The sequence below is a fragment of the Streptococcus sp. HMSC062B01 genome (assembly GCF_001811085.1).
Lineage (GTDB): Bacteria > Bacillota > Bacilli > Lactobacillales > Streptococcaceae > Streptococcus > Streptococcus gordonii.
On sequence record NZ_KZ672807.1, the window covers coordinates 165,579 to 223,249 of the forward strand.

A 57,671-nucleotide genomic window follows, 5' to 3' on the forward strand; every position below is an offset into this window, starting at 1 on the left:
ATTTAGGGTAGGATGCTTTCCTTGCCCTTTTCGTATCATTGATTTGTTAAGCAAACACGATCCTAACTTCGAGCAAAAGCGTTTTGAGTATATCGCTGAAATGGGCCTTGATTCAGTCACAGGCAAAGAGGCTGATGAGGAACTCCTGAATTATGCCACAAACTATACCAAGTACGCACCGAGTATAAAAGCGGGTTATGACTTCCTAATGGTAGGGGTAGCAGCTTGGAGTACTCGGGCTTATAATAAGGATATACAAACACAAAGGGCCGATGCCCAGATTAATGAGTATTATCAGATTAAGGATGCGGTGAGAAATTCGAGTGTGGGGAGTCAGCCGGTGGTACCGGATGCTGAAGTGAATACTAGAGCTTTTACTGAAAAAACCGTTCCGGATTTTGTAACTCGAAACGATAACAATTTCTCTGATACTCGAAATTATAAAGGAAACCCTAAAGCTTATATCAATAAGGATGGTTATCTAGTGTCAGTAAATCCTGATGGAGATCTTCCTATCCATTCTCAAATACGAGGCGGTAATTCTGATCGTACACCTTATATTTCAACAACAGATCCAGAATTCAGTACAACTCCCAAAAATTATGGATCATATAGGATAAGGATTGATTCCAAGCAAATTCAGCATGATATTGAGACAGGAAAACTTAAAAACGTAGAAGTTATAACACACCAAGAAATAGTTGACCATTTGCAAAAACGAGTTGACCAAGCACAAGTGAGATATAATAAAAATCCAAATGATATAAATACGAGAAGGCTAAATGATGCTAAAAAAGATTTATTCAATACTAAACGTGATGGGGAAGTATTGATAAAAGGAAATATTCCACCCGAATATTTTACTTTTGAATAAGGAGAAAAAATGACTAGAGAAGAACTTGATAATCTATTTTACAAAGTCCCTAATGGTGTAGACTACGCAGACCTGCTTGAAGAAGTTGACTTAGAAGATGTGCCAGAAGAAACGATTAACAAACTTATCTCTTTATTATCTAGCGATGATGATTTTTTGCGCTATAAAGCTTCTAGGCTTTTAACTATTTGGGGGCTGAAAGAAGGTTTTGATGTGTTGACTCAGATGTTTGTTGAAGGGAAATTGGAAGGCTACATTCCTCATCGGCTATATAGTTATGATGATACAAATCGAATTATATTAGATGCTCTTACTAGCTATTGGGCTAATCAATCAGATATTGGCAATGGTGATAAAGCAAGGCAAGACATATTCCCTTATGTCTGCAAAATTATAGAGCAGGCGGAAAAAGGTTATTATGATCTTTCATATTTTTACTATCTAGTTGAAGATAATGGCTTTTCTGAATATATCCCTTACCTAAAGCACTTTCTATCTGTTATTATGGATAAGCCAGAAGATAATTATTGGCGAATTCATGATACTTTGAAACTGTTTTTAGAGATAGAACCTGATTATGTGGAAAAACTTCTGGAGGAGAAAAGTAAATCACTAGCTGATTTCGGATTGGAGGAAGAGAATGAAGGCAATTAAATTCTATAAGGTAAACGATGCTTACGGTTATATGTCCAATTTTGCTCCTTATCCTTTTTCGGATGGAAATAAAATCTGGCCTACATCGGAACATTATTTCCAGGCTCAGAAATTCTTGGTTCCAGAAATTCAGGAAAAAATTCGCCTGCTGGAGTCACCTATGGATGCTGCTTTGGAGGGACGCAATCGCCAGAATCCGTTACGAAAGGACTGGGAAGATGTAAAGGATGATATTATGCGTTATGCTGTTCGTGAGAAATTCCGTCAAAACACAGTAATTATGGAAGATTTATTAGAGACTGGAGATAGTATCATCATTGAACATACGAAAAATGATAGCTACTGGGCTGATGGTGGCGATGGTACAGGAAAAAATATGCTGGGGCAAATTCTGATGGAAGTACGGACAGAGCTTCGCTAAATACAAACTACTAACAAAGACAATCTATTCAGTTAGGTTTTAAATTCCCCTAGTTCAGTCTGTAAAGATAAAAAAATCCCGATAAACAGATATATATGTGTTTATTATCGTAAAAAGTGAAAGGGAGAGATAAATCTTTTGCCCTTTTCCTCTAAGTTTAGAGCTGATTAGCCGCTATTTCACAGATAGTCTGCAGGTTTTGGGCTTAGCTATCCAAGGAGCGACGCAGCTTAGTCAGGTATTGCTGGATAGCGATGGTAATTATTCAACTGAAGGCTTGAATATGAGTTGGGTAGAAGAAATCAAAAAGGCAAAGATTCAGACTATTTCAAAGAAAAATATCTGGAACCTAAAGAACGACTGATTCAAGAAGCTTCTCGCAATATGATGCTATCGGATGAAGGTGATGCTTATTATCGTAGCCAACTCAAGGAAAAATTAAAGGGTAAACCTCGTTCAGAATGGGATAAGATTGTTGATGATTATAACCATACTCTAAAAATTGACAATGAAGGCAATATAATTGATGTAATTGATTATAGTGATTATGATGGTTCTTTCTACGTTGTAAATAAGAATGGTCGTTACGATGAACAGTATACTAACCAGATCAATGAGGAATTACATAAACTAGAAGCGGAAAATACTGAAGCTAATTTAGGAGCAGTGGCTCAGGGGCTTGTAGAAATTTTAGCTGGTATTGGTGTTTACTTTGGAGGAACAGTTGCTGAGGCTGTAGGTTTATTCTTTGGACTAGAATCTGCTGGAACTTCTGCAATTGCTGGTATAGCAGTGGCTGATTTGAGCTATGCTTTTTGCGGAAGTTTAGTAATAGATGGTGCCAGAAATATAGGTACAGCTATTGTTAAAACGAATATAGCCAATGGTAAAATCAGCCTAAATACAGCTAGCAACTATGACAGCTGGCAGGCCAATAAACCGACGAGTAAGACCATTTCTGGCAGAGGTGGTAAACAAATTGAAGCCCGAGTAGGAAATCGAAAAGTGAAGCTTCGTGTAGATTGGGAGTCAACGAGTGGTTCGAATGGTGATGGAGTTTTCCAGGTTCAATCTGGAAGTGGGAAGTCGGGGTATAGAGTGAATGAGCATATTGACATTAAGAATATTTACAATAAAAACTCAATATGGGATTGGATTAACACTAATGATAACTTAAAAAACCTTAATAAAACTGTTAAAGAAGAAATCTTCAATAGAATTTGGAAAACTTATCAAAATAATTACTGAAATTAGGAGGGAATATGAAACTATATATAAAAAGTGATTTTACGAAAAAAATAGACTTCACAACTAGAGAGCTTGTTTGGAAGATGTGGTTTAAGGAACGGAATGGCAAGAAAATAAGTTTCTCCAATGTTGGTGATGATGCTATGTTACAGGATGATTTTTACTTTGGTGTTCGGTTACACAAGTGGTCTTCAGTTGACGAAAGATGGGATAAGGCTCCTTTTATAATTCCTAGTAATCCTTGGTTGTCTTTGGAATATGAGAGTATAACACTTGAATTTGAAAAAACTTTCATTACAGAGTGGAGAGAACGTGGAGATTATCTACGTATCGCAACATCTCATATAGATGTTTTAACAGTAGATAAACGTGCTTTATACATTATGGCGGTCGAGGTTGCGAGTGCAATAGGTGGGAATATCAGCGAGGATGACAAAGAGACATGGTTAGATGTAGAGACTTTTAAGGAGCTACATAAGGATGTTCTTTCACTGACTTATGATGAAGCGGTTGAAATTAGTTTGGAAGAATTAAAGACAATGGTGCCAGTAAGAGATCCTTTATGGGAAGAAGAAGAGCGCCTTCGTGAAGAGTACATCCAAATCCACGGCGAACGTGTTTATGACGAAGAGGAAGACGAGTGAGACTATACATCAAAGGTGATTACACAAAAGAAATTCCATTTAATTACTTAGAACTAGCGAAGAGAATGTGGTTTGAAACTTATCAAGGAGAAGGTATCCCTCTCTCCTATTCTGGTTTCCGTCAAATCAGAGATAGGAATGATATAGCAATTCATCTAAAACTAGATAAACAGGATTATGATGAACGTTGGTTGCATGTTCCGATACAAGAAGGGATAAAATATCGCTTTTTTTCACAAATTGATGAAGAACTAAATTTAGATTATGAAGATGCTTATGTAACAGATTTTCGAGAAAATGGAGAATGTCTGCGTCTCGCTTCTACCCATCTTGAACTGCTCACTCTTGATAAAAGAGCGTTCTATATCATGGCCATTGAGATTGCCACAATCTTTAATGGTCAAATGAGCGAAGATGACAAGAAAACATGGCTAACAGTCGAGGAATTCAAGAAAAAACACCAAGATATCTTATCTCTAACCTTTGAGGAGGCAAATGAGATGAGTTTGGAAGAAATTCAAACGATTGACGCCATTGACGAGCCACTCTGGGAAGAATTGGATAGAAAACGCGAAGAGTATATCCGAATTCATGGAGAGGTAGAGCTGGATGACGATGAGGAAGATGAGTGAGAATTTATATTAAAGGTGATTACACCAAAGAAATTCCGTTTGATTACTTAGAACTAGCGAAGAGAATGTGGTTTGAATCTAAAGATGGTAAGCGAGTAGATTTTTCTTATTTTGGAAATACTCGCCCATTTAAAACAGACCCAACTATTCACTTAAAATTAAATAAGTGGATGCATGATAGTAGATGGAATAATGTTCGGTTGAAAGAAGGGATTACCAACGAATTTGGAAGTCATGTATATGAAAATCTTGAATTAGATTTTGAAGATAATCCAGCAACAGACTATCGAGAAAAAGGAGACTGTCTACGTTTAGCTTCTACCCACCTTGATCTTCTAACTGTTGATAAACGTGCCTTCTATATTATGGCCATTGAAATTGCGACTGCGATTGATGGTCAGATTAGCGAAGATGATAAAGAGAGCTGGTTAAGTGTGAAGGAATTTAAAAATCGTCATGAGGATATCCTTTCGATGAGTTATGAACAGGCTAATGAGATGAGCCTTGAAGAAATTCCGTTTATGGATGATGTTCGAGATCCAGTTTGGGAAGAAGACGACCGCAGGAATGAAGAATACATTAAAATCCATGGAGAAGTGGAGTTAGACGAAGAGGAAGACGAGTGAGAATTTACATCAAAAGTGATTTTAAGAAAAAAATGACCTTTACAACAAGAGAGTTGCTCTGGAAAATGTGGTTTAAGGAGTGGCATGGTCATCCTATTACATACTCAAACGTCGGTGATGATGAGATGTTGCAAGATGATTTTTACTTTGTAGTAAGCTTTGATAAATGGCGTTTTTTTGACTCAAGATGGAATAATATTCCCTCTTATGATTTAAAAAATCCGTGGAATTCCTATAAATATGAAAATATATCCCTTGAATTTGAAAAAACTTTCATTACAGAGTGGAGAGAACGTGGAGATTATCTACGTATCGCAACATCTCATATAGATGTTTTAACAGTAGACAAACGTGCCTTATACATTATGGCAGTCGAGGTTGCGGGTGCAATTGATGGGCAGATTAGCGAGGATGACAAAGAGACCTGGGTGGATGTAGAGACTTTTAAGGAGTTGCACAAGGATGTTCTTTCACTAACTTATGATGAAGCGGTTGAAATTAGTTTGGAAGAATTAAAGACAATGGTACCGGTAAGAGACCCTCTATGGGAAGAGGAAGAACGCCTTCGTGAAGAATACATCGCTATCCATGGTGAACGAGTTTATGACGATGATGAAGATGATTTTTAAAAGTAAGCTATGGTACGAGAGTCTGATTAACACAGAAGACCATCATGTCCAGTATTTCAACTATATATTATGAACAAGACCTTGAGAATATTTTCTCAAGGTCTTTTGCTAGATTTTTAAAACATTTATTAAGCCAATCAAATTGATTACTTAATTAAGAGCAAGCAAATGGCGCAAAAGAGGAAATTTTCATTAGAAGCTTCAAGCCCGTATTCTACTTACAAAATAGATAATAAAGGTGTATACTAAAAGCAAGTAAGAATAGAAAGCAGGATTGTTCTATGAAGAAAACTGTCTATACAAAAGCTGGGGAAGTGGGTCTAGTAGAAGTGGAGCGTCCACAAATTGAAGCACCGGATGATGTCATTCTCCGTATCGTTCGGACCTGTGTCTGTGGTTCAGACCTGTGGCATTATCGCAATCCAGACATCGAAAAGGGCCATCAAAATAGTGGGCATGAAGCTATCGGGATTGTCGAAGAAATCGGTGAGGCTATTACAACGGTTAAGCCTGGCGATTTTGTTATTGCTCCCTTTACTCATGGATGTGGGGAATGTGATGCCTGTCGGGCAGGATATGATGGAACTTGTGATCGTCATGTTGGTAATAATTGGTCTGATGGTGTGCAAGCAGAATATATGCGCTTCGAATATGCCAACTGGTCCCTGGTCAAAATCCCAGGGCAACCCTCAGATTATACAGAAGGCATGCTAAAATCTCTCTTGACGCTAGCTGATGTCATGCCGACAGGTTACCATGCAGCGCGTGTTGCTGACGTCAAGCCAGGTGATAAGGTAGTTGTCATTGGTGACGGAGCGGTTGGACAATGTGCAGTGATTGCTGCTAAAATGCGTGGAGCTTACCAAATCGTCCTCATGAGCCGTCACCAAGATCGCCAAAAAATGGCCTTGGAATCAGGTGCGACAGCTGTTGTAGCTGAACGTGGTCAAGAAGGAATTGCCAAAGTCCGTGAAATCCTTGGAGGAGGAGCAGATGCAGCTCTGGAATGCGTCGGGACAGAAGCTGCCGTTGACCAGGCGCTGGGAGTCCTTCACAATGGTGGCCGGATGGGCTTTGTTGGAGTTCCTCACTATAACAACCGTGCTCTTGGATCGACCTTCGCTCAAAACATTACGGTGGCAGGCGGAGCAGCCTCCGTCACGACTTACGATAAGCAAATTTTGCTCAAGGCTGTCCTTGATGGCGATATCAATCCAGGACGTGTCTTCACTTCAAGTTATAAACTTGAAGATATTGATCAAGCCTATAAAGACATGGATGAACGCAAGACCATTAAGGCTATGATTGTGATTGATTAGAAAAGAGTCTAGTAGAATTGTTGTCTACTAGACTTTTTGTTAGAGTAATTCTTAAATTGCTGTTGAACCTTTCTGTCTGTTCCCCATGAAAATGAATTTACGGGCCAATAAGAGTTAAGCTTACATTCTAAAAGAGTTTCTATGAAGTCTATTATTATCTGCGTGCAAACGATAGAGTAAGTTTATCAGCTTGTCAGCATTTACTGAGTAAGATTTGTAGATAAGGAAGGTCTTGTGGCATAGATAGATTTTAGGAAAATAAAAAATATCAAAAAAATTATCACTAATTATTGACAATGTTTCGAAAAGCTGTATAATAGATAATGTAACGAGCGCTATTACAACGAAGAAAGGATGCTATGAATATCTTTAACGGATTCAAACAACTTTTTAAACAGAAAGAGGAAAAAATAATGACAAACTTCTCAGATTTACAAGCAAAACGTCGCTCCATCTATGCTTTGGGCAAAGATGTAGAACTTACAAACCAAGAATTGATTGATACTATTCAAGGAGCAATTCTCCAAACACCAACAGCTTTCAACTCACAAACATCACGAGTTGTGATTCTGTTGGATGAAGAGTCAGATGCTTTCTGGAATGAGATTGCCTACTCAGAACTTGAAAAAGTGACTCCAGCTGAAGCTTTTGAAGGAACAAAGGAACGCTTGGCAGGTTTTGCTCAAGCCAAAGGAACCATTCTTTTCTATGAAGATCAAGACGTTGTCAAAGGTCTTCAAGAGCAATTCCCGCTTTACGCTGAGAATTTCCCAATTTGGTCAGAGCAAGGCCACGGAATTGCCCTTTATGCGACATGGTTGGCTCTAGCTGAGCAAAATATTGGTCTCAATGTGCAACACTATAACCCCTTAGTAGATGCACAATTGGCTGAAAAATATGATATCCCAGCAAACTGGAAACTCCGTGCTCAAGCACCATTTGGAGAAATCAAGGCATCAGCTACTGACAAAGAAATCCAAACAGAAAACCGCTTCAAGGTATTTGGGAACTAATCAATATAAAAAATCCCATCTGGAACTAGATGGGATTTTTAGTTTTTTCACAATAATTTAAAAAGTGGACAGGAAAGACCATTTCGGAGTATCGAGAAGAGATTCAGAAACACTCCTAAAATCAGAGATATTTTTTATAAGCATCAGATAATATCATCTGGTGTTTTTATTTTTTTAAAGAATTTCAACTTTTTTCTTGACAAGTGAGTAAACACTAACTATAATAGCTCTTGTGATTTAAAAAGTGAGTACGTACTCACCTAGGAGGAGGCATATGAAAAAATTGCTACATTTACAAGATTTGGATAAGTCTTTTGGTCGTCAAATGGTTTTGAATCATGTCAGCTTTGAATTGCAGCCGGGAGAAATTATAGGCTTAATTGGTCCGTCTGGTGCTGGTAAATCAACCATGATTAAGACCATGTTGGGAATGGAAAAAGCTGATGGAGGCGAAGCTTTAGTTCTGGATCATACTATGCCCAATCGTCATATTTTAGGAGATATTGGTTATATGGCCCAGTCAGATGCCTTATATGAGGCTTTGTCAGGCCAAGAAAATTTGGAATTTTTCGGTCAGCTAAAAGGGCTATCCAAAAGAGATTTGACAGTTGAAATTGCCCACGTGGCTCAAGTTGTGGATTTGACAGAGCATTTGAATAAAACGGTATCCGGTTATTCTGGAGGAATGAAACGGCGTTTATCTCTGGCCATCGCACTTCTGGGGAATCCTCAGCTCTTGATTTTGGACGAACCGACAGTTGGAATCGACCCTTCTCTTCGAAAGAAAATCTGGAAAGAATTATTCGCGCTTAGAGATAATGGGGTTGGGATATTAGTTACTACCCATGTTATGGATGAAGCAGAGTTGACGGATAAGGTCGGTTTATTATTAGGCGGAAAAATCATTGCTTTTGATACACCGCAACACTTAAAAGAAAGTTATCAAGTTTCAAGTATTGAAGAAGTATTTTTAAAAGCAGAAGGTGAGTAAAATGAGAACAATAGCGATTGCAAAAAAAGTCATCAAAGAATTACTTCGTGACAAACGAACTCTAGCCCTGATGTTTATAGCACCTGTTTTTATCATGTGGTTGATGAACCTCATGTTTTCAGCTAGTACAACCGTGAATGTCAAGTTGGCAACACAAGATCTACCAACTGGTTTGGTAACGAAAATGGATGAGCTCGATCATGTGGACGTCGAGATTTATCAAGGCTTAGATCAAGCCAAAGAAGCGCTAGTAAATGAAAAAGTCGATGCTGTGATTTCTTATAAAGACGGTGAGTATCAGGTCGACTACGCAAACACAGATGCCTCCAAGACATCTATGATACGACAAGTGTTACGAACAAGTATCGTCAATGAAGGCACCGATCAGTTATTATCTCGTGTCAAACAAGCTCTTCCACAATTGAAATTAGATGCAAAGGCGCCTGAAATCAAAGAATCTTACCAATATGGAGATAAAAATACTGGATTCTTTGCACGTATGATTCCAATTTTAATTGGCTTTGTGGTCTTCTTCTTTGTCTTTTTGATTTCTGGTATGGCGCTTTTGAAAGAACGCACCAGTGGAACACTAGAACGTTTGTTAGCAACACCAGTGAAACGATCTGAAATCGTCTATGGCTATATGTTGTCTTACGGTATTATTGCGATTTTTCAAACGGCAGTTGTCGTCTTAGCAGCAATTTGGCTACTAGATGTAGAAGTTGTAGGAAGTATTTTAAATGTTATAATAGTTAATGTGGTACTGGCTCTTGTAGCACTGGCATTTGGAATTCTCTTGTCTACTCTAGCAAAATCAGAATTCCAAATGATGCAATTTATTCCTCTCGTGATTATGCCCCAACTTTTTTTCTCAGGAATTATTCCATTGTCATCCATGGGAGAATGGGCTCCAACTGTGGGGAAATTTTTGCCATTAACCTATTCTGGTGATGCAATAAGCCAGATTATTCTTTACGGGCACAATCTTGGTGATATTTTGTCAAATCTTAGTGTTTTAATGGTTTTCTTGATCATTTTAACAATTCTTAATATTGTTGGATTGCGTCGTTATCGTAAAGTTTAGAAATCAACATAAATAATGCTAAAAAGGTGTGAAGATTAGATGGATAAGACTGTTTTTGAATCGTTTGAAGATTACTTAGAAGAAGCGAATTACCCTCAAGGAAAGAAAAAAATCATGCAGGCAGCAGTGGATCTCATATCAACCAGGAGTTACCATGGGACATCAACTCTTCACATAGCTGAGCGTGCTGGACTAAGCCAGGCAACTTTGTTTAAGTATTTTAAGACGAAGGATGATTTACTGACGGCTATTTTACATCCTGTAGTCCCAGGCATTTTCGGTAGTTTTTTTGAGGAACTCTTAGCTTTTGAAACGACAGAAGAGAGGGTTCGTTATCTCGTCCACGATCGTATGAGCTATCTCAAAAAAAATCGTGCTTTGATGAAAATCATTCTGCAGGAGAGTTTTTCAAATAAAAAACTAAAAAATGAACAGATTTTTATCTGGAATGCTATTCAAGATAAACTTCGAGTACTTCATAAGGAATTGCTAGCAGATCCACGTGTAAATCCAGAGTTAACGATTCCTCAAATGGTTCGTATTTGTGTTGGTCCATTGTTGGCTTACTTCGCTCAGCTTTATATCGTTAGCGACAATGGAGAAATAAAAGAGGAAGACTTAGACTTATTAGAAAAACAAATCTTAGGTGGCTTGTGGAGATGATACTTGCATTATATTAATGAAGTTTAAGATTTATCTTTGAGAAATATTTTTATTAATCCATTCTTTCTCTTAAATCGTCGGACTTTTCTCATTTTCCTATTTTTCCTTGTATTAGTTTACGGGTTTATTTATAATGATTATAAATAAAAACAAGGGAGAATAATATAGATGGAAGAGCATAAAATTGATAAGAACTTTAGTGGTCGGCTGAACATCTTGCGAGCTGGGGTTTTAGGAGCAAATGATGGTATTATTTCCATCGCAGGAGTAGTAATTGGGGTGGCCAGTGCGACGGACAATGTTTGGATAATCTTTCTGTCTGGTTTGGCAGCTGTCTTTGCCGGGGCCTTTTCTATGGCAGGCGGAGAGTATGTGTCTGTTTCTACTCAAAAGGATACGGAGGAGGCTGCTGTTGCCAGAGAACGGGAGCTTTTAGAGAAGAATCCAGATATTGCAAGGCAGTCTCTCTATGCTGCCTATGTCCAAAATGGTGAGTGTGAAACATCTGCCCAGCTTATGACCAACCGGGCTTTTCTTCAAGATCCACTGGAGGCCTTGGTGGAGGAAAAGTATGGTATTGAGATCGAGGAGTTCACTAATCCTTGGCATGCGGCCATCTCTAGCTTTTTAGCTTTTGCGGTTGGTGCGCTTTTTCCTATGATTACCATTATCCTGCTTCCTGCCCATATCCGTATCTGGTCAACCGTTCTAATCGTGGCCTTGGCGCTTTTGGGAACGGGCTATACCAGTGCTAGATTGGGCAAAGCACCGATCAAAAATGCTATGCTTCGAAATCTTGTGATCGGTCTTCTAACCATGGCGGTCACTTATCTGGTCGGACAGATTTTTGCGATTTAATTTGAGAGAACAATTAAATCGAGCTTCCCTCTTCAACAAATTATAGAAGAAAGAGTGGCTTTTTAGGAAGTTATATGGAAGGTGTTGTTAGCGCCTTCTTTTTTTGTTATAGTGGAGCTAGCAAAGAGATTTACTAGAAAATAATGAGGCGGATAGATATATTTATGAAAAAAATGGACGAAATTGCAGATCTTGCTCCCTTACCTTCAGCAGCCCAGCTGGCTTATCATCGAGATGAGTTGGCGGCTTTTATTCATTTTGGTATCAATACTTTTTATGAGCAGGAATGGGGAAATGGTCAGGAAGATCCTCGTCTTTTTAATCCGACGAAACTGGATACAGATCAGTGGATTAGGATTTTGAAAGAGACTGGATTTAAAAGAGTAGTTGTCGTAGTCAAGCACCATGATGGTTTTGTCCTTTATCCGAGTCGCTACACAGACTATACGGTGGCAGCTAGCCCCTGGAGAGATGGCAAGGGTGATCTATTAGCAGAAATTTCTCGCTCAGCAAGCAGGTATGATATGGATTTAGGTCTTTACTTGTCTCCTTGGGATGCTCACAGTCCGCTCTATCACATTAAGACTCAAAAAGCCTATCATGAATATTATCAGAAGCAACTGGAAGAAATTCTGAGTAATCCTCTTTATGGCAATAAAGGGAAATTTGTAGAAATCTGGATGGACGGGGCGCGTGGTGAAGGTGCCCAAAAGCTTACCTATGATTTTGAATCTTGGTTTGAGACCATTCGCCATTACCAAAAAGATGCTCTGATCTTTTCGACAGAAGCGACTGAACTGCGTTGGATAGGAAATGAAAGAGGCCGGGCCGGAGATCCCTTGTGGCAGAAAATTCGACCAGAAAAACTAAGTGAGAATACTCCATCGGCCTATCTCTGCCATGGTGATCCGCAAGGGACACAGTATTCCTTGGGAGAAGCTGATGTATCCTTGCGCTCGGGCTGGTTTTATCATGCGAGTCAGCAGCCCAAATCTTTGGCTGATCTGCTGGATATCTATATGGATTCCGTTGGGCGTGGGACACCCCTCTTACTCAACGTCCCGCCAACTAAGGAAGGGCTATTAGCGGAAGAAGATGTCCAGCGCTTGCAGGAATTTCACCGGGTCATTTCAGATTTATATACGGATAATCTAGCCTACCAGGCCAAGGTGAGCTGTAGTAATGAAAAAGAAGGCTTTCCATCTAGTCATTTGACGGATGGACGGGAAGATACTTTCTGGGCGCCAGCTTCAGACGAGTCAGCCTATGTCTTAGAAATTGACTTGTGCCAGACTCGTAGCTTTAATCTCGTTGAAATTCGAGAACCCATTTCTAAAGGCCAAAGGATCGCAGGCTTTACCTTAGAAGTGAGGCAAGAGAATGGCTGGACGGACTTTGCTCGTGGTCAGACTATTGGCTACAAGCGCCTTCTCTTAGGGGAAATGGTTGAGGCTCGCTATTTAAGGTTGATGTTGACGGATTTTCAAGTTCTTCCTCTTTTGAACAAGTTTGCAGTCTATAAGGCACCGGCTGTGCTGGAAAAGAAAAACACGATTGCTGGTTTAGAATTTTCAAAAATAAGCTCTCCTCTTGTCGGAGGGCAAAACCTTTCAATCAGCCTCAGACGTTTGGACAAAGTGGAGGATAGAGAGAAAATTCAGATAGTCACGGAGCCCGGTACTGGAACGCATGGGACGGCTTATCTAGATCAGGTTTGGGAAATCACATTTGCTACTGGGGAGCAGACGAAAGAAATCAAGCTATCGACTTTAGCTTTTACAGGTCAGGAAGACTTGGATTTTTATCTTTGTGCTAACCGAGAGGACGGTCGGCAAAATCGGGTCAAAATCGTGGTCAAGCCAAGTTCAGAATAAAAAACGCGGAACTCTTGTTCTGCATTTTTTGTTTATTATTCTTTTGAAGAATTTGGTAGCCAAGACAAGTAGAAGTCTAGGCGCTTAGCAGCTAGTAGTTCTTCATGGGAAATGTGTTGCAGTGCCTGCCCATCTAACTCTGTCTTAGTCACAAATTGGAAGTGCGGATAGTTGTCATGAGCATAAATGTCTAGCCATGTTTGACTTTGTGGTAGATACAGGCGTAGATGATTGAAGAGGGGAATACCTAGGTCGTAAAATGGTTTTCCAGGACAGGTCGGATAGAGCCCGATGGCGCTCCAGATGTACCAAGCAGAGAGGCTACCATTGTCTTCGTCACCAGGAAAAGCTTGCCAGCCAGGTCGGAAGCCTTGCTCTCTCAGGCTTTTAATAAGTAGACTTGTATACTCCGGTTTGTCGCTGTAGCGGAAGAGATAGGGGATGTGAAAGCTGGGCTGATTTGAAATGGCTAGTTGACCAAAGTGAGCTGTCGCCATTTCACTCATTTCGTGGATTTCATAGCCATAACCTGTTACGTCATAGGAAGGCTGGTCCTGGCAGAGCTTGGTTAGATAATCAGTGAATGCTGTTTTCCCTCCCATTAGATTTTTCAGTCCTTCAATATCATGGAAGACGCTGAGTGTATTTTGAATAGCTGAGCATTCTGCATAATCTCGACCCCAAGTGTATGGAGAAAAGTCTGGCCGGAATTGTCCGTTTCGGTCTTTGGCTCTCATATAGCCCGTTTCTGGATCGAATAGATGCTGGTAATTAAGAGACTGCTGAGAGTATTGTTGAGCTACTGATTTTTGTTGGAGTTTATTAGCAAGGCTAGCAATACAAAAATCACTGTAGCTATAGTCTAGGGTATGGCTGACACTTTCATGGTGGTCAGAAGGCAGATAGCCTAGAGTTTGATAGTCCCAAGCTCCTTGCCTGCCGTAACGTTTAGAAGGGTCTTCCTGCTCTGCTGTTTCTAACATGGCTTGGAAAAGATCTTTTTCTAAGTCAGGTATGAGATTTTTAGCAGTAGCATCTGCAATGACGCCGTCTATCAAGGTACCTGGCATCATGCCCCGTTCATCAGGAGCAAGCCACTTTGGTAAAAATCCTGTTTCTTTGTAGAAATTCAGAAAGCCTTCTAGAAAGTCATGATAGGTATCTGGAGCCATAAGGGCTAATAGAGGAAAGCTAGTACGAAATACATCCCAAAAACCGATATTGGTAAAGAGTTTCCCTGGCTGAACAGTCTGGTGGGTAAGATCCCAATGGATTTCTTGACTTTCTGCATCAAGCTCATAAAAGGTTTGAGGAAAGAGAAAGAGCCGGTAGAGAGCTTGGTCAAACATCCGACGGTCTATTTTGCCTTGGTCTACAATATCAAAACGATGGAGAAAGGCTTCCCAGTCTTGTTTGGTTTCTTCTTTGATTTTGTCAAAGGAAGACTGGGGTAGATTGATCAGGGCTTGTTCTTCTGATATAAAAGATGTGGCTAAGGAAAATTGCAGTTGGCCTTGCTCGAAATCTAGGACAAGGTCTTGGTCTAAGAAACTCTGTTTTTTGATAGGCTGATCAAAGCGCAGGCAGACATGCATGACTAAGGACTGCTTGGCTGGCTTGGTTTCTTCCTTGAGGCTACCTAAGAGAGTGTTGGCATCTACTTGCCGAAAAGTCGTATTTGCTTCACTATGGAGGATGAGACTGATAGGTTTCTCTCTCTGGTTGGTCAGTCGGAAACGAGCTCCGTAGCGACTAGGAGTCAGCTCAGTGCTGATCTGGTAGCGGTTGGAGTTGATTTTTAGATAATGAGGCTGGAAGATACTCTCGTCTGGTCGATAAGAAGACTGGCGGTGGTAAATATCTGAATGCTGTATCTTTTCTGAGACAGGAGTAATGAGAAACCACGAGTAGTCACCAATCCAAGGGCTGGGTTGGTGGGTCAGACGGATGCCTTGGAAAATAGGTGAGTCTGGATTAAAAAACCAAGATCCGTCTGTATGGCTACTTTGAGGTACAAAGTAGTTCATACCAAATGGTGCCCCTGTATAGGGTAGGGTATTGCCATGTGAAATGCTATGGGAATTGTCCGTTCCATAACGGGTGTCAATTGTTTCTAGTATTGGTTTCATATAAAATCTCCTTGCAATGAGGCCTGTTTTTTCTAGATTATAACATGAAAAACAATCCAATGGATAAGGCAAAAATATAATATCGAAAGGCCTTTAGTTTGTGTATATATTTTGAAAACGGTTTAGCCTATACTAGAGGATGTAAAGGACTATGAAAAAGGAGAAAATAATGGTTTATTCAAAAGAAATCGTCGGGAAATGGCTGGAGTCTGTTGCCCAGTTAGCCCACGAACATCCATCTTGGGTATCTGTTTTTGAGCGGTGCTATACAGATACTTTAGATAATACAGTAGAAATATTAGAAGATGGCTCAACCTTTGTTTTGACGGGAGATATTCCAGCTATGTGGCTACGAGATTCGACAGCTCAGCTAAAACCCTATCTCTTTGTAGCTAAGGAAGATCCGAAAACACGCAAAACAATTGCTGGTCTGGTCAAACGTCAGATGACACTGATTTTAAAAGATCCCTATGCCAACGCTTTTAATATCGCGGATAACTGGAAGGGACATCATGAGACAGACCATACAGACTTGTCTGGTTGGATTTGGGAGCGCAAGTATGAAGTGGATTCACTCTGCTATCCTCTGCAACTGGCTTATCTCTTATGGAAAGAGACTGGTGAGACGAGTCATCTAGATGCTACTTTTGTGGCGGGTGTCAGAGAAATTCTTCGGGTTTGGACGGTAGAACAAGACCACAGTCGCTCTTCCTATCGTTTTGTTCGTGATACGGACCGCAAGGAAGATACACTAGTTAATAAAGGGCAAGGGCCTGAATTTGCTGTGACAGGGATGACTTGGTCAGCCTTTCGTCCAAGTGATGATGCTTGCATCTACAGCTATTTAGTGCCGTCGAATATGTTTGCAACGGTTGTCTTAGGCTATGTGACAGAAATCTTTGAAACATTGAATCTGGATGGAGCTGAGGAGATTGTTCTGCATGCACAGCGTCTGCAAAGAGAAATCAAAGACGGAATTGAAAATTACGCCTATACCAAAAATGCCAAAGGCGAAAAGATTTATGCTTTTGAGGTAGATGGTTTGGGGAATGCCAGCATTATGGATGATCCCAATGTACCGAGTCTATTGGCGGCGCCATACCTGGGCTTTTGCTCGATAGATGACGAAGTCTACCAAAATACACGCCGCACCATTCTTAGCCCTGAAAACCCTTACTATTATGAAGGAGAGCGAGCTGCAGGAATAGGAAGTTCACACACCTTTTATCGATATATCTGGCCGATTGCCTTGGCAATTCAGGGTTTGACCACGCACGATAAGGAAGAAAAACGTCGGATCTTAGACCTCTTGGTGGATTGTGACGGAGGCACAGGTGTCATGCATGAGAGCTTCCATGTGGATGATCCGACTAAGTATTCTCGTGAATGGTTCAGTTGGGCAAATATGATGTTCTGCGAATTAGTATTAGACTATTACGATTTAAGAATTGACGTATAAAATTTTAAAAATAGAGGTATAAAATGGAAAATATTACTGTACATATTATTTCTCACAGCCACTGGGATCGAGAATGGTATCTCCCTTTTGAGTCCCACCGGATGCAGCTGGTAGAGTTATTTGACAACCTTTTTGATCTTTTTGAAAACGATCCTGACTTTAAAAGTTTCCATTTAGACGGACAGACCATTGTCTTGGATGATTATTTGGAAATCCGTCCAGAAAATCGTGACAAGCTGCAGCGCTACATTGATGAAGGTAAATTAAAGATCGGTCCTTTCTATATCTTGCAGGATGACTATCTGATTTCCAGCGAAGCCAATGTCCGCAATACCTTGATTGGTCAGCAAGAGTGCAAGAAGTGGGGCAAGTCCACTCAGATTGGTTATTTCCCAGATACTTTTGGAAATATGGGGCAGGCACCTCAAATTTTACAGCAATCTGGCATTCATGTAGCAGCTTTCGGTCGAGGAGTGAAGCCAATTGGATTTGACAACCAAGTCTTAGAGGATGAGCAATTCACTTCTCAGTACTCTGAAATGTACTGGCAAGGTGCCGATGGGAGTAAGGTTCTAGGGATCCTTTTTGCAAACTGGTATAGCAATGGGAATGAAATCCCAGTCGACCCTGAGGAAGCGAAGATTTTTTGGGAACAAAAATTAGCAGATGTGAAGAGCTACGCCTCTACAAACCAATGGCTGATGATGAACGGCTGTGATCACCAGCCAGTTCAGCGCAACCTCAGCCAAGCTATCAGAGTAGCCAATGAGCTTTATCCAGATATCAACTTTGTACATAGTTCTTTTGATGACTATGTGCAAGCGGTGGAAGCAGCTCTTCCTGAGGAATTGTCTACAGTTCAGGGCGAATTGACCAGTCAAGAAACTGACGGCTGGTACACTCTGGCTAATACTTCCTCAGCTCGTATCTATCTAAAACAAGCTTTCCAAGAAAATAGTAACTTGCTAGAGCAGGTAGTTGAGTCTCTGACTGTTATCACAGGAGGTCACAATCACAAAGACCAGCTGACTTATGCTTGGAAAACCCTTTTGCAAAACGCACCCCACGACAGCATCTGTGGCTGTAGTGTAGACGAAGTTCACCGTGAAATGGAGACCCGCTTTGCCAAAGTCAATCAAGTGGGAGAATTTGTCAAAGGCGACCTGCTGGAAGTATGGAAACAAAAATTAGATAGCCGTCAAGCAGAGAGTGACCTGCTCTTCACTGTTGTCAATACGGGACTCCATGATAAGGTCGACACAGTTTCTGTGGATGTGACATTTGCGACTTGTGATTTCAAGGAGGCGCATCCGACCGAAGCCTACCGGAGAATGGCAGATCTGACGATTCCAGACCTGATTGTCAAGGATTTGGATGGTCGTCCTGTTGAAGCCAAAATCGAAGATTTGGGAGCTAATTTCCAATATGACCTTCCAAAGGATCGCTTCCGTCAAGCTTATATTGCTCGTCAGTTGCGCGTAACTTTGCCGCTTCATCTAGCACCTCTATCTTGGAAAACCTTCCAGTTACTCCCTGGTACAAAAGAAGAACATGAAGGACTCTACCGCAATGGCGTGATTGATACTCCGTTTGTGACTGTTAGCTTTGATGAAGACTTGACCGTTTACGATAAGTCAACTCATGAAGCCTATGAAGATTTCCTCCGCTTTGAAGATCGTGGCGATATTGGAAATGAGTATATCTACTTCCAGCCAAAAGATACAGAGCCAATCTATGCAAAACTAGCTGGCGTTAAGGTTTTGGAAAATAATGCCCGCTATACTAAAGTAGAGTTGAGCCATGAATTGACCTTGCCAGTAAGCGCTGATGATACGCTTGAGCAAGAGCAAAAAGGCATTGTTGAATTTATGAATCGCTCAGCAGGTCGTTCGTCAGAAGTGACAACTATGATCTTGTCAACAGAGTTGACGGTCTTTGCGGACAGCCCGCAACTGCGCTTTAAAACTCGCTTTACTAATACCGCTAAGGATCACCGCATCCGTGTTCTCTTCAGAACTCATAATAGTAGTAAGACAAACGATTCAGACAGCATTTATGAAGTGGTTTGTCGTAATAATCAACCAGCTTCTTCATGGGAAAATCCAGAAAATCCACAGCACCAACAAGCCTTCGTTACCCTCTATGATGACCAAAAAGCTGTCACAGTAGCTAATAAAGGTCTAAATGAATACGAGATTTTAGGTGATGATACGATTGCCGTAACTATTCTACGTGCAACAGGTGAGCTAGGCGACTGGGGCTACTTCCCAACACCAGAAGCCCAGTGCTTGCGTGACTTCCAAGTCGAATACACAGTAGAATGTCATCAACCACAAGAACGCTTTAGCGCTTATCGTCGAGCTAAAGCCTTCCAAACGCCGTTGACAGCTCTGCAAATTTCTAAACAAGAAGGAAGTGTTGTAGCAACTGGACAAGCCCTGGATCACCCAGCTCTCAACATGCCTGAAATCTGTCCAACGGCTTTGAAAGTGGCTGAAAACGAGTCAGGAATTGTACTTCGTTACTATAATATGACCCAAGAAGAGCAAGAAGTGACGACTGATTCCCAAACGCTAGTTAACCTTTTAGAAGAAGTAGTGCCTGAAAAGTCCGGAGTCCTAGGACCACAGGAAATTCGTACAGAACTATTGAAATAAGATTAAACTGAGACTGGGCCATCTTGTCCCAGCCTTAGAATTAATAAAAGAAGTAAAGGAGAAAAACATGGTCATTGCAACAGTCGATATAGGCGGCACAGGTATCAAGTTTGCGGCTATGTCCAAAGAAGGGGAAATACTGGAAAAGAAAGACCTTGCAACACCTGACAATCTAGGTGACTTGCTGGCTTGGCTGGATTCTTGTCTTTCTAAGCGAGCTTACCAAGGCATTGCCATGAGTGTGCCTGGGGCAGTTGATCGAGAAACAGGCATCATTGGTGGTATTAGTGCAGTTCCTTATATTCATGGCTTCTCATGGTATGATAAGCTAGCTTCATACGGTCTGCCAATTCATTTAGAAAATGATGCCAACTGTGTTGGTTTAAGCGAGCTTTTGGCTCACCCTGAGCTAGAAAATGCAGCCTGTGTGGTCGTTGGTACTGGTATTGGTGGCGCCATGATTCTCAATGGCAGATTGCACCGTGGCAAGCACCATCTGGGTGGAGAATTTGGCTATATGCTCTTGTCTGAACCAGCTGAGACGCTAGGGAATTGGTCACTTCTTGCTTCGACAGGTAGTCTTGTTCGCTCTGTTCAAGCTAGTACCGGCTCGCAAGACTGGAATGGTAAGAAGATCTATGAAGCTGCGGCTGCAGGAGATGAAACTTGCCAAGCAGCAATTGAGCAGATGAACCGAAACCTTGCCAAGGGGCTGCTCAATATCCAATATTTATTTGATCCGGATGTGATTAGTTTGGGTGGCTCTATCAGCCAAAATCCTGACTTTATTCAAGGTGTCCGCTCAGCGATTGCTTCTTATGTTGATCGCTATGAAGAATATTCGGTTGTACCAGAGATTCTGGCTTGTACCTACCAAGGAGAGGCTAATCTGTATGGTGCTTTAGTAAACTGGTTACAGGAGGAAGGCCAATGGCCACATTCTTAGGATTATCTAGTAAACAAGAAAAAGCTCTTTCCCGTTTAGAAAAGTATTTGAACTTGGGGGAGATTGAAGTCAGTCTTGTCACTGATTCAGCTAGATCGATCAAGGTTGAAGGACGTCAGGGGCGTTATCAAGTTAGTTTTAAGCAACCTCATCAGCTCTATCGAGCTTTGGTGCTTTTATCTTCTGCGCTTGGATCAGGTCAAGACGAAGTGCAGATTGAGGAAGAGGCAGCCTATGAGGATTTGGCCTATATGGCTGATTGCTCCCGCAATGCCGTCTTAAACCTAAGCTCAGCTAAGCAGATGATTGAGGTCTTGGCTTTGATGGGGTATTCTACCTTTGAGCTCTATATGGAAGATACCTATGAGATAGAAAATCAGCCTTATTTTGGCTATTTCAGAGGACGCTACACCGTTGCAGAATTGCAAGAGATTGAAGATTATGCCGCAGATTTTGATATGACCTTTGTTCCTTGCATTCAGACCTTGGCTCATCTGTCAGCTTTTGTCAAATGGGGTGTCAAAGAAGTACAAGAACTGCGAGATGTTGAGGATATCCTGCTGATTGGTGAAGAAAAAGTTTATGACCTAATCGAGGGCATGTTCCAGACGATGGCCCATTTGCGTACACGCAAGATTAATATCGGCATGGATGAAGCCCACTTGGTCGGTCTCGGACGTTATTTGATTCAACATGGTTTCCAAAACCGCAGTCTTCTCATGTGTCAACACCTTGAGCGAGTCTTGGATATTGCAGATAAGTATGGTTTCCACTGTCAGATGTGGAGCGATATGTTCTTCAAACTCATGTCTGCAGATGGTCAGTACGACCGTGATGTAGAAATCCCAGAAGAAACTCGTGTTTATCTAGATCGTCTTAAAGACCGAGTGACCTTGGTTTATTGGGATTATTATCAGGATAGCGAGGAAAAATACAATCGCAACTTCCAAAATCATCATAAAATCAGTCAAAATATTGCCTTTGCTGGTGGCGCTTGGAAGTGGATTGGCTTTACACCACACAATCATTTCAGCCGCTTGGTAGCTATCGAAGCCAATAAGGCCTGCAGGAAAAATCAGGTCAAGGAAGTGATTGTGACAGGCTGGGGAGATAATGGTGGAGAAACTTCTCAATTCTCAATCTTACCTGCTCTGCAGATTTGGGCGGAACTAGCTTATCGAAATGACTTGAAGAAAGTTTCAGAACACTTCTTAGTGAGCACAGGGCTTGACTTTGATGATTTTATGAAAATAGATTTGGCCAATCTCTTGCCAGGTTTACCAGAAAACCTCAGTGGTATCAATCCAAATCGCTATGTCCTTTACCAAGACATCCTCTGTCCCCTGCTGGAACGCCATATCCGACCGGAAGAAGACAAGCAGCATTTCGAAGTATCTGCTCAACAGTTAAAGGAAGTCAGCAAAAGAGCGGGCGAATATGGTTATATTTTTGAGACACAAGCCCAGTTAAATGCACTCTTAGCTTTGAAGATTTCCATAACATCTGGCATTCAGAAAGCTTATCGTAATGGTGATAAAGAACATTTGTCAGCCTTAGCTGAAAAAGATCTACCCCAGCTTTACCAAATGGTTGAAGACTTTTCGGACCAATTTAGTCGCCAATGGCAGCAGGAAAATAAGATTTTTGGCTTGGACACAATTGACATCCGTTTTGGAGGTTTACTCAAACGGATCAAACGAGCACAAGAACGCTTAGAGCAATACATTAGTGGTCAAATCGAGCGTGTCGAAGAATTAGAACAAGAAATCTTGCCTTTTAATGATTTCTATAAGGACCAAGGTTTGACAGCGACAACGGCCAACCAATGGCACTTGATTGCAACGGCCTCAACGATTTATACGACTTAGCAAAAAGCCGACCTTTTGGGGGTCGGCTTTTTCATCTCATTTTTATCTATAAATTGGATAAATAATTTGTATAGTTTTTTCTATAATTTGGAGTTTAAAATTATTTTTAAAAAAGCATATAATAGAAATGTGAAAACGGTGTCAACTAAATAGAAAGGGAGATTTGCATGAAAAAGTTGATAAAAACATTAAAAGAAAATTTCGTTTTCTTGCTCATGGTTCTGCCAGGAGTTATTTGGTTGATTTTATTCTTCTACATTCCGGTTTTCGGAAACGTAGTTGCCTTTCAGGATTTCCATATTCACCCTGATGGTTTCATTGCCAGTATCTTAAATAGTAAATGGGTGGGATGGGATAACTTCAAATTCCTATTTAGCTCGAGGGACGCATTTATCATCACCCGTAATACCCTGCTTTACAACTTCGGATTTATCATTCTAGGTTTGATTGCTGCAGTGGCGATTGCGATTATCTTTAGTGAAATGCGATCTAAGAAGTTAGTGAAAGTTTACCAAACTTCGATGCTCTTCCCTTATTTCTTGTCTTGGGTTATTATCAGTTACTTTGTAGATGCTTTCTTAAACATTGATAAAGGACTGATTAATCACTTGCTTCAAGGTTTTGGAAAGGAAGCCATTAACTTCTATACAACTTTAGGAATTTGGCCGGCTCTTTTGCTCTTCTTGGGTATTTGGAAGGGACTTGGATATAGTAGTGTTATCTACTATGCAACCATTATGGGGATTGACCCGACCTACTATGAAGCAGCAACAGTGGATGGTGCGACCAAGTGGCAACGCATTCGCAACATTACCTTGCCTCAGCTAACACCTCTGATTACGGTCTTGACCATTCTAGCAGTCGGAAATATCTTCCGCGCGGATTTCGGTCTCTTCTATACAGTAACCCGTAACGGAGGAGGAGGATCTCTCTATAGTGTTACTAACGTTTTGGACGTATATGTCTACAATGGACTTTCAGGAACTGGGGACATCACAATGGCCGCAGCTGCAGGATTGTACCAATCCGTTGTCGGTTTAATACTCGTTTTAGTATCTAACTTGATTGTTCGTCGCATAGATAAAGATTCTGCGCTATTCTAGAAAGGAGGAACCAATGAAAAAATCGGAAAAAATCAAAAAAGAAAAAATCGATAACGTTGGTATCCATGCCTTCAGTAAGCCAGCTAACTTATTTTTCAGTATTTTAATCGGGATTATTGCCCTATCTTGTATCTTACCATTTATCTTCGTTATTATGATCTCTATTACAAATGAGTCTGTGATAGCGACAAATGGTTTCAGCTTCTGGCCTTCTAAATTTGGCTTTGACGGTTATCTTTTCCTGGTACAGTTTAAGGACAAAATTTTAAACTCCCTTTTTATCACTCTGTTTGTGACAGCAGTCGGTACCAGCGTCAATGTCTTCATGACAACGACATACGCATATGCAATTTCTAGAAGAACATTTAAATACAAACGCTTCTTTACAGTATTTGCTTTGATTACCATGCTCTTTAATGCAGGTATGATTCCAGGTTACATCGTGGTAACTCAGTTGCTACGAATCGGAGATACCATTGCGGCCTTGATTATACCAATGTTGCTTTCTCCATTTAACATTATCTTGATGCGTACCTTCTTTAAACGGACGATTCCAGAAGCAATTCTTGAATCAGCTAAGATTGATGGTGCAAGTGAAACACGGATTTTCTTCCAAATTTGTTTACCACTTGCTCTACCAGGTATTGCAACAATCAGTCTCTTCACAGCTCTAGCTTATTGGAATGACTGGTTCAATGCCTTGCTTTATATCAAAAATCCAGATTTCTATCCTTTGCAATACTTGCTGATGCAAATCCAATCAAATATGGACTACATCGCAAAATCATCAGGTCTGTCATCACAAGTTGTTGGGGCAGCCAGTGGACTGCCTAAAGAAACTGGTCGTATGGCCATGGTGGTTGTGGCAACCTTGCCAATTGCAATGCTCTACCCATTCTTCCAACGTTATTTCGTAAAAGGTTTAACGATTGGTGGGGTCAAGGAATAAAAGTCCTAAACTTGCCTGTCAAGTATGGACTTCCTTGAAGTCAGCTTCGTAACTGAGCTTATCAGTTCATTAAATTGTTTATCAAAAAATAAAAATAAAGGAGTTTTTCTTATGAAAAAGTGGCAAAAAGTCGCACTCTTCTCAGCCAGCGCACTCTTGATTACAGCTTTGGCTGCCTGCGGTAGCAGTAAATCATCTAGTTCAGAAAATGGTCCAACAACCATTAAGATGTACCAAATTGGTGATAAACCAGACAACTTGGACAAATTGTTGGAAAATGCTAACAAGATCTTGGAAAAGAAAGTTAATGCTAAATTAGAAATGCAATACCTTGGTTGGGGTGACTACAGCAAGAAAATGTCTGTAATTACTTCATCTGGTGAAAACTATGATATCGCTTTTGCTGATAACTATGTTGTAACTGCTCAAAAAGGTGCTTATGCTGACTTGACAGACCTTTATAAGAAAGAAGGGAAAGAACTTTACAAAGCTCTCGACCCTGCTTACATCAAAGGTAACACTGTAAATGGTAAGATCTATGCTGTTCCAGTAGCTGCTAACGTAGCATCATCACAAAACTTTGCCTTCAACGGACCTCTTTTGGAAAAATATGGAATTGACATTTCAAACGTGAATTCATATGAAACACTTGAACCTGTTTTGAAAGCAATCAAAGAAAAAGATCCAAACGTTGTACCATTTGCAATTGGTAAAAACTTCATTCCATCAGAAAACTTTGACTACCCAGTAGCAAACGGTCTTCCATTTGTTATCGATATGGAAGGTGACACTACTAAGATCGTCAACCGTTATGAAGTCCCTCGCTTCGTAGAACACTTGAAGACTCTTCACAAATTCTACAATGCTGGATACATTCCTAAAGACGTAGCAACAAGTGATACCACTTACGAACACAACAGCGATACATGGCTTGTTCGTGAAGAAACAGTAGGTCCTGCTGACTATGGTAACAGCTTGCTTTCACGTGTAGCAAACCGTAAGATCGAAATCAAACCAATTACTAAATTCATCAAGAAAAACCAAACAACTCAAGTTGCTAACTTTGTCATCTCAAACAACTCTAAGAACAAAGAAAAAGCAATGCAAGTGTTGAACGAATTGAACACTAACCCAGAACTTCTTAATGGACTTGTTTATGGACCAGAGGGAGAAAACTGGGAAAAAGTTAAAGGTTCAGAAAACCGTGTAAAAGTCTTGGATGGCTATAACGGAAACACTCACATGTCTGGATGGAACACTGGTAACAACTGGATCCTTTACATCAACGAAAATGTAACTGATCAACAAATTGAAGATTCTAAGAAAGAATTGGCTGAAGCAAAAGAATCACCAGCTCTTGGATTTATCTTCAACACAGAACCAGTTAAATCTGATATCACAGCTGTTACAAACACAATGCAACAATTTGATACAGCTATTAACACTGGTACAGTAGACCCAGAAAAAGCTATTCCAGAATTGATGGAAAAACTTAAATCTGAAGGTGCTTACGACAGAGTACTGAAAGAAATGCAAAAACAATACGATGAATTTTTGGCTGCTAAAAAATAAGCCGAGGTAAACATTGAGGTTGGGATTTAGATCCCGACCTTCTTGTTTTTTTCTTGTTCGATTGTTCAATTTTGAAAAGAGTAAGGATCTAAAATATGGTATAATTTGTTTATATGATTTTTAGATTGAAGATGTAATAGAAGAGGTAGGATATGGGGAAATTCATTGAATTTGTTTTTCAAAAAATTTATATGGCAATGCTGGCATCGGGAATTTTTTTAGTCCTGACTCTCTGTGGTGGTGTCTTGTTTGGCCTAGCACCTGCTAGTACGGTTTTAATGACTCTTTTTGCTCAATACCGATATGATTATAAAGCTTATAAGTGGCAAGAGGCTTGGTCCTTATTTAAAGAGAACTTTCTTCGTTCTAATCAGGTTTTTTATACCCTACTTTCAATTGAGGCAGTTTTCTTGTATGGCCTCTATCTTCTTGTTCAGCTGCCTCAGTCTATTTTAACTGTGATTATCAGTATTTTAAACCTGCTTTTAGCTCTTCTATTGCCACTAGCTTACGCAGTTTATTTGAAATTGCAAGTTTATTTCGAGTTGTCTTATATAAATTCGATCAAGCTTTCCTTTATTGGCATGTTTTTGAATGTAGGTGCAATGTTTAAGATTGCATTTGGAACGGCCATGATTATGGCAATCTTTTATTACATGCCTGCCTTGGTTTTCTTTGTCTTTCTGGGGGCTTGGCATTTCTTTATCAGTGATTTACTAGAACCAGTCTATCAGTTGATTGCTTCTAGATTAGTGGACCAACCATGAAAAAATTTTGGTTAAATTCCTTGCTAAGAGTCTATGCAATGACCATGTTTGTCATTGTTGGCTTTGTAGCTTTGTTAATCTCTTATGCCAGTTGGCAGTCCAAGGTTCAAGAAGTAACAGAAACTTCCCAGCGTATTTCAACAAGATTGGTTGACGAAGTTGAATCCTACTATCAGCGTGGTGTTCAAATCACTAAAAGTCTTGTAGGTAACCAGGCCAAGTTAGAAGGTGTCTATAATTATTTCACCATGTCGCCATCCGAATACATTTATTGGCGTTTAAATAATGGTCTTCTTGGGATTGTTGAAGTTTCGCTACACGAGAATATTGCCGATATTTATCTGCAGAATGATTTTGTGGCTGGTTTTGATATTGCATTGCAGGATTACAAGACAGTCTTTGTTTCAACTCGTCAAAAACAAGGAGGAATGCAAGTTGAAGCTAGTAAATATAAGCCAGCTAAGAATGCTTTTCCAATCCCTATTTATGACAGTGTCACCAGCAACCATATCGGGGTCGTTTATCTAACGATTGATTCCCAAGTTTTTGAACAAACGATTGACAATATTCGAAATACAACCCCTGTACTGGTTAAAATTACCTCGCCCTTCCAAAAAAATATGCTGACATTTGGGGAAGGGAAAAGTAAGAATTGGCTGGTCAAGGAGACACCTCATGGCTATGGTGTTCAAGTGGCTGTTCCAGAACATTATGTTTTAGAGAGAAGTTTAGTAAATGCCATTGTCATAGTGGGTATTAGTGCAATTCTAACAGGCAGTCTTTATCTGATTCTGCAACGAGTATTCCGCAACTATCAGCGCCAGGTTATTGATTTGGTGGATACGATCCAAGCAATAGGACAAGGAGACAGTCACTTAAGAATTGAGACTGCAACCAAGGAGCAGGAATTGCTCTTGATTGCTGATAACACCAACACCATGTTGGATAATCTTGATCGCAATATTCATGACATCTACCAGCTACAGCTGAGTCAAAAAGATGCCAATATGCGGGCTTTGCAGGCCCAAATCAATCCGCATTTTATGTATAACACTCTGGAGTTTATTCGTATGTATGCGGTTATGAAGAGCCAAGAAGAACTTGCGGATATTATTTATGAATTTAGCAGCTTGCTGAGAAACAATATTTCTGATGAGACGCAGGTGACCCTGGAAAGCGAATTGGAGTTCTGTCGTAAGTATAGTTATCTCTGTATGGTGCGCCATCCAAACTCGGTTGCTTATGGCTTTACCATTGCTGAGGAGCTTAAAGGAATGATTATTCCTAAGTTTACTATCCAGCCTTTGGTGGAGAACTATTTCGTCCACGGTGTAGACTATCGCAGAAAGGATAATGTAATCAGTGTCAAAGTCTTGAAAAAATCTGATGCAGTTCAAATCATTGTTCAAGACAATGGCCGTGGAATAAAGGCTGACCAGCTTGCAGAAATCCAGCAAATTTTAGCCAAGCGTCAATTGGAAAATTCGGAAAATAAGGAGAAAAGGACCTCGATTGGGATTATCAATATCCACGAACGTTTCTTGCTTTTCTTTGGAGATCGCTATAGCATTGCTGTAGAGTCGGGAGAAAATAGGGGCGTTCGCTATATTATAGAGATCAAGGATGAATAAGAAAACACCATGCATAAAGTATTACTAGTTGATGATGAATACATGATTACCGAAGGTCTGAAAGTTCTCATCCCTTTTGAAAAATGGAATATGGAGGTTGTGGCAACAGCCAATGATGCTGAAGAAGCGCTAGACTATGTTAAAAACCACCCTGTTGATTTGGTCATCACCGATGTCAATATGCCAGGTATGAATGGCCTAGAAATGATTGCCCAGATGAAAGAAAGCCTACCTAAACTCGCCTTTATCATCTTGTCAGGCTATCAGGAGTTTGAATATGTCAAAAAGGCCCTAAATTTGCAGGTGGCTGATTATTTGGTCAAACCTGTCAATAAGGTTGAGCTTGCAGCTATTTTAGAGAAACTTTCCAAGCAATTTGACCAATCTTCTCACCATCAAATGGAAGCAATTTTCCAAGATGGTCTATCAGAGGAGGATTTGACTAGACTGTTAGAAAAGGAAGGAACAATTTGGCTAGGAGCTAGTCGAATCCCTCAAGGTATCGCTTCTACTTCTTATTCCGTATCTGGTCAGACCTTATATCTTTTCCTATCACATACGAAAGAAGAGAGCCTCTACCAGATAGAGCTGGAGCCTCCTTACAAAGATAATTTGCAACAATTCAAATCCAATCTTGAGAAAGTTGTCTTTTATGGAACGGTTGGCCTGCATCAGGCGGATCCCCTTTTCCAATACTATGAACCCATGTATCGTGTGATTATTCAGGGGAATATCAATCAGATTTTGGACGAATTAGACTTGCTAAAAGGTGTCGTCTTGAGTCACACACCAAGGATATCGATTACCAAACAGCTCTTTATTCAATTTATGATGGATGTTTATCATTTGTTCGAGCATTTGAAACCAGATGATATGACCAGCATTATCAAGGAGATTGAAGGCATGATGTCCTTTGAGGACCTGCTAGATTATATTAAGCAAAAGCTAACTCATCTATTTGCTCAGTATCGTATGAATGAAAACGTCGCCAGTGTTCTAGAAGTCATTGGTCGCGATTATCAAAAGGATCTGTCTTTAAAGGATATCAGTAAAGACCTCTTTATTAATCCGGTCTACCTAGGACAGTTGATTAAGCGTGAGACCAATTCGACCTTTGCTGAGCTTCTGAATAAGCAGAGAATTAAGGCGGCCCAACAGTTGCTTTTGTCAACCAATGACAGTATTGAAGATGTCTGTTATGCAGTGGGTTACAGCAATGTTGGATATTTCTACAAAGTATTTAGAAAACTCTGTGGCAAGTCGCCAAAGGCCTACCGCCAGCAAGTAGACTAATGAATCAGATAAAGCTAAGGATCTATTTAGAATTTTTCTCTTTAAAAAGCAGAAAAATTGGAATAAATAGGTCCTGTTTTTATACCATCAGAAAGAGTATAATGAAGGTGACTTTATAAAGTGAGGTAACCATATGCTTACATTTCCAAAAGACTTTGTTTGGGGTTCTTCCACATCTGGTCCGCAAACTGAAGGCCGCGTGCCTGGTGACGGCAAGGGTGACAATCTTTGGGATTACTGGTACAAAGTGGAGCCTAATCGCTACTACAATGAAATCGGCCCAGAACAAACATCTACTTTTTATGAACATTGGGAGCAAGATATTGATCTTCTAGCCGAGACAGGTCATACAGCCTTTCGAACTTCTATCCAGTGGTCACGGGTTTTCCCACAAGGCCGAGGCGAAGTTAATCCTCAAGGAGTGGCTTTCTACAGACAGGTCTTTGAAGCCATTAAGGCTAAGGGAATCCGCCTTTTAGTCAATCTCTACCACTTTGACCTGCCTTTTGCACTTCAAGAAGATGGGGATGGTTGGGAAAATAAGGCAACCATCAAGGCCTATGTTGACTATGCTCGTTTCTGTTTTGAGACCTATGGGGACTTGGTAGATCAATGGATTACCTTTAATGAACCTATCGTTCCGGTGGAGTTTGGCTATTTTTATGATGCCCATTATCCTCACAAGGTAGATGCAAAAGCAGCGGTTCAGGTAGCCTATCACACACAACTAGCTAGTAGTCTTGCAGTCAAGGCTTGTCATGAAATCTTGCCTGACTCTAAGATTGGGATTGTCCTAAACTTGACACCGGCTTATCCCCGAAGCCAACATCCTGCTGATGTGAAGGCTGCGCGTATTGCAGACCTCTTCCAAGCCCAATCTTTCTTAGATCCATCTGTTTTAGGGACTTATCCAGAGGAGTTAGTGGAGATTTTGTCTGAGCATGATTTGCTGCCAGATTATACAGCGGAGGAGTTGGAACTCATTCGCGAGCACACCGTGGACTTCCTTGGAGTCAATTACTACCAGCCTTTGCGGGTTATGGCACCGCGTTTTGCAAAGCATCCGGACAGTCCACTCCTGCCAGAGCATTTCTATGAGCCATATGTCATGCCTGGTCGTAAAATCAATCCCCACCGTGGCTGGGAAATATACGAGCAAGGGATTTATGATATCGCTCAAAATATCAAAGAAAATTATGGCAATATCGAATGGATGCTGACGGAAAATGGAATGGGAGTTGAAGATGAAGAAAGATTCCGTAAAGATGGCTTTATCCAAGATGATTATCGTATTGACTTTGTCAAAGGCCATCTGCGCCAGCTCCACCGTGCCATTCAAGACGAGGCCAACTGTACAGGCTACCTCATGTGGACCTTTATCGATTGCTGGTCTTGGCTCAATAGCTATAAAAACCGTTATGGCCTGATTGAATTGAATTTGGAAACTCAAGAACGGATTATTAAGAAATCAGGTTATTGGTTTAAAGAATTAAGTCAAAACAATGGTTTTGAGTGAGTGAGTACTCTGTTATCTTTGGTAACAGGGTTTTTGCTTGGCTAAGATGGAGAGTATATCTTATATTTTTTAGCTATACCAATTTTAAAGCTTGACAAGGGAAAAAGAAAACTATATACTGTTCTTGCTTGTTTGATACCTAATGTATCAGACTATACCAATTTTAAAGGAGAGTAGTGATGTCCGTGGTGCATCACTCAATTAGTAAGTATGTGTGGAATTGTCGGAGTTGTCGGAAATCGCAACGCAACAGATATTTTAATGCAGGGTTTGGAAAAATTGGAATACCGTGGTTATGACTCAGCTGGAATTTTTGTAACAACAGGAAAAAATTCTAGCCTGGTCAAATCTGTCGGCCGTATTGCAGACCTGCGTTCTAAAATTGGAATCGACGTGGCAGGTTCGACTGGTATTGGTCATACCCGCTGGGCTACTCACGGGAAACCAAGCGAGAGCAACGCCCATCCTCATCGCTCTGAGACAGGACGTTTTGTCTTGGTGCACAACGGAGTCATTGAAAACTATTTGGAGATCAAAGAAGAATACCTTTCAGGTCACCATTTCAAAGGTCAGACAGATACTGAAATTGCAGTGCATTTGATTGGGAAATTTGTTGAAGAAGACGGTTTATCAGTCCTAGAGGCCTTTAAAAAAGCCCTTCATATTATCCGTGGATCTTACGCCTTTGCCTTGGTTGATTCAGAGGATTCAGAGGTCATTTACGTTGCAAAAAATAAATCTCCGCTTCTAGTCGGTCTGGGAGAAGGCTATAATATGGTCTGCTCAGATGCCATGGCCATGATTCGGGAAACCAATCAATTTATGGAAATCCATGACCAAGAGTTGGTTATTGTTCGTAAAGACAGTATAGAGGTTCAGGACTATGACGGTAACCTTCAGAAACGCGAAAGTTATACTGCTGAGTTAGACTTGTCTGATATTGGTAAAGGAACCTATCCTTACTATATGCTCAAGGAAATCGATGAGCAGCCAACTGTCATGCGTAAACTCATCCAAGCTTATACGGATGAAAACGGGCAAGTAGTTGTAGATCCAGCTATCGTCAAGGCTGTACAAGAAGCTGACCGTATTTACATTCTTGCAGCAGGGACTTCTTACCATGCTGGCTTTGCTTCTAAGAAAATGCTTGAAGAATTAACAGATACGCCAGTTGAGCTGGGAATTTCATCTGAATGGGGCTACGGTATGCCACTTCTCAGTAAAAAACCACTCTTTATCTTTATTAGTCAGTCAGGCGAAACAGCTGATAGTCGTCAGGTCTTGGTCAAGGCCAATGAAATGGGGATTCCAAGCCTAACAGTTACAAATGTGCCAGGATCAACCTTGTCTCGTGAAGCCAATCATACCATGCTTCTTCATGCAGGTCCTGAAATCGCGGTTGCTTCAACCAAGGCCTATACTGCACAAATTGCTGCCTTGGCATTCTTAGCTAAAGCAGTAGGAGACGCCAATGCTTCGGAAAAAGCTGCAGCCTTTGACCTTGTTCATGAACTATCCTTGGTAGCCCAGTCTATTGAATCGACCCTTTCTGAGAAAGAGCTAATTGAGAGCAAGGTTGACAATCTCTTGGGAACAACTCGCAATGCCTTCTATATTGGTCGTGGTCAAGATTACTATGTAGCTATGGAAGCCAGCCTCAAGCTTAAAGAAATTTCTTATATTCAGTGTGAAGGATTTGCAGCTGGTGAATTAAAACATGGTACGATTGCCTTGATTGAAGAAGGAACACCAGTTCTGGCCCTCTTATCAGATCCTGTCCTTGCCAACCACACGCGGGGAAATATCCAAGAAGTAGCAGCTCGTGGTGCCAATGTATTGACCATTGCTGAAGAAAATGTAGCCAAAGACAATGATGATATTGTACTCAGTCAAGTACATCCTTATCTGTCACCGATTTCTATGGTCGTTCCAACCCAGCTCGTTGCTTATTATGCAACCCTGCATCGTGGTCTGGATGTTGATAAGCCACGTAACTTGGCCAAGTCAGTAACCGTTGAATAAGATCATAAAACCTAGTTCTGCTAGGTTTTATTTGTTTTCTCAAAAATATTCTGTTATGCTATAGGTTATAAGGAAACATTTCTTATATACTACTTATAGATACATGGGGGATCGGATGAAGAAAAAAGGTAATGTCATTTCTCTGATTGTCGGCTTGGTTTTTGGGAGTTCATTTTTGGTGAGAACCTTCTTGATTTATCAGGCTAGAGAAGCCAAAAGACAGGAAGTTGCTAAGGTCAAAGATGTACAGAAAACAATTCAATCTATAGATGAGAAAAGAAGTGAAGAGGTGAAGAAACAATTGAGTAAAACTCTCAGTAGCGCCTTATCTTCCCACTCAGCTTATGAAAAGTACACTCAGATTGATAATCAGTATGCGCTAGGTGTTCGAGCGGGAGCTTACTATTTGGTAACCCTTAGTACGAAAGAGGAGCGCTTACTAGAGGGTGTGGATCAGGCATTTTCTACAACATATAAAGATGAAGATAGCGGAGAGAATGGTGTTGCTTTGTTAGGACATAAAGATGGTGCTTGGCATATATTGGATGAAAAAGGTGAAACGATTATAACACTAGAACAAACGGATATCTCACCAGAATCAAAAATGATCATAAAAAATAATACAGTCAGCTTCCAATGATTTATGAGTAAGAAGTGAATTGACAACTCCCCCGAGAAAACTTGGGGGATATTTTTTAGGAGCAGGATATTGGTTAAATGTCTTGAAAAAAGCATGAAAAAAATTTAGTTTGGTGAAATAGTTGCCGTGAGATATGCTATAATAAATTGAATGCAAAAAAGAAAAACTTGCAAATCAGATTAAAGGTGTCAGGGAAGTCTGATTAACTTAATTCTGATAGCATAAAAGAAGAGGAATTTTATGACAAAATTATATGGAAGTTTGGAAGCTGGCGGGACTAAGTTCGTCTGTGCGGTTGGTGATGAGAAGTTTGAAATTGTTGAAAAAACACAGTTTCCTACTACAACACCGATTGAAACTTTAGATAAAACGATTGAATTTTTCTCTCGTTTTGATAATTTAGCTGGTTTAGCTGTTGGCTCTTTCGGACCAATTGATATTGATCAAAATTCAAAAACATACGGTTTCATTACGACAACTCCAAAGCCACATTGGGCGAATGTGGATATCGTTGGTGTCCTTCGTCGTGCTCTTAATGTACCAATTTACTTCACTACTGATGTTAATAGTTCCGCTTTTGGAGAAGTGGTAGCTCGCAACAATGCTGGTGGCCGTATTGAAAACTTAGTCTATTATACAATTGGGACAGGAATTGGAGCTGGAGCGATTCAACGTGGAGAATTTATCGGTGGTGCTGGTCACCCAGAAATGGGTCACTACTATGTAGCTAAGCATCCGATGGATGTAGAAAAAGAATTTAATGGTGTCTGTCCTTTCCACAATGGCTGTTTGGAAGGTCTGGCAGCTGGTCCAAGCTTGGAAGCTCGTACCGGAATCCGTGGTGAAAATATTGAGCTTAACAGCTCTGTCTGGGATATTCAAGCTTACTACATTGCTCAAGCTGCGATTCAAGCTACTGTAACTTTCCGCCCAGATGTGATTGTCTTTGGTGGTGGAGTAATGGCGCAACAGCACATGTTGGACCGTGTTCGCGAGAAATTCACAGTACTACTCAATGGTTATCTTCCTGTTCCAGATGTTCGTGATTATATTGTGACACCAGCTGTAGCTGGTAATGGTTCAGCAACGTTGGGTAACTTTGTACTGGCTAAAGAAATCAGTGAACGACATGCAAAATAAAGGAGTAAAGGTCTGACTTGATCAGGCCTTTATTATATGAGGTGTAACATGCAACAATCTATTGTAAAAGATATTCTCTTTTTACAGCAAAAATCAGAAGTAGCTGTAAAATCCGATCTCTACCTTGCTCAAGATTTGCAGGATACTCTGCTAGCCAATCAAGAAAACTGTGTCGGTCTTGCGGCCAATATGATTGGGGTTAAGAAGCGCGTGATCATTTTTATGTACGGGCTGGTTCCAATCATTATGTTTAACCCAGTCTTGCGCGCTAAGTCAGGCCCTTATCAGACAGAGGAAGCTTGCCTGTCTCTTGTTGGTAGCAGATCTATAACCCGTTATCAAGAAATTACTGTCGATTACCTAGATCGAAATTGGCAACCACAAACCATAACTCTGAAAGACTTTCCAGCTCAAATCTGTCAGCACGAGCTGGATCATTTGGAAGGGATTCTCATATAGGGGGATAGAATGAAAGTATATAAGCGCGATGGCTCAACTTTTTATTTCATAGGCTTTCTCTTGCTCTTGGGAATCTTTTTTACTATGGGCTTTGCCTCTTTAGATAAGCAGACTACTGCATTAGAAAGTCAGAATAATGCGAATCAAATAATTTATCGTAATCCAACCAGCAAAGAGGATGAGAGAAATGGTCGGACTACTGAAGAAAGTGATGTTATGTTAAGTATGGTCCATTGGGGGGTGGGGATCATTGCTATTTTGATGTTTGTTTTAGGCTATATTTCCAATCATAGACCTCCGATTCTAGAGATAGATCAATCGGGAATGAGATTAAGAGGGCTATCAGATAAAAGCGAGAAGTTCTTCTTATGGCAGGAGATTGAGATGATTGAATATGATCTTTACCGGTCTCATAGGACGTCTGCAGATCCGGACATTCGAATTCTATATTTTTATCCTAAGGATCAAGACGCAAGTGCCATTTCTTTAAATTTGGACCATGTGAAAGATGTTAGTTTCAACGAACTCCATCAACAGATTTCCGAATTGGCTCCTCATATTAAGTGGCTATTTCCATAGAAAAGAAGAAAGTAAAGATGAGACGAGGGAACCTCATTTTTCTATTTAATAGACGTTTTTAGAGCATTAAAAGAAGAGTTGATGAGGCGTAGAATAGCTGAATGGCGAGATTTTTTGAATAGATAGAACTGGGACTTTGGTTCCCGGTTTCTTTTTTAAAAAATATAGTTCTCACGGAAACTTTTTTCTTGACTTTCGCTTTTGAAGTGGTAGAATAGTTCTCACGGAAACTTATTTGTTCTCAAGAGAACTAAATGGAAAGGAGCATGTATTGGAAAAGCCTTTATTAGAATTCAAACGCTTTGGCAGAAAAACTCAACGGATCATTGAGAAACGCGCCAAGGTTTGTGGGATGGAATTTATGGGAGGTCCACAAGGTCAAGTTCTTCACATCGTATCTCACCGAGCGAAGAGAGGACTTTCGACCTTTATTAGGGATATCGAGCATGAGTTAGATATTTCTAAGTCGGTGGCCAGCAATCTAATCAAACGGATGGAAAAAAATGGATCTATCTTTCTTGAGGTAAGCGAGACAGATAAAAGGGCCAAGATGATTCATTTAACAGCCCAGTCTAAACAACAATTGAAAGAGTTACATGATTTTTTTAATGAAATCGATCGCTGTCTCCTCCAGGGTGTTTCAGAAGAAGAATTGGCAACCTTCACTCTGGTTATGGCGAAATTTCACCAAAATATTGAGAAATTAGAAAGCGAGGATGCCGATGTTTAAATTATTTAAACGCTTGACGTCAAAAGAAATCGGCCTGATTTTGATGACAGTTGTTTTTATCTGTCTGACCGTTTATCTAGAGTTAGAAGTTCCGACTTATATGTCAGAAATTACAACTTTACTACAGACACCGGGGACAACGACAGGAGATCTATGGGTACCAGGTTTGAAAATGCTGGGCCTATCCTTTGCCAGCTTGTTCTCCTTGGTAATAGCTGGTTTTGTGTCCTCTCGGATGGCTTCTAGCTATACTACCCGCTTGCGTGAGGATATTTTTAATCGTGTCTTGGATTATTCTGATTCAGAGATTAAAAAATTCTCTATCCCTAGCCTTCTGACCAGAACAACCAACGATATTACCCAAATTCAGGTGTTTATCGCTATGGGATTACAAGTTGTTATTCGAGGAAGCATCATGGCTATTTGGGCTATGACGAAGGTTGTTGGCAAATCAGATGCTTGGTTGATCGCTGTTTTAGTCGCGGTTGCAGCCATTATATTAATGACGATTGTCTTAGTGACTTTGGCTTTTCCAAAGCAATCTATTGTACAAACCTTGACAGATAAATTAAATAGTGTGACACGTGAGAGTTTGACAGGGATTCGGGTTGTTCGGGCCTATAATGCAGAAGATTACCAGGATGCAAAATTTGGTGCAGCAAACGACGAGGTAACTAGCCTTAATATTTTTATTAACCGCTTCATGTCTTTGTTCAATCCGATTATGAGCGGAATTTCAAGTGGTTTAACGCTGGCTATTTATTGGATTGGAGCTTATTTGATTCATAGCGCAGCATCTGCTGATAAGCTTGGTCTATTCAGTGATATGGTTGTTTTCATGTCTTATGGTATGCAGGTTGTAATTGGCTTCTTGCTGATGGGGGCTTTGTTTATTGTTTTACCACGTACCCTTGTTTCGGCTGGCCGGATTAACAAAGTGTTAGCACTGGATAGCAGTATCAAAGAAAAAGATCAAGCACAGACTGAGGGCCAAAGCAAAGGACAAGTAACTTTTGAAGATGTTTCTTTCCGTTATGCAAAAAATTCTGAAGCAGTAATTGAGCATGTTAGTTTCACTGCTAAAGCTGGTGAAACAGTTGCCTTTATTGGATCTACTGGTTCAGGTAAATCAACCCTTGTCAATTTGATACCTCGTTTCTATGATGTGACAGAAGGTAGGATTTTGATCGACGGCGTAGACGTCCGTGACTATGAGCTTAAAGCACTACGGAATAAGGTAGGATATATTCCGCAGAAAGCTGTACTTTTCTCAGGGACAATTGCTTCAAATTTGGACTTTGGAGAAAGCATGGAAACTCCACTAGATGAAGAGAAAATGTGGGAAGCCCTTGAACTAGCACAAGCCAAATTATTTGTAGAAGAAAAAGAGGCAGGACTTGAATCTGAAGTAGCCCAAGGAGGCACGAACTACTCTGGCGGTCAACGCCAACGCCTGGCTATTGCGCGTGCATTGGCCCGTAAGCCGGAAATTTTGATATTTGATGATTCTTTCTCTGCTTTGGACTATAAGACAGATCGTATTTTACGAAAAGAATTGGCAGAACAGACCCAACATATGACAAAACTGATTGTCGCCCAACGAATTTCTACTATTATGGATGCCGATCAAATCCTAGTTCTAGACAATGGTAAAGTCGTTGGACAAGGTACCCATAAAGAGTTGTTGGCTACGAATGAAGTGTACCAAGAAATTGCTTATTCTCAATTATCAAAGGAGGAACTAGAAAATGGAAAATAAAAAAACATCTTTATTTACCCAGATGAAGCCCTATATTAAAGGCTTCCAGCTTCCTTTTGTCATTGCAGTAGCCGGTGCTATCATTTCTAGTATTATTACAGTGTTTGGTCCCTATAAGTTGCGTGAAATCACAAACTTAATTACAGAAGGTCTAGTAGGTGAGATGGACTTGGGAGCTATCTCAAATATAGGTTTCTTCCTGGCTTTCCTTTATGTTGTGGGTTCTCTTATCAATTATGCGCAGGGTTACGCTATTTCGGATATGATTCAGCACTTTTCAAAACGTTTGAGAACTGCGATTGCAGAGAAAATCAACCGCCTGCCATTAAGCTACTTTGATAGTCATTCCCAAGGGGATACCCTATCACGTGTGACAAATGATGTAGATACAGTTGGACAATCGTTGACACAGAGCTTGGGGACTCTGATTTCTTCGGTCTTACTTTTAATTGCTGTGCTCTTTATGATGTTTTATACTAATGTTGTACTTTCATTTGTGACGATTGGTTCGGTCTTATTGGGTTTCGTTTTCTCAGCAGTTCTGATGGCGAAATCTCAGAGATATTTCCAAGAACAGCAAAGTAACCTAGCAGCTATCAATGGTTATGTGGAAGAAATGTACTCCGGGCACAATGTTATCACTAGTTACAATGGTGCAGAAAAGACACGCTTGGCCTTCAATGCCCTCAATCAAAATCTGTATACTAGTATGTGGAAGTCACAATTTATTTCAGGAATTATGTTTCCTCTGATGAACTTTGTTGGCAATTTTGGATATGTGATGGTCGTGATTGTGGGTGCTACAATGGCTATTAATGGCTCCATCAGCATGGGTACGATTGTAGCTTTCATGGTCTATGTACGAATTTTTTCTCAACCTCTTTCCCAAATCGCCCAGGGAATTACAACACTCCAATCTGCTAGTGCAGCTATGGGACGTGTCTTTGAGTTTCTAGCAGAAGCAGATATGGAAGATGATTCTCATAAACTTCAACAATTAACAAGTGTAAAAGGACATGTCCAGTTTAAAGATATCTTCTTTGGTTATAATCCTGATAAGACTATTATTCACGATTTCTCAGCAGAAGCAAAGGCTGGACAAAAAATTGCAATTGTTGGCCCTACTGGTGCGGGTAAGACAACAATTGTCAACCTACTCATGAAGTTCTATGATATTGAACGTGGGCAAATCATGATTGACGGTGTAGATATCAAGAATATGCAACGCTCAGAAGTTCACGATGCTTTCTCTATGGTTCTACAAGATACATGGCTTTTTGAAGGGACTATTAAAGAAAACTTGATCTATAATCAGAAAGATATCACGGACCAAGCAGTTGTTGAAGCTGCAAAAGCGGTTGGTGTCCACCACTTTATCATGACCTTGCCGGACGGCTATGATACAGTTCTGGATGACACAGTCAGCCTTTCTGTTGGTCAAAAGCAGCTCCTGACTATTGCAAGGGCTCTGCTCAAAGATGCGCCACTCCTTATCTTAGATGAGGCGACTTCATCTGTCGATACACGGACGGAAGAATTGATTCAAAAAGCGATGGACAAGCTGATGGAAGGCAGAACGTCCTTTGTCATTGCTCACCGCCTGTCTACTATTCGCAATGCTGATTTGATCCTAGTCATGCGTGATGGGAATATTATCGAGCAAGGAAACCATGACCAGCTCATGGAGCAGGGAGGTTTCTACGCCGATCTTTACAACAGTCAGTTTGTTGAAGAAGAGCAAGAGTAAAGAAGAAAGCACTGCAATTGCGGTGCTTTTGAATTTGTCCTAGAAATAAGAGTAATTACTAAATTTACTGTAATTTTTGATATAGAAAGGTGAAGGGAGATTATTTTAGCTTATCTATTTTTTGATATAATAGAGAAAAGTACATTTTGGGGGTAAGACATGTCAGAACCATTATTTCTACAATCAGTCATGCACGAAAAAATTTGGGGTGGAACCAAGCTGAGAGACGAGTTTGGCTATGAGATTCCTAGTGATAAAGTCGGTGAATATTGGGCGATTTCAGCCCATCCAAATGGTGTATCCACTGTGAAAAATGGCCGTTTTGCTGGTCAAAAGTTAGACACGCTTTATGCTGAACACAGGGAACTTTTCGGGGACCGTTCTGAGCCGGTCTTTCCTCTCTTGACCAAGATTTTGGATGCTAATGACTGGCTTAGTGTTCAGGTCCATCCAGATGATGCATACGGCTTGAAACACGAGGGTGAGTTAGGAAAAACTGAATGTTGGTATATTATTGCTGCAGACGAAGGTGCAGAGATTATCTATGGCCACAATGCCAAGAGTAAAGAAGAACTTCGCGAACAAATCGAATCCAAGAACTGGGATCAGCTCTTGACGAAGGTAAAGGTTAAAGCAGGTGACTTCTTCTATGTACCAAGTGGAACCATGCATGCTATTGGTTCAGGTATCTTGATTTTAGAAACTCAACAGTCTAGTGATACAACTTACCGTGTGTACGACTTTGACCGCAAGGATGATGCAGGAAATCTCCGTGAATTGCACCTAGAAAAATCTATCGATGTTTTAAATATTGGAGAACCCGCAAATAGCCGCCCAGTCAATTTACAAGTGGATAATCTGTCTTCAACTTTACTGGTTGCTAATGATTTCTTTGCTGTCTACAAGTGGGAACTGACTGGCCAGGCTGATTTCACTAAAACAGCTGACTATACGCTCAACAGCGTATTAAATGGACAAGGTCAGTTAACAGTAGATGGTCAAGTCTATCCAATTCATAAGGGAGACCATTTTATCCTACCGAGCGATGTGGCTAGCTGGAAGTTAGAAGGTCACGATCTAGAAATGATTGTTAGCCATCCATAAATCAAGCCAAGAGGGGACGTTCACTTTTTGAAAAGTCTAAGCAGTACGCGAACTAATAATTTCAAGTCAATCATTGCACTCTGGCTGGAACAAGAAGTAGCTGTGGATGTGACCCAATGATCTCGTTAATCAGTGCTACGAAATTATTTTTAAAAATTAGAACGATCTAGTCCTATTTAGCGGAGTCTATACCCTATGTAGAACTTAAACTACATGTCCTCATGTCGATAAAAAAGAGATGAAAACTGACTGAAAATATTTGACAATTTTTCAGGTTTGCGATATCATACTGTTCGGGCACCTCTTTTAGAGGTCAGAGCTTCCTGTTTTCAGGGAGCTATTTTTCTTTTCCAGACAGATTATGGGAAATCCTCCCCTAGATAAGATTCCAGTAACCTTGAGGTTGCTGGAACGAATTGTTTTATGAAAAGGAGCATGTATGTCAACTAAATACATTTTTGTCACCGGCGGTGTAGTTTCTTCTATCGGGAAAGGGATTGTGGCAGCTAGCTTGGGCCGGCTTTTGAAGAATCGGGGTCTCAAGGTTACGATTCAGAAGTTTGATCCTTATATCAATATTGATCCTGGTACCATGAGCCCTTACCAGCATGGGGAAGTGTTTGTCACAGATGATGGAGCTGAGACGGATCTGGATTTGGGACATTATGAGCGTTTTATCGACATCAATCTCAATAAATACTCCAATGTCACTACTGGTAAAATCTATAGCGAAGTCCTGCGCAAGGAGCGTAAAGGCGAGTATCTGGGAGCGACGGTCCAAGTCATTCCGCATATTACAGATGCACTCAAGGACAAGATTAAGCGGGCAGCACGGACGACGGACTCGGATGTGATTATCACAGAGGTCGGAGGCACAGTTGGAGACATCGAGTCTCTTCCTTTCTTAGAAGCTTTGCGCCAGATGAAGGCGGATGTTGGAGCAGACAATGTCATGTATATCCATACAACCCTCCTGCCCTATCTCAAGGCAGCCGGCGAAATGAAGACCAAGCCAACTCAGCATTCTGTAAAAGAATTGCGCGGTCTGGGAATTCAGCCAAATATGCTGGTTATTCGGACAGAACAACCAGTTGGACAAAACATCAAAAATAAACTAGCTCAATTCTGTGATGTAGCGCCTGAGGCGGTCATTGAGTCACTAGATGTGGAGCATCTTTACCAAATTCCTCTCAATTTGCAGGCCCAAAAAATGGACCAAATCGTTTGCGACCATCTGAAGCTGGATGTGCCGGCAGCGGATATGACGGAGTGGTCAGCTATGGTAGAAAAAGTGATGAACTTGAAAAAGCAGGTTCATATTGCTCTGGTTGGTAAGTATGTTGAGTTACCAGATGCTTATATTTCAGTTGTCGAAGCGCTCAAGCATGCAGGTTATGCCAATGATGCGGAGGTTAAGATTGACTGGATTGATGCGAATCAGGTAACAGCCGAAAACGCAGCTGAGCTTCTTGGAAATGCGGATGGGATTATCGTTCCGGGCGGCTTTGGCCAGAGGGGAACCGAGGGTAAGATTGAGGCAATCCGCTATGCGCGTGAGCAGGATGTACCTATGTTAGGGATTTGCTTGGGTATGCAGCTGACCTGTGTCGAATTCGCCCGTCACGTCCTAGGTCTGGCAGATGCCAACTCAGCGGAGCTCAATCCAGACACACCATTTCCAATTATTGACCTCATGCGTGATCAGATTGATGTCGAAGACTTGGGTGGAACGCTGAGGTTGGGGCTCTATCCTTCTAAGCTTAAGCGTGGCTCTAAGGCTGCAGCAGCTTACGACCATCAAGAAGTCGTACAGCGCCGTCACCGTCATCGCTATGAGTTTAACAATGCTTTTCGCGAGAAGTTTGAGGCAGCTGGATTTGTATTTTCTGGAGTCTCACCAGACAATCGCTTGGTAGAAATAGTGGAAATCCCAGAAAATAAATTCTTCGTGGCCTGTCAATACCACCCAGAGCTCTCCAGCCGACCGAACCGACCTGAAGGTCTTTATACGGCTTTTGTCACTGCAGCGGTAGAAAAGAGTCAGGAGAGATAGACTTGCTTTATCTGACCTAAGCGACTTTTCTAGAGAAATGTTATAATGAAAAGCAAAAGGAGGGAAGAAGATGTTTTTGAAAATTTTGGCCAGTATTCGTACTAATAATTTTCAAGATGAGCATTGTGTAGAAAAAATCCAAGCTCTCTGGCAGGAACAAGAGGGAGCTGTGAAAGAAGCTTTTGCCAAAGGGGAACCGGTATATGCCGTCTATCATGACTATGCTAGTGATTACAAAGGAGACTACAGTCTCTCTATCTGTCGTTTGACAGATGGGGACATCTATGATTTTGATACATCCGAGCAGACCTATCAAGTATTTGAGGCTGATAAGGAGGATCCGCAAGCGATTCTTCATGCTTGGCAGAGGATTTGGCAGGCAGAAGAAACAGGTGATCTTCATCGAGATTACACTATTGACTTTGAAAAATACGATCCCGACCAAACTGTGGCTGTCTTTGTTGCGACTCAGCAGCACTAAGTTTTCTGTGTTCCTGCATTAGCTTCATTTTCGCTTAGATTTCCTAGCCTTGTTGATTGAGTAGAAAGTTGATTTTTTGAAATAAAGTCAAAAATTTTCTTGACAAGCCTTAGCTGTCCTGTTATACTAGTAAGGTACTCAATCGCGGGGATGGCGGAATTGGCAGACGCGCAGGACTAAGGATCCTGTGACCGCTTTAGGTCGTGAGGGTTCAAGTCCCTCTCTCCGCATCAAGTAAGCTGGCTTCGGTCAGCTTTTTCTTTTTGCAATAGATACGCTTAAAAAGGTTAAGAGTCTCCCTGTAATTCTTTAAAATTTCAGGAAAAACTAGCAATTTTAATGAAAAAGTGATAAAATAAACAATGTAAGTGGTTTAACCACAAAAAATAAGAGGAGGCCTGATATAATGGCAATCGTTTCAGCAGAAAAATTTGTCCAAGCAGCTCGTGACAATGGTTATGCAGTTGGTGGATTTAATACAAACAACCTTGAATGGACTCAAGCTATCCTGCGCGCGGCAGAAGCTAAAAAAGCTCCAGTTTTGATCCAAACTTCTATGGGTGCTGCTAAGTACATGGGTGGATACAAGGTATGTAAATCTCTCATTGAAAACCTTGTAGAATCAATGGGTATTACTGTACCAGTTGCAATTCACTTGGACCACGGTCACTACGAAGATGCGCTTGAATGTATTGAAGTTGGCTATACTTCTATCATGTTTGACGGTTCACACCTTCCAGTAGAAGAAAACCTTAAGTTGGCTAAGGAAGTTGTTGAAAAAGCACACGCTAAAGGTATCTCAGTGGAAGCTGAAGTTGGTACTATCGGTGGTGAAGAAGACGGTATCATCGGTAAAGGTGAATTGGCTCCAATCGAAGATGCTAAAGCAATGGTTGAAACTGGAATTGACTTCTTGGCGGCTGGTATCGGTAACATCCACGGACCATACCCAGCAAACTGGGAAGGTCTTGACCTTGACCACTTGAAGAAATTGACAGAAGCTCTTCCAGGATTCCCAATCGTATTGCACGGTGGTTCAGGTATTCCTGACGACCAAATCCAAGCAGCTATCAAACTTGGTGTTGCAAAAGTTAACGTAAACACTGAGTGCCAAATCGCATTTGCAAACGCAACACGTCAATTTGTACGTGAATACGATGCGAACGAAGCAGAATACGACAAGAAAAAACTCTTCGACCCACGTAAATTCTTGAAACCAGGTTTCGAAGCAATTACTGCAGCTGTTGAAGAACGTATCGACGTATTCGGTTCAGAAGGTAAAGCTTAATCTAGCTGAACAATACAGATGAAACCTGCCTATGAGGGCAGGTTTTTTTGGTGTTTTAAGGAAACGATTAAACCAGAATTTTTGATTAAAAGTATTATTTTAAGTGAGAAATCTCTAATTTTACAATTTGTAGGCAAACGCTTGCATTCCGTTTTTTATTGGACTATAATAGGCTGGTATAAAGCCTTCAGTAATAATAACCTTGAGAAGGTGTAGAAAGTAAGGATTTAGAATATTTGTAGTCAAAAATACAACGTTGCTATTCCTTGCGATAGGGAGAAGTATATGGCAATGATAGAAGTGGAACATCTTCAGAAAAATTTTGTGAAGACAGTCAAGGAACCTGGTTTGAAGGGAGCTTTACGCTCCTTTATTCATCCTGAAAAGCAGACCTTTGAAGCGGTCAAAGATTTGACTTTTGAAGTTCCCAAAGGGCAGATTTTAGGTTTTATTGGGGCAAATGGTGCTGGGAAGTCGACAACCATCAAAATGCTGACAGGAATTTTAAAACCGACATCTGGTTTTTGTCGGATTAACGGCAAGATTCCTCAGGACAATCGTCAAGATTATGTCAAGGATATTGGAGTTGTCTTTGGGCAAAGAACCCAGCTATGGTGGGATTTGGCCCTGCAAGAGACCTACACGGTCTTAAAAGAGATTTACGATGTGCCAGACTCGCTCTTCCATAAGCGCATGGATTTTTTGAATGAAGTCTTGGATTTGAAGGAATTTATCAAGGATCCCGTGCGGACTCTTTCACTTGGACAACGGATGCGGGCGGACATTGCGGCTTCCTTACTTCATAATCCCAAGGTTCTCTTTTTAGATGAACCAACCATTGGGTTGGACGTTTCGGTCAAGGACAATATTCGTCGGGCTATCACCCAGATTAATCAGGAGGAAGAAACAACCATTCTCTTGACCACTCATGACCTGAGCGACATTGAGCAACTCTGTGATCGGATTTTTATGATTGACAAGGGGCAGGAGATTTTTGATGGAACGGTTAACCAGCTCAAGGAAACCTTTGGCAAGATGAAGACTCTCTCCTTTGAACTACTACCAGGTCAAAGTCACCTCGTTTCTCACTATGAAGATTTTTCGGATATGACCATTGATAGACAAGGAAACAGTCTCAATATTGAATTCGATAGTTCCCGCTACCAGTCGGCTGATATTATCAAGCAAACCCTGTCTGATTTTGAAATTCGTGATTTGAAGATGCTAGATACGGATATTGAGGATATTATCCGTCGCTTCTATCGAAAGGAGCTCTAAGATGGTCAAATTGTGGAGACGTTACAAACCCTTTATCAATGCAGGGGTTCAGGAGTTGATTACCTATCGAGTCAACTTTCTTCTTTATCGGATTGGCGATGTTATGGGAGCTTTTGTAGCTTTCTATCTCTGGAAGGCTGTCTTTGATTCCTCGCAAGAGTCTTTGATTCAGGGCTTCAGTATGGCGGATATCACCCTCTACATTATCATGAGTTTTGTGACTAATCTTTTGACTAGGTCGGATTCTTCCTTTATGATTGGTGATGAGGTCAAGGATGGTTCCATTATCATGCGCTTGTTGCGACCAGTGCATTTTGCGGCATCTTATCTCTTTACGGAGCTTGGATCCAAGTGGTTGATTTTTATCTCTGTTGGACTGCCATTTTTAAGTGTTATTGTATTGATGAAAATCTTATCTGGGCAAGGGGGTGTAGAAGTACTGGGATTAACCATCCTTTATCTCTTTAGCTTAACCCTAGCCTACCTGATCAACTTTTTCTTTAATATCTGCTTTGGTTTTTCAGCCTTTGTGTTTAAAAATCTATGGGGTTCCAATTTACTCAAGACTTCCATAGTGGCCTTTATGTCTGGGAGTTTGATTCCCTTGGCATTCTTTCCTAAGGTTGTTTCAGATATTTTATCCTTCTTGCCTTTCTCATCTTTGATCTACACTCCAGTCATGATCATTGTTGGGAAATACGATACCAGTCAGATTCTTCAAGCGCTTTTGCTTCAGTTCTTCTGGCTCTTAGTGATGGTGGGCTTGTCTCAGTTGATTTGGAAACGAGTCCAGTCCTTCATTACCATTCAGGGAGGTTAGTATGAAAAAATATCAACGCATGCATCTGATTTTTATCAGACAATATATCAAGCAAATCATGGAATACAAGGTCGATTTTGTGGTTGGTGTGCTAGGAGTTTTTCTGACCCAAGGCTTGAACCTCTTGTTTCTCAATGTCATCTTTCAACACATCCCCTCGCTAGAAGGCTGGACTTTTCAAGAAATTGCCTTTATCTATGGTTTTTCCTTGATTCCCAAGGGACTGGACCATCTCTTTTTTGACAATCTCTGGGCACTAGGTCAACGCTTAGTCCGAAAAGGGGAATTTGATAAGTATCTAACTCGTCCTATCAATCCTCTCTTTCATATCCTAGTCGAGACCTTTCAGATTGATGCCTTGGGCGAACTATTGGTCGGTGGAATTTTACTAGCGACAACAGTATCAAGCATTGCTTGGACTCTTCCAAAATTCCTGCTTTTTCTAGTCTGTATCCCCTTTGCGACCTTGATTTATACTTCCTTGAAAATCGCGACAGCCAGTATCGCTTTTTGGACCAAACAGTCAGGCGCCATGATTTACATTTTCTATATGTTTAATGATTTTGCTAAGTACCCAATTTCCATTTACAATTCGCTTCTTCGTTGGTTGATTAGCTTTATCATCCCTTTCGCCTTTACGGCCTACTATCCTGCCAGCTATTTCTTGCAGGACAAGGATGTGCTCTTTAATATCGGTGGTTTGATTCTAATTTCCCTTATCTTCTTTGTCATTTCTTTGAAACTATGGGACAGGGGCTTAGATGCCTACGAAAGTGCAGGTTCGTAAGTTTAAGAGACTCAAAGCCTTGTCTCAGGACAGGCTTTTTCTAATGGTGATGAAAATTTCTTGACATCTATTTTCAGAGTGCTATACTAAAGAGGTAATCGCCGATTTAGCTCAGTTGGTAGAGCAACGCACTCGTAACGCGTAGGTCACAGGTTCGATCCCTGCAATCGGCATCAAATGATACATTGAAAAGCCTGTTGTGACGGGCTTTTTTTGATGTTATATTACTTTTTTGTACAAAAAATTATAATAGTTTTCAATTCACATATGGTTAATATAATAACAGATTGTATTTGCTGTGAATTTGTAGTAGAATAGAGTAAAGAAAAGTTTAATTCTATAGGAGGTAGTGTGAATATGAAAAACACTAAATTATTGTTAATGCTTGTGATAGCTAGTTCGATGTTGGTCGCTTGCAGTTCAAATATTACGTCAGATACTTCTGATTCATCTAAAAATAATCCAAAAGTAGAAACAAAATCTACATCAGAAACTGAAGAAGGAAATTCAGACTCATCAAGTAAAAAGGATAGTGTTGTAGATATTATGAATAGAGTTGCTGAGAATTCAAAATCCACAGATGAAATTTACGTTACAGGCGATGTTACTGTAGGTGAGAAAGGGGATGTTAAAGCTGGGATTTATGATTTGGAAATCACGGGAGGCTCAGGTAATATAACTGGAGACAGGAAGAAAGTCGACTTGCTTTTCATTAATTGGGTAGCAGGAGCCCCAGGATCTTCTTCTGATTTTCCTTCAAAAATTAGATTGATTTTATTTGACGGAGATATACTACATTTTAGTAATATTTCAAAAATCAAATTTAATGCGGTACCTACTAAAGTGCAGACGAGCAATGAGTTAGGGATTGGTGAATATATAGTAGGTCGTGATATTAAACCTGGTACATATAAGTTAAGTACAAATATGAATATGGACCCTCAATTTGATAATTTAGGTTGGGAAGTCAGAATTTATAATGATTTAACTAGATCGACTAAGGAACAAAGGTTGGCTCCTGGGAATCTCGATGTTGCTGTGAAGCTTGAAGAGGGAGAAATTATTTCGACAAGCTTTGATAATACTGATCATGATATATCTAGCGATGAAGCCAGATTGATTTTTACTGAATTAAATTGAGAAGTTTACTGAATTTTAAATAATAAAAGCCTTATTTGAACTTCAAATTTATTTTATATTCTGGGTTAATTCGTCAAAATTTATTGAGTATGAAATTTCTATAGTATCCTTAATTTTTTACTAGTTGTCAATGTAAACTATCAAAAGAAAACCAGCAACTTTTTCATGGGTTGCTGGTTTTGTTTATATAATTTTTATAAAGAAGTAAGAAAAGTTAGACCGCCTAATATCACTCCCGCCGCATTGGGAATGATAAGGATCCAGTCTTTTTTAGGTTCTTTGGTCCAACCATAGATTACCCAAATTAAACAAGAAACTGCTGCGAATAGTGGTTGGAATGGTTGAGCTTTTTCTCCTTGCAAGTTAGCGATAATTTGTGGAATATATGCAATAAAGACAAGAATCCCAATAAAAGCTCCAATAGATCCGACAAAGCGATTAATTTTTTGTTTAGACATATAGTACCTCCTGAAGTACTATTATATCAGAAGGAAAAAAGTTTTCAAATTCGTTTGATCATAAAATAAGACAGATATTCAATAAATGTAAGTAGTGCTTTTATACTAAACGAATCTATTGGAGAGTCTAGGATGAGAAATCAAATTTGCTTAACATTTTTTGAGAAGGGTAAGCAACCACTTAGTTATCAAAAATAACCACTTACTGAAAATGCCTTGTTTCTTTTTTGAAAATTGTTATAATGAAGTCAGAAGCAAGGAAAGGAGTGGCTATGAAGATTAGGATTGAGCTTGATACAGATATGGCAGAAACTGAAGTCGTTATCCGAACGGCTCAATATGGTGAAGAGGTGGCTCGTATTCAAGCAGCTCTTGAACAAGCCAACCGTCAACCGATAGCTTTCTATAAGGATACAAGTGAATATTTTGTCGATTTGAAGAATATTTTATTTTTTGAAACAGATGGCACTAAAATTTATGCTCATAGTAGGGATGATGCTTATGAAGTCAAATTGAAGCTATACGAATTAGAAGAGAGACTTCCGGCATATTTCTGTCGCATTTCAAAGTCTACTATTGCCAATGCCAAGGCTATTTACGCTTTGGATAAATCATTTTCGGGAACCAGTACTATCCAATTTTATGACACACATAAACAAGTGCACGTTTCCCGACACTATTATCAAATTTTAAAAGAAAAGTTAAACGAAACGAGGTAAATATTATGAAAAAAACATTGATTGGAATTCTCTTCCTTGGACTAGCAGCATTGGTTTTATTCCAAGGGCAGTTTGGATTTCCTTATTTGAATATTAATATTTGGACTCTTGCAGTGATTGCTGGCTTTGCTTATTTTTCAATTGAGAACTTTTTGAAGCGAAATATGGCTGCTGGCTTTATATTTGGTTACATTGCTTTAGTCATTGCAAATAGTCATTACCACTTCTTGCAAATTTCTAGTGGTACCTTGTTTGCTGCTAGTGTTTTAGCTTGTATTGGTTTAAGCTTAATTCTAAAACCTAAGACGATTTGGCCATCTAGTCGTTTTTGGAAGGAAAAAGCCTTGTCTACTAAAGAAGGCGAAATAGCATTTGGAACTGGGACGCGCTATATTCATTCAGAGAATTTTACATATGAAAAAATAGATTGTTCTTTTGGCAGTGCTTCTGTATATTTTGATAATGCGACTATTTTGGGAGAGTCTGCAACCTTCGAGGTAGACTTATCTTTTGGTAACGTGACTCTGTATGTTCCAAGTAAGTGGCGAGTAGAAATTGAGGTGGATAACGCCTTTGGTTCTGTTACTAATCCTCGCAATGTCAACGAGAAAGAAAAGACTTTATATGTCAGAGGTGACGTTGCTTTTGGGTCTTTAAAGATTATATATATTTAAGAAAACGGATTAATTTCGAAAGTTTGGAGAAATGTACTTGTCAAACGTCAAGTTTTTTGGTAATATAGGAAGGTATGTGGTGCTAGCACATCCGTAATATTAGATCTAATAGGAGGAAACACGATAATGGCTAAAGTATGTTACTTTACTGGTCGTAAGACTGTATCAGGAAACAACCGCTCTCACGCGATGAACCAAACAAAACGCGCTGTTAAACCAAATCTTCAAAAAGTTACTGTTTTGATCGACGGTAAACCTAAAAAAGTTTGGGCTTCAGCTCGTGCCCTTAAATCAGGTAAAGTTGAACGCGTTTAATTAATAAGGTAAAGGAGCCTATAAGGCTCTTTTTCTTTGGAATTGTAAATGAGGAAGGTTTGGATATATTTTACTATGCTAATTATTGATTTTCTAAGTTATTCCCGTCCTTCTCTTTTACAGCTTGTCTAAAATATGGTAAAATAAACTATAAAAACTATAGAGGTACATGTCATGACTGTAAAAATCAATACAAAAGATGGCCAAATCGAGCTGACTGATGACGTCATTGCAACAATTGTTGGCGGAGCAGCGACTGAGATTTTTGGCGTAGTAGGTATGGCTAGCAAAAATGCAATTAAAGACAACTTCCAAGCTCTTTTAGGTAAAGAGAATTACGCAAAAGGTGTTGTTGTCAGAACCACAGAAGAAGGAAGCATTGCAGTTGATGTTTTTGCAGTACTTAGTTACGGAACAAAGATTAGTGAAGTTTCAAAAAACATTCAGGAGCGCGTGAAGTTTAGCTTAGAAAATCAACTAGGCATCACAGCACAAACGGTGAATGTCTATATTCAAAATATCAAGGTCGTAGGAGAATAATCGTGACAAATATTACAACTAGTTTATTTCAAGAAATGGTGCAGGCAGCATCAACTCGTCTGAATAAACAAGCCGAATATGTGAATTCTTTAAATGTCTTTCCTGTTCCAGATGGTGACACAGGGACCAATATGGGAATGACTATTGAAAATGGTGCAAAGGAAGTTTCTAGCAAGTCAGCTTCTACAGTGGGTGAAGTAGCTAGTATTTTTGCCAAAGGCCTCTTGATGGGTGCTCGTGGTAACTCTGGGGTTATTACTTCTCAGCTCTTCCGTGGTTTTTCACAAAGTGTGAAAGAAAAAGAGGAATTAGACGGACATGATTTGGCTCATGCTTTTCAGTCAGGTGTAGAAGTTGCATACAAGGCTGTCATGAAGCCAGTTGAAGGAACTATTTTGACAGTTTCTCGTGGTGCAGCAATCGGAGCCAAGAAAAAAGCAGAAGAATCAGATGATGCTGTTGAGGTTATGAAGGCAGCGCTTGAAGGTGCTAAAACTGCTTTGGCTAAAACACCAGATATGTTACCAGTTTTAAAAGAAGTTGGTGTCGTGGATTCAGGTGGTCAAGGCTTGGTCTTCATTTATGAAGGTTTCTTATCTGCTTTGACAGGTGAGTATATTGCCTCTGAAGACTTCCAGGCAACTCCTGCTACTATGAGCGAAATGATTAATGCGGAGCACCACAAGTCTGTTGCAGGTCATGTTGCGACGGAAGATATTAAGTTTGGCTATTGTACAGAAATTATGGTTGCTTTGAAGCAAGGTCCAACTTATGTAAAAGACTTTGACTATGATGAATTCCGCAACTACCTAAACGAGCTTGGGGATTCTTTGTTGGTCGTTAATGATGATGAAATTGTAAAAGTCCATGTCCATACAGAAGATCCAGGCCTTGTTATGCAAGAAGGACTTAAGTATGGTAGCCTAGTCAAGGTGAAAGTGGATAATATGCGGAACCAGCATGAAGCGCAAGTTGAAAAAGAAGAAAATGCAGCAAAACCAGCTCAAGAAAAAGAATATGCTATTATCGCTGTAGTGGCTGGAGATGGACTAGCAGAAATCTTTAAAGCGCAAGGTGTTGACTACATTATCTCTGGCGGTCAAACGATGAATCCGTCAACAGAAGATTTCATTAAGGCTGTTGAGCAGGTTAATGCTCGCAATATCATTATCTTGCCAAATAATAAGAATATTTTCATGGCTGCCCAGTCAGCTGCAGAAGTCTTGGAACAACCAGCAGCTGTCATCGAAACGCGTACAATTCCACAAGGTTTGACAAGCTTACTTGCCTTTGACGAAAGTAAATCTATTGAAGAAAATCATGATCGGATGACAGCTTCTCTGTCAGATGTTATTAGTGGTAGCGTGACGACTGCTGTCCGTGATACAACGATTGATGGACTTGAGATTCATGAGAATGACAATCTAGGAATGGTTGATGGAAAAATTGTCGTATCTAATCCAGATATGTTTGCGACCTTGACTCAAACCTTTGAAAAGATGCTAGATGAGGACAGTGAAATTGTTACAATCTACATTGGTGAAGAAGGAGACGAAGACTTGGCCAATAACCTGGCTCAAGACTTGATGGAAAAATATGAAGATGTAGAAGTTGAAATCCACCAGGGAAGTCAACCGGTTTATCCATATCTCTTCAGCGTTGAATAATTTTTTCTTGCTAATTTATACATAAAAAAAGAAGATCGGAAAATTTCCGGTCTTTTTTACGTTGTGACATTTGTCATATCAGCTAGTGACAAAATCAACTAGTAGGAAAAATCTCTTTGCCTTATAATATAGTTAACAACATGATAAAAGGTTGCTGTAAGAATTCAAAAAGCGTTTGGTCTTTATTCTTATTCCGGCTTTGGAAAAATAAAGGAAAGATGCAGATGAGGTTATCAAAGGAGGAGCAAAATGGAACTGATTGAAGTAAAGAAGCTTTCAAAAAGCATTCACGGCAAGGAGATTTTAAAGGATATTTCGTTTGAGATCTCTCAAGGTGACTGTGTGGCCTTGATTGGTCCCAACGGAGCAGGGAAAACGACTCTCATGGATTGTTTGTTGGGCGATAAGTTTCTGACAGCAGGTGAAGCAAGGATTCAGGGACTTAAGCCAACTGATAGCCAACTTAAGCAGTCGGTAGCGATTTTACCACAAGAAAATACAGTGGTGGAGGATTTGAAGGTCAAGGAACTCTTGACGTTCTTCCAAGCAATTTATCCAAATAGTTTATCCAATCAAGAAATTGATGATTTATTACAATTTACAGACAAGCAAAAGAATCAGTTGGCTAGTAAGCTGTCTGGCGGACAAAAACGTCTCTTCTCTTTTGTTCTGAGTCTGATTGGCCGTCCTAAGATTCTGTTCTTGGACGAACCAACTTCAGCTATGGACACCTCTACTCGTCAGCATTTCTGGGAAATTGTTAATCAGCTCAAGCAGCAGGGAGTGACCATTGTTTACTCCTCTCACTATATCGAAGAAGTTGAGCATACGGCAGACCGGATTTTGGTGCTGCACAAGGGCGAGTTGATTCGCGATACAACGCCTTATGCCATGCGCAGTGAGGAGCAGGAAAAACACTTTACCTTGCCGCTGACTTATCAGTCTGTGCTGGAAAAACTGGATAATGTGACTGATTTAGAAATCAAGCAAAAGGCTTTATCTTTTGCTACTAGAGATGCTGGACAGGTCTGGCAGGTCCTTCAGGAACACGGCTGTACAATCGAAGAGATTGAAGTACGTAACCGTACCCTCTTGGATAGTATTTTTGAAACGACACAAGAATAGGAGAGTAATCATGAAAAATATGGCAAGTCTCATGAAGATTGAGTTGATTTTAATGAAACGGCAGGCTGCTTATTATCTCTTGTCTATTGGTCTGCCCAGCGTCTTTTACCTGATTTTCTCAGGAATGATGTCTGGAAGTGATACGCCTGAACATGTGCTTCGAGGCTACCTCTTCTCTATGACTCTTTTTAGTATCATGTCTAGTGCTTTCTTTAGCATTCCTAGCACTTTACAGTCTGATAAAAATAATAACTGGCAAAAAATGATCCAGCACTCGCCGATTTCTATGGTAAAATATTATATATCAAAACTTTGCAGTACGCTGTTGACTTTTATGCTTTCTATTATCGTAGTCTTCTCGATTGGGCATTTTGTTCGCAGGGTTAATCTGCCAATGGTAGACTGGCTTCTTATTGCCTTGATACTTCTAGTAGGAAGTGTGGTCTTTATTGCCATGGGGGTATTGGTCAGTCTCTTACCAAGTGCTCAGCTCATGTCTGTTGTGGGAAATATCGTCTATATGGCACTGGCTGTTCTGGGCGGTCTATGGTTTCCTCTGACTATGTTTCCAAAATGGCTCCAGCCAATCGGTAAGCTGACGCCAAGTTATCAACTAATGCAGGTCGTGTCTTCTTATCTAGAACACCATCAGTTTAATGGCAAGGCCGCTTTGATTGTTCTGATTTATACGGTTTTGGTCAGCATTCTTGTGCTGCAGCTCAAAAAGCGAATTGAGGTAAAATAAATTCATGTGGGAAAAACTTAAACAAGTCCACTATATGTTTCATATTGCGCTGGTCTTTATTATCTTTCCAGTGGCGGGAGTGATTAGCGGGGAATACCCGCTTTTCCTCTTGCTCTGGACAGCTATTTTTGTTATGGCTTACTATGCAGTTTTGCTAAGTAACCATCGCCTCATCCAGTTCTTTTCTTGGTGGCTCTTGATTGCTTACATTTATTATAGTTCTGTCTGGTTAAATACAGGTTTTACTTGGTACATTTTTTATCTATCTAATATACTCATTTACGAACTGGATGATATTTCTTTTAAATCCTGGCGCTTTTTGACCTTTATCGCCTTGCAGCCTGCTATTGTACTAACTAATTATTTGATGGGCAATGTTGGTCCAACAGAGTTGCTTTTCTATATTGTAATCTTTCTCTTTTCGGATGGTATGACCTTTGGTCTCTATCGGATTCAGACGACAGAGCGAATCAAGGAAGAAAAGATCAAGCAAAATGCCCAGCTGAATCTTTTCCTGGCAGAAAATGAGCGCAATCGGATTGGTCGCGACTTACATGATAGTCTAGGACATACCTTTGCTATGCTCAGTGTTAAGGCGGAGCTGGCTCAACAGTTTTTACAGATGGAAGCCTATGACAAGGCAGCAAAAGAACTGCAGGAAGTGCAAGAGATTAGTAAGAAGTCCATGGCTGATGTTCGGCGGATTATTAATGATCTAAAGAATCGGACGCTGGACGAGGAACTCGTGACCATTCGAGCCATGCTGGAGATGAGCGGTGTTCAGGTCGAGATAGATAACCAGCTCAATGTTGCTAGTATCCCACCGAGTCAGCAGTCAACAATCAGTATGATTTTGCTGGAGGCTGCTACCAATATTATTAAGCATGCCAAGGCTAAAAAGAGCAATTTTTCTTTGGTAAAGAAAAACGAAAAGCTTATTTTAGACATTCAGGATGATGGTTGTGGTTTTCAAAAGCTGACTGGTCGGGAGTTGCATAGTATTCGAGAGCGACTGTCTGCCTTGTCAGGAAGGCTTGAGATTCTTAGCAGCCAAGATCCAACATGGATTCGAATTGAATTGCCATACGGAGGGAAGGAAGCATGAAAGTTTTGTTAGCAGAAGATCAAAGTATGCTAAGAGATGCCTTAGCTCAGCTCTTGCAGCTGCAGCCAGATGTCGAAGAAGTCTATCAGGCCGCAGATGGGCAGAAGGCTATTGACTGTCTTAGCTCAGAAACTGTTGATGTAGCTATTTTGGACGTGGAAATGCCCCACCAAACCGGCCTAGACGTTCTCGAATGGGTCAAGGCCAATCGACCCAACATCAAGGTCATCATCGTCACAACCTTCAAGCGGCCGGGCTACTTTGAGCGAGCTGTTAAGGCAGATGTAGATGCTTATGTGCTCAAAGAGCGTAGCATTGCGGATTTGATGAAGACCATCCATACCGTTCTAGATGGGCAAAAGGAATATTCACCGGAATTGATGGAGGTGCTAATGACCAGTAGGAACCCTCTCTCTCAGCAGGAGAGGCTAGTCCTGCAAGCTGCGGCGACTGGCCTGTCCAATAAAGAAATTGCTGAAAAACTCTACCTGTCAAATGGAACGGTTCGTAACTATATGTCTGCTATTTTGACCAAGCTAGATGCTGAAAATCGAACAGAAGCCGTCCGAATCGGGCAAGAGAAAGGCTGGTTATAAGATCTCGGTTAAAAAAGAAGGTGTCAGATGAATAGCCTTTTGATATTGAACCTTGTCATAGACATATATCTAAAAGTAAATAGGTTGAATCCTCTAATCCTGTAAGTTCAAAGAATAGCTGACAGGATTTTTTGTTGAAGAAAAAATGCCTATTTCCTTTAGTTATAAAAAGGAAGAGAGTTTCCAAATCACTTTGAAAATATTTTTCTTTTTTGTTGATTTTTCTTTGCTCTCATTTTTGCCTTATGCTATAATACATTCTATAAAAACATGATTTAAA

Annotated in this window: 52 protein-coding genes, 2 tRNA genes and 1 pseudogene; 53 read left to right on the forward strand and 2 right to left on the reverse strand. The window is 40.4% G+C overall.

The window, feature by feature from the left end; all coding sequences use genetic code 11:
• From HMPREF2780_RS11815 to HMPREF2780_RS11255, 15 genes and pseudogenes are all read left to right on the forward strand, one after another.
• Positions 1 to 874, forward strand: a pseudogene (locus HMPREF2780_RS11815) (hypothetical protein); the annotation flags it as partial.
• A 9-nt stretch (positions 875 to 883) separates the two neighbouring features.
• Positions 884 to 1,528: a hypothetical protein gene (locus HMPREF2780_RS11185; protein WP_045504277.1), complete on the forward strand. Its 645-nt coding sequence runs from the start codon at positions 884 to 886 to the stop codon at positions 1,526 to 1,528.
• Positions 1,515 to 1,949, forward strand: coding sequence for an NADAR family protein (locus HMPREF2780_RS11190; RefSeq protein WP_045504275.1), 435 nt, complete (start codon positions 1,515 to 1,517; stop codon positions 1,947 to 1,949). The genes HMPREF2780_RS11185 and HMPREF2780_RS11190 overlap by 14 nt, the downstream gene beginning before the upstream one ends.
• A gap of 288 nt (positions 1,950 to 2,237) precedes the next feature.
• Positions 2,238 to 3,197 carry a hypothetical protein gene (locus tag HMPREF2780_RS11195; protein ID WP_061596761.1) on the forward strand — a complete coding sequence of 320 codons (960 nt, stop codon included), beginning with the start codon at positions 2,238 to 2,240 and terminating at the stop codon, positions 3,195 to 3,197.
• 14 nt (positions 3,198 to 3,211) lie between these two features.
• Complete coding sequence (locus HMPREF2780_RS11200) at positions 3,212 to 3,841, forward strand: hypothetical protein (RefSeq protein WP_061596762.1); 630 nt, start codon at positions 3,212 to 3,214, stop codon at positions 3,839 to 3,841.
• Positions 3,838 to 4,473 carry a hypothetical protein gene (locus tag HMPREF2780_RS11205; protein WP_061598910.1) on the forward strand — a complete coding sequence of 212 codons (636 nt, stop codon included), beginning with the start codon at positions 3,838 to 3,840 and terminating at the stop codon, positions 4,471 to 4,473. Before HMPREF2780_RS11200 ends, HMPREF2780_RS11205 begins: the two co-directional genes overlap by 4 nt.
• The gene (locus HMPREF2780_RS11210) at positions 4,470 to 5,099 is read left to right on the forward strand and encodes a hypothetical protein (RefSeq protein WP_061596766.1); all 630 of its coding nucleotides are present in this window, start codon (positions 4,470 to 4,472) and stop codon (positions 5,097 to 5,099) included. Before HMPREF2780_RS11205 ends, HMPREF2780_RS11210 begins: the two co-directional genes overlap by 4 nt.
• Positions 5,096 to 5,728, forward strand: coding sequence for a hypothetical protein (locus tag HMPREF2780_RS11215; RefSeq protein ID WP_061596767.1), 633 nt, complete (start codon positions 5,096 to 5,098; stop codon positions 5,726 to 5,728). Before HMPREF2780_RS11210 ends, HMPREF2780_RS11215 begins: the two co-directional genes overlap by 4 nt.
• Positions 5,729 to 6,009: 281 nt before the next feature.
• A complete protein-coding gene (locus HMPREF2780_RS11220) occupies positions 6,010 to 7,047 on the forward strand; it encodes a zinc-binding dehydrogenase (RefSeq protein WP_061596768.1) in 1,038 nt (345 codons plus the stop codon).
• Between the two features lie 413 nt (positions 7,048 to 7,460).
• Positions 7,461 to 8,060 (forward strand): nitroreductase family protein, encoded by a 600-nt coding sequence (locus HMPREF2780_RS11225; RefSeq protein WP_045634178.1) that lies wholly within the window; start codon positions 7,461 to 7,463, stop codon positions 8,058 to 8,060.
• 274 nt (positions 8,061 to 8,334) lie between these two features.
• Positions 8,335 to 9,051 (forward strand): ABC transporter ATP-binding protein, encoded by a 717-nt coding sequence (locus HMPREF2780_RS11235; protein ID WP_060553880.1) that lies wholly within the window; start codon positions 8,335 to 8,337, stop codon positions 9,049 to 9,051.
• Between the two features lies 1 nt (position 9,052).
• Complete coding sequence (locus tag HMPREF2780_RS11240; protein WP_045504263.1) at positions 9,053 to 10,135, forward strand: ABC transporter permease; 1,083 nt, start codon at positions 9,053 to 9,055, stop codon at positions 10,133 to 10,135.
• 39 nt (positions 10,136 to 10,174) lie between these two features.
• The gene (locus HMPREF2780_RS11245; protein WP_002901577.1) at positions 10,175 to 10,798 is read left to right on the forward strand and encodes a TetR/AcrR family transcriptional regulator; all 624 of its coding nucleotides are present in this window, start codon (positions 10,175 to 10,177) and stop codon (positions 10,796 to 10,798) included.
• Between the two features lie 168 nt (positions 10,799 to 10,966).
• Positions 10,967 to 11,656 (forward strand): VIT1/CCC1 transporter family protein, encoded by a 690-nt coding sequence (locus HMPREF2780_RS11250; RefSeq protein WP_061596769.1) that lies wholly within the window; start codon positions 10,967 to 10,969, stop codon positions 11,654 to 11,656.
• A gap of 173 nt (positions 11,657 to 11,829) precedes the next feature.
• Positions 11,830 to 13,530: an alpha-L-fucosidase gene (locus HMPREF2780_RS11255; protein WP_376739296.1), complete on the forward strand. Its 1,701-nt coding sequence runs from the start codon at positions 11,830 to 11,832 to the stop codon at positions 13,528 to 13,530.
• A gap of 35 nt (positions 13,531 to 13,565) precedes the next feature.
• Here HMPREF2780_RS11255 and HMPREF2780_RS11260 read toward each other — a convergent pair whose 3' ends face one another.
• A complete protein-coding gene (locus HMPREF2780_RS11260) occupies positions 13,566 to 15,659 on the reverse strand; it encodes a GH92 family glycosyl hydrolase (RefSeq protein ID WP_061596771.1) in 2,094 nt (697 codons plus the stop codon).
• A 169-nt stretch (positions 15,660 to 15,828) separates the two neighbouring features.
• Here HMPREF2780_RS11260 and HMPREF2780_RS11265 point away from each other — a divergent pair, with 169 nt between their 5' ends.
• From HMPREF2780_RS11265 to HMPREF2780_RS11410, 29 genes are all read left to right on the forward strand, one after another.
• On the forward strand, positions 15,829 to 17,118 hold the full coding sequence (locus HMPREF2780_RS11265) for a glycoside hydrolase family 125 protein (RefSeq protein WP_061596773.1): 1,290 nt from the start codon (positions 15,829 to 15,831) through the stop codon (positions 17,116 to 17,118).
• Positions 17,119 to 17,141: 23 nt separating this feature from the next.
• On the forward strand, positions 17,142 to 19,775 hold the full coding sequence (locus tag HMPREF2780_RS11270; protein ID WP_061596775.1) for an alpha-mannosidase: 2,634 nt from the start codon (positions 17,142 to 17,144) through the stop codon (positions 19,773 to 19,775).
• Positions 19,776 to 19,842: 67 nt separating this feature from the next.
• Positions 19,843 to 20,721, forward strand: coding sequence for an ROK family protein (locus HMPREF2780_RS11275; RefSeq protein ID WP_061596777.1), 879 nt, complete (start codon positions 19,843 to 19,845; stop codon positions 20,719 to 20,721).
• Positions 20,706 to 22,589, forward strand: coding sequence for a family 20 glycosylhydrolase (locus HMPREF2780_RS11280; RefSeq protein ID WP_061596778.1), 1,884 nt, complete (start codon positions 20,706 to 20,708; stop codon positions 22,587 to 22,589). The genes HMPREF2780_RS11275 and HMPREF2780_RS11280 overlap by 16 nt, the downstream gene beginning before the upstream one ends.
• Positions 22,590 to 22,756: 167 nt before the next feature.
• Positions 22,757 to 23,692 (forward strand): ABC transporter permease, encoded by a 936-nt coding sequence (locus HMPREF2780_RS11285; protein ID WP_012130801.1) that lies wholly within the window; start codon positions 22,757 to 22,759, stop codon positions 23,690 to 23,692.
• Positions 23,693 to 23,705: 13 nt separating this feature from the next.
• Positions 23,706 to 24,641, forward strand: a complete 936-nt coding sequence (locus tag HMPREF2780_RS11290; RefSeq protein WP_008809750.1) for a carbohydrate ABC transporter permease — start codon at positions 23,706 to 23,708, stop codon at positions 24,639 to 24,641.
• Positions 24,642 to 24,752: 111 nt separating this feature from the next.
• Positions 24,753 to 26,213, forward strand: coding sequence for an ABC transporter substrate-binding protein (locus tag HMPREF2780_RS11295; RefSeq protein WP_012130800.1), 1,461 nt, complete (start codon positions 24,753 to 24,755; stop codon positions 26,211 to 26,213).
• Between the two features lie 152 nt (positions 26,214 to 26,365).
• Positions 26,366 to 26,980, forward strand: coding sequence for a YesL family protein (locus HMPREF2780_RS11300; protein ID WP_012130799.1), 615 nt, complete (start codon positions 26,366 to 26,368; stop codon positions 26,978 to 26,980).
• Positions 26,977 to 28,611 (forward strand): sensor histidine kinase, encoded by a 1,635-nt coding sequence (locus HMPREF2780_RS11305; RefSeq protein WP_105026637.1) that lies wholly within the window; start codon positions 26,977 to 26,979, stop codon positions 28,609 to 28,611. The genes HMPREF2780_RS11300 and HMPREF2780_RS11305 overlap by 4 nt, the downstream gene beginning before the upstream one ends.
• A gap of 9 nt (positions 28,612 to 28,620) precedes the next feature.
• Positions 28,621 to 29,904 (forward strand): response regulator transcription factor, encoded by a 1,284-nt coding sequence (locus HMPREF2780_RS11310; protein ID WP_048777784.1) that lies wholly within the window; start codon positions 28,621 to 28,623, stop codon positions 29,902 to 29,904.
• Positions 29,905 to 30,037: 133 nt separating this feature from the next.
• On the forward strand, positions 30,038 to 31,420 hold the full coding sequence (locus HMPREF2780_RS11315) for a glycoside hydrolase family 1 protein (protein ID WP_061596782.1): 1,383 nt from the start codon (positions 30,038 to 30,040) through the stop codon (positions 31,418 to 31,420).
• Positions 31,421 to 31,630: 210 nt separating this feature from the next.
• Positions 31,631 to 33,442: a glutamine--fructose-6-phosphate transaminase (isomerizing) gene (glmS, locus tag HMPREF2780_RS11320; protein WP_061594151.1), complete on the forward strand. Its 1,812-nt coding sequence runs from the start codon at positions 31,631 to 31,633 to the stop codon at positions 33,440 to 33,442.
• Between the two features lie 115 nt (positions 33,443 to 33,557).
• A complete protein-coding gene (locus tag HMPREF2780_RS11325; protein ID WP_061596801.1) occupies positions 33,558 to 34,082 on the forward strand; it encodes a hypothetical protein in 525 nt (174 codons plus the stop codon).
• 240 nt (positions 34,083 to 34,322) lie between these two features.
• Positions 34,323 to 35,222: a fructokinase ScrK gene (scrK, locus tag HMPREF2780_RS11330; protein ID WP_045773521.1), complete on the forward strand. Its 900-nt coding sequence runs from the start codon at positions 34,323 to 34,325 to the stop codon at positions 35,220 to 35,222.
• A gap of 48 nt (positions 35,223 to 35,270) precedes the next feature.
• The gene (locus HMPREF2780_RS11335) at positions 35,271 to 35,681 is read left to right on the forward strand and encodes a peptide deformylase (protein WP_061596784.1); all 411 of its coding nucleotides are present in this window, start codon (positions 35,271 to 35,273) and stop codon (positions 35,679 to 35,681) included.
• Between the two features lie 9 nt (positions 35,682 to 35,690).
• Entirely contained in the window at positions 35,691 to 36,260 is a 570-nt protein-coding gene (locus HMPREF2780_RS11340; RefSeq protein ID WP_061596786.1) for a hypothetical protein, read from the forward strand.
• 271 nt (positions 36,261 to 36,531) lie between these two features.
• Positions 36,532 to 36,990, forward strand: a complete 459-nt coding sequence (locus HMPREF2780_RS11345) for a MarR family winged helix-turn-helix transcriptional regulator (protein ID WP_061594154.1) — start codon at positions 36,532 to 36,534, stop codon at positions 36,988 to 36,990.
• Positions 36,983 to 38,749, forward strand: a complete 1,767-nt coding sequence (locus HMPREF2780_RS11350) for an ABC transporter ATP-binding protein (protein WP_061594155.1) — start codon at positions 36,983 to 36,985, stop codon at positions 38,747 to 38,749. Before HMPREF2780_RS11345 ends, HMPREF2780_RS11350 begins: the two co-directional genes overlap by 8 nt.
• Complete coding sequence (locus tag HMPREF2780_RS11355; RefSeq protein WP_061594156.1) at positions 38,739 to 40,496, forward strand: ABC transporter ATP-binding protein; 1,758 nt, start codon at positions 38,739 to 38,741, stop codon at positions 40,494 to 40,496. The genes HMPREF2780_RS11350 and HMPREF2780_RS11355 overlap by 11 nt, the downstream gene beginning before the upstream one ends.
• Positions 40,497 to 40,655: 159 nt before the next feature.
• Entirely contained in the window at positions 40,656 to 41,600 is a 945-nt protein-coding gene (manA, locus tag HMPREF2780_RS11360; protein WP_012130786.1) for a mannose-6-phosphate isomerase, class I, read from the forward strand.
• A gap of 439 nt (positions 41,601 to 42,039) precedes the next feature.
• A complete protein-coding gene (locus tag HMPREF2780_RS11365) occupies positions 42,040 to 43,653 on the forward strand; it encodes a CTP synthase (protein ID WP_061594157.1) in 1,614 nt (537 codons plus the stop codon).
• A gap of 70 nt (positions 43,654 to 43,723) precedes the next feature.
• Complete coding sequence (locus HMPREF2780_RS11370) at positions 43,724 to 44,134, forward strand: GyrI-like domain-containing protein (protein ID WP_045634062.1); 411 nt, start codon at positions 43,724 to 43,726, stop codon at positions 44,132 to 44,134.
• Between the two features lie 144 nt (positions 44,135 to 44,278).
• Positions 44,279 to 44,364 (forward strand) — tRNA-Leu (locus tag HMPREF2780_RS11375).
• Between the two features lie 176 nt (positions 44,365 to 44,540).
• Positions 44,541 to 45,422 carry a class II fructose-bisphosphate aldolase gene (locus tag HMPREF2780_RS11380; protein WP_045634061.1) on the forward strand — a complete coding sequence of 294 codons (882 nt, stop codon included), beginning with the start codon at positions 44,541 to 44,543 and terminating at the stop codon, positions 45,420 to 45,422.
• A gap of 285 nt (positions 45,423 to 45,707) precedes the next feature.
• Positions 45,708 to 46,700 carry an ABC transporter ATP-binding protein gene (locus HMPREF2780_RS11390; RefSeq protein ID WP_061586319.1) on the forward strand — a complete coding sequence of 331 codons (993 nt, stop codon included), beginning with the start codon at positions 45,708 to 45,710 and terminating at the stop codon, positions 46,698 to 46,700.
• A 1-nt stretch (position 46,701) separates the two neighbouring features.
• Complete coding sequence (locus tag HMPREF2780_RS11395; RefSeq protein WP_061586320.1) at positions 46,702 to 47,520, forward strand: ABC transporter permease; 819 nt, start codon at positions 46,702 to 46,704, stop codon at positions 47,518 to 47,520.
• A gap of 1 nt (position 47,521) precedes the next feature.
• Positions 47,522 to 48,307, forward strand: coding sequence for an ABC transporter permease (locus tag HMPREF2780_RS11400; RefSeq protein WP_061593373.1), 786 nt, complete (start codon positions 47,522 to 47,524; stop codon positions 48,305 to 48,307).
• A 100-nt stretch (positions 48,308 to 48,407) separates the two neighbouring features.
• Positions 48,408 to 48,480 (forward strand) — tRNA-Thr (locus HMPREF2780_RS11405).
• 184 nt (positions 48,481 to 48,664) lie between these two features.
• The gene (locus HMPREF2780_RS11410) at positions 48,665 to 49,447 is read left to right on the forward strand and encodes a hypothetical protein (RefSeq protein WP_223359913.1); all 783 of its coding nucleotides are present in this window, start codon (positions 48,665 to 48,667) and stop codon (positions 49,445 to 49,447) included.
• A 194-nt stretch (positions 49,448 to 49,641) separates the two neighbouring features.
• On the opposite strand, the gene HMPREF2780_RS11415 is transcribed toward HMPREF2780_RS11410, so the two are convergent.
• Positions 49,642 to 49,905 (reverse strand): SemiSWEET family transporter, encoded by a 264-nt coding sequence (locus HMPREF2780_RS11415; RefSeq protein WP_002902394.1) that lies wholly within the window; start codon positions 49,903 to 49,905, stop codon positions 49,642 to 49,644.
• A 272-nt stretch (positions 49,906 to 50,177) separates the two neighbouring features.
• On the opposite strand from HMPREF2780_RS11415, the gene HMPREF2780_RS11420 reads away from it, so the two are divergent.
• The 9 genes from HMPREF2780_RS11420 (at position 50,178) to HMPREF2780_RS11460 (ending at position 57,391) form a co-directional block, all read left to right on the forward strand.
• Positions 50,178 to 50,624, forward strand: a complete 447-nt coding sequence (locus HMPREF2780_RS11420; RefSeq protein ID WP_045504207.1) for a LytTR family DNA-binding domain-containing protein — start codon at positions 50,178 to 50,180, stop codon at positions 50,622 to 50,624.
• A 5-nt stretch (positions 50,625 to 50,629) separates the two neighbouring features.
• Positions 50,630 to 51,298: a membrane protein gene (locus tag HMPREF2780_RS11425; RefSeq protein ID WP_045634056.1), complete on the forward strand. Its 669-nt coding sequence runs from the start codon at positions 50,630 to 50,632 to the stop codon at positions 51,296 to 51,298.
• Between the two features lie 126 nt (positions 51,299 to 51,424).
• The gene (gene rpmB, locus HMPREF2780_RS11430; RefSeq protein ID WP_001140948.1) at positions 51,425 to 51,613 is read left to right on the forward strand and encodes a 50S ribosomal protein L28; all 189 of its coding nucleotides are present in this window, start codon (positions 51,425 to 51,427) and stop codon (positions 51,611 to 51,613) included.
• Positions 51,614 to 51,787: 174 nt separating this feature from the next.
• A complete protein-coding gene (locus HMPREF2780_RS11435; protein WP_012130778.1) occupies positions 51,788 to 52,153 on the forward strand; it encodes an Asp23/Gls24 family envelope stress response protein in 366 nt (121 codons plus the stop codon).
• Between the two features lie 2 nt (positions 52,154 to 52,155).
• Positions 52,156 to 53,820, forward strand: coding sequence for a DAK2 domain-containing protein (locus tag HMPREF2780_RS11440; protein WP_060970824.1), 1,665 nt, complete (start codon positions 52,156 to 52,158; stop codon positions 53,818 to 53,820).
• A gap of 249 nt (positions 53,821 to 54,069) precedes the next feature.
• Positions 54,070 to 54,945 (forward strand): ABC transporter ATP-binding protein, encoded by an 876-nt coding sequence (locus tag HMPREF2780_RS11445; RefSeq protein ID WP_045773599.1) that lies wholly within the window; start codon positions 54,070 to 54,072, stop codon positions 54,943 to 54,945.
• 10 nt (positions 54,946 to 54,955) lie between these two features.
• The gene (locus HMPREF2780_RS11450) at positions 54,956 to 55,690 is read left to right on the forward strand and encodes an ABC transporter permease (RefSeq protein WP_002911754.1); all 735 of its coding nucleotides are present in this window, start codon (positions 54,956 to 54,958) and stop codon (positions 55,688 to 55,690) included.
• A gap of 4 nt (positions 55,691 to 55,694) precedes the next feature.
• Positions 55,695 to 56,795, forward strand: coding sequence for a sensor histidine kinase (locus HMPREF2780_RS11455; protein ID WP_002911755.1), 1,101 nt, complete (start codon positions 55,695 to 55,697; stop codon positions 56,793 to 56,795).
• Positions 56,792 to 57,391 carry a response regulator transcription factor gene (locus tag HMPREF2780_RS11460; protein WP_002911756.1) on the forward strand — a complete coding sequence of 200 codons (600 nt, stop codon included), beginning with the start codon at positions 56,792 to 56,794 and terminating at the stop codon, positions 57,389 to 57,391. Before HMPREF2780_RS11455 ends, HMPREF2780_RS11460 begins: the two co-directional genes overlap by 4 nt.
• Positions 57,392 to 57,671: the final 280 nt, after the last annotated feature.

What these genes read in the sequence shown, in the direction of transcription:
- HMPREF2780_RS11185 (WP_045504277.1), top strand. Translation starts at nt 884, where the DNA reads ATGACTAGAGAAGAACTTGATAATCTATTTTACAAAGTCCCTAATGGT.
- HMPREF2780_RS11190 (WP_045504275.1), top strand. Translation starts at nt 1,515, where the DNA reads ATGAAGGCAATTAAATTCTATAAGGTAAACGATGCTTACGGTTATATG.
- HMPREF2780_RS11200 (WP_061596762.1), top strand. Translation starts at nt 3,212, where the DNA reads ATGAAACTATATATAAAAAGTGATTTTACGAAAAAAATAGACTTCACA.
- HMPREF2780_RS11220 (WP_061596768.1), top strand. Translation starts at nt 6,010, where the DNA reads ATGAAGAAAACTGTCTATACAAAAGCTGGGGAAGTGGGTCTAGTAGAA.
- HMPREF2780_RS11225 (WP_045634178.1), top strand. Translation starts at nt 7,461, where the DNA reads ATGACAAACTTCTCAGATTTACAAGCAAAACGTCGCTCCATCTATGCT.
- HMPREF2780_RS11235 (WP_060553880.1), top strand. Translation starts at nt 8,335, where the DNA reads ATGAAAAAATTGCTACATTTACAAGATTTGGATAAGTCTTTTGGTCGT.
- HMPREF2780_RS11240 (WP_045504263.1), top strand. Translation starts at nt 9,053, where the DNA reads ATGAGAACAATAGCGATTGCAAAAAAAGTCATCAAAGAATTACTTCGT.
- HMPREF2780_RS11245 (WP_002901577.1), top strand. Translation starts at nt 10,175, where the DNA reads ATGGATAAGACTGTTTTTGAATCGTTTGAAGATTACTTAGAAGAAGCG.
- HMPREF2780_RS11250 (WP_061596769.1), top strand. Translation starts at nt 10,967, where the DNA reads ATGGAAGAGCATAAAATTGATAAGAACTTTAGTGGTCGGCTGAACATC.
- HMPREF2780_RS11255 (WP_376739296.1), top strand. Translation starts at nt 11,830, where the DNA reads ATGGACGAAATTGCAGATCTTGCTCCCTTACCTTCAGCAGCCCAGCTG.
- HMPREF2780_RS11260 (WP_061596771.1), bottom strand. Translation starts at nt 15,659, where the DNA reads ATGAAACCAATACTAGAAACAATTGACACCCGTTATGGAACGGACAAT.
- HMPREF2780_RS11265 (WP_061596773.1), top strand. Translation starts at nt 15,829, where the DNA reads ATGGTTTATTCAAAAGAAATCGTCGGGAAATGGCTGGAGTCTGTTGCC.
- HMPREF2780_RS11270 (WP_061596775.1), top strand. Translation starts at nt 17,142, where the DNA reads ATGGAAAATATTACTGTACATATTATTTCTCACAGCCACTGGGATCGA.
- HMPREF2780_RS11275 (WP_061596777.1), top strand. Translation starts at nt 19,843, where the DNA reads ATGGTCATTGCAACAGTCGATATAGGCGGCACAGGTATCAAGTTTGCG.
- HMPREF2780_RS11280 (WP_061596778.1), top strand. Translation starts at nt 20,706, where the DNA reads ATGGCCACATTCTTAGGATTATCTAGTAAACAAGAAAAAGCTCTTTCC.
- HMPREF2780_RS11285 (WP_012130801.1), top strand. Translation starts at nt 22,757, where the DNA reads ATGAAAAAGTTGATAAAAACATTAAAAGAAAATTTCGTTTTCTTGCTC.
- HMPREF2780_RS11290 (WP_008809750.1), top strand. Translation starts at nt 23,706, where the DNA reads ATGAAAAAATCGGAAAAAATCAAAAAAGAAAAAATCGATAACGTTGGT.
- HMPREF2780_RS11295 (WP_012130800.1), top strand. Translation starts at nt 24,753, where the DNA reads ATGAAAAAGTGGCAAAAAGTCGCACTCTTCTCAGCCAGCGCACTCTTG.
- HMPREF2780_RS11300 (WP_012130799.1), top strand. Translation starts at nt 26,366, where the DNA reads ATGGGGAAATTCATTGAATTTGTTTTTCAAAAAATTTATATGGCAATG.
- HMPREF2780_RS11305 (WP_105026637.1), top strand. Translation starts at nt 26,977, where the DNA reads ATGAAAAAATTTTGGTTAAATTCCTTGCTAAGAGTCTATGCAATGACC.
- HMPREF2780_RS11310 (WP_048777784.1), top strand. Translation starts at nt 28,621, where the DNA reads ATGCATAAAGTATTACTAGTTGATGATGAATACATGATTACCGAAGGT.
- HMPREF2780_RS11315 (WP_061596782.1), top strand. Translation starts at nt 30,038, where the DNA reads ATGCTTACATTTCCAAAAGACTTTGTTTGGGGTTCTTCCACATCTGGT.
- glmS (WP_061594151.1), top strand. Translation starts at nt 31,631, where the DNA reads ATGTGTGGAATTGTCGGAGTTGTCGGAAATCGCAACGCAACAGATATT.
- HMPREF2780_RS11325 (WP_061596801.1), top strand. Translation starts at nt 33,558, where the DNA reads ATGAAGAAAAAAGGTAATGTCATTTCTCTGATTGTCGGCTTGGTTTTT.
- scrK (WP_045773521.1), top strand. Translation starts at nt 34,323, where the DNA reads ATGACAAAATTATATGGAAGTTTGGAAGCTGGCGGGACTAAGTTCGTC.
- HMPREF2780_RS11335 (WP_061596784.1), top strand. Translation starts at nt 35,271, where the DNA reads ATGCAACAATCTATTGTAAAAGATATTCTCTTTTTACAGCAAAAATCA.
- HMPREF2780_RS11340 (WP_061596786.1), top strand. Translation starts at nt 35,691, where the DNA reads ATGAAAGTATATAAGCGCGATGGCTCAACTTTTTATTTCATAGGCTTT.
- HMPREF2780_RS11350 (WP_061594155.1), top strand. Translation starts at nt 36,983, where the DNA reads ATGTTTAAATTATTTAAACGCTTGACGTCAAAAGAAATCGGCCTGATT.
- HMPREF2780_RS11355 (WP_061594156.1), top strand. Translation starts at nt 38,739, where the DNA reads ATGGAAAATAAAAAAACATCTTTATTTACCCAGATGAAGCCCTATATT.
- manA (WP_012130786.1), top strand. Translation starts at nt 40,656, where the DNA reads ATGTCAGAACCATTATTTCTACAATCAGTCATGCACGAAAAAATTTGG.
- HMPREF2780_RS11365 (WP_061594157.1), top strand. Translation starts at nt 42,040, where the DNA reads ATGTCAACTAAATACATTTTTGTCACCGGCGGTGTAGTTTCTTCTATC.
- HMPREF2780_RS11370 (WP_045634062.1), top strand. Translation starts at nt 43,724, where the DNA reads ATGTTTTTGAAAATTTTGGCCAGTATTCGTACTAATAATTTTCAAGAT.
- HMPREF2780_RS11380 (WP_045634061.1), top strand. Translation starts at nt 44,541, where the DNA reads ATGGCAATCGTTTCAGCAGAAAAATTTGTCCAAGCAGCTCGTGACAAT.
- HMPREF2780_RS11390 (WP_061586319.1), top strand. Translation starts at nt 45,708, where the DNA reads ATGGCAATGATAGAAGTGGAACATCTTCAGAAAAATTTTGTGAAGACA.
- HMPREF2780_RS11395 (WP_061586320.1), top strand. Translation starts at nt 46,702, where the DNA reads ATGGTCAAATTGTGGAGACGTTACAAACCCTTTATCAATGCAGGGGTT.
- HMPREF2780_RS11400 (WP_061593373.1), top strand. Translation starts at nt 47,522, where the DNA reads ATGAAAAAATATCAACGCATGCATCTGATTTTTATCAGACAATATATC.
- HMPREF2780_RS11410 (WP_223359913.1), top strand. Translation starts at nt 48,665, where the DNA reads ATGAAAAACACTAAATTATTGTTAATGCTTGTGATAGCTAGTTCGATG.
- HMPREF2780_RS11415 (WP_002902394.1), bottom strand. Translation starts at nt 49,905, where the DNA reads ATGTCTAAACAAAAAATTAATCGCTTTGTCGGATCTATTGGAGCTTTT.
- HMPREF2780_RS11420 (WP_045504207.1), top strand. Translation starts at nt 50,178, where the DNA reads ATGAAGATTAGGATTGAGCTTGATACAGATATGGCAGAAACTGAAGTC.
- HMPREF2780_RS11425 (WP_045634056.1), top strand. Translation starts at nt 50,630, where the DNA reads ATGAAAAAAACATTGATTGGAATTCTCTTCCTTGGACTAGCAGCATTG.
- rpmB (WP_001140948.1), top strand. Translation starts at nt 51,425, where the DNA reads ATGGCTAAAGTATGTTACTTTACTGGTCGTAAGACTGTATCAGGAAAC.
- HMPREF2780_RS11435 (WP_012130778.1), top strand. Translation starts at nt 51,788, where the DNA reads ATGACTGTAAAAATCAATACAAAAGATGGCCAAATCGAGCTGACTGAT.
- HMPREF2780_RS11445 (WP_045773599.1), top strand. Translation starts at nt 54,070, where the DNA reads ATGGAACTGATTGAAGTAAAGAAGCTTTCAAAAAGCATTCACGGCAAG.
- HMPREF2780_RS11450 (WP_002911754.1), top strand. Translation starts at nt 54,956, where the DNA reads ATGAAAAATATGGCAAGTCTCATGAAGATTGAGTTGATTTTAATGAAA.
- HMPREF2780_RS11455 (WP_002911755.1), top strand. Translation starts at nt 55,695, where the DNA reads ATGTGGGAAAAACTTAAACAAGTCCACTATATGTTTCATATTGCGCTG.
- HMPREF2780_RS11460 (WP_002911756.1), top strand. Translation starts at nt 56,792, where the DNA reads ATGAAAGTTTTGTTAGCAGAAGATCAAAGTATGCTAAGAGATGCCTTA.